At 60.2% G+C, this 57073-nt stretch carries 52 protein-coding genes and 4 tRNA genes (1 of these 56 running past the window's edge); 34 read left to right on the top strand and 22 right to left on the bottom strand.

The genetic code is table 11. The features are described from left to right. Positions 1-93: 93 nt before the first annotated feature. From UB23_RS11390 to mrcB, 3 genes are read right to left on the bottom strand one after another with little or no spacing between them, the layout of a single operon-like run. A complete protein-coding gene (locus tag UB23_RS11390) occupies positions 94-429 on the bottom strand; it encodes a YqcC family protein (protein WP_045059413.1) in 336 nt (111 codons plus the stop codon). Then, on the bottom strand, positions 429-1166 hold the full coding sequence (locus UB23_RS11385; protein WP_045059412.1) for a tetratricopeptide repeat protein: 738 nt from the start codon (positions 1164-1166) through the stop codon (positions 429-431). Before UB23_RS11385 ends, UB23_RS11390 begins: the two co-directional genes overlap by 1 nt. Positions 1167-1182: 16 nt before the next feature. After that, on the bottom strand, positions 1183-3507 hold the full coding sequence (mrcB, locus tag UB23_RS11380) for a penicillin-binding protein 1B (RefSeq protein WP_045059411.1): 2325 nt from the start codon (positions 3505-3507) through the stop codon (positions 1183-1185). Between the two features lie 117 nt (positions 3508-3624). Between mrcB and UB23_RS11375 the strand changes: the two genes are divergently transcribed. From UB23_RS11375 to UB23_RS11365, 3 genes are all read left to right on the top strand, one after another. Beyond that, positions 3625-5181, top strand: a complete 1557-nt coding sequence (locus tag UB23_RS11375; protein WP_045059410.1) for a bifunctional aminoglycoside phosphotransferase/ATP-binding protein — start codon at positions 3625-3627, stop codon at positions 5179-5181. Positions 5182-5271: 90 nt separating this feature from the next. Beyond that, complete coding sequence (locus tag UB23_RS11370; RefSeq protein ID WP_045059409.1) at positions 5272-5616, top strand: pentapeptide repeat-containing protein; 345 nt, start codon at positions 5272-5274, stop codon at positions 5614-5616. A 209-nt stretch (positions 5617-5825) separates the two neighbouring features. Then, the gene (locus UB23_RS11365; RefSeq protein WP_007971093.1) at positions 5826-6098 is read left to right on the top strand and encodes a TfoX/Sxy family protein; all 273 of its coding nucleotides are present in this window, start codon (positions 5826-5828) and stop codon (positions 6096-6098) included. A 246-nt stretch (positions 6099-6344) separates the two neighbouring features. On the opposite strand, the gene UB23_RS11360 is transcribed toward UB23_RS11365, so the two are convergent. Genes UB23_RS11360 through UB23_RS11345 form a run of 4 tightly spaced genes read right to left on the bottom strand, consistent with a single transcriptional unit; the run spans position 6345 to position 9924 of the window. After that, a complete protein-coding gene (locus tag UB23_RS11360) occupies positions 6345-7229 on the bottom strand; it encodes a ChaN family lipoprotein (RefSeq protein WP_045059408.1) in 885 nt (294 codons plus the stop codon). Between the two features lie 21 nt (positions 7230-7250). After that, positions 7251-8018 carry a heme ABC transporter ATP-binding protein gene (locus UB23_RS11355; protein WP_045059407.1) on the bottom strand — a complete coding sequence of 256 codons (768 nt, stop codon included), beginning with the start codon at positions 8016-8018 and terminating at the stop codon, positions 7251-7253. Continuing rightward, entirely contained in the window at positions 8018-9001 is a 984-nt protein-coding gene (locus UB23_RS11350) for a FecCD family ABC transporter permease (RefSeq protein WP_177328549.1), read from the bottom strand. The genes UB23_RS11355 and UB23_RS11350 overlap by 1 nt, the downstream gene beginning before the upstream one ends. A gap of 50 nt (positions 9002-9051) precedes the next feature. Next, positions 9052-9924, bottom strand: coding sequence for a heme/hemin ABC transporter substrate-binding protein (locus tag UB23_RS11345; RefSeq protein WP_045059405.1), 873 nt, complete (start codon positions 9922-9924; stop codon positions 9052-9054). A 158-nt stretch (positions 9925-10082) separates the two neighbouring features. On the opposite strand from UB23_RS11345, the gene UB23_RS11340 reads away from it, so the two are divergent. Beyond that, positions 10083-10400, top strand: coding sequence for a Rieske (2Fe-2S) protein (locus UB23_RS11340; RefSeq protein WP_045059404.1), 318 nt, complete (start codon positions 10083-10085; stop codon positions 10398-10400). Here UB23_RS11340 and sfsA read toward each other — a convergent pair. Together sfsA and UB23_RS11330 are read right to left on the bottom strand one after the other, a co-directional pair. Further along, complete coding sequence (gene sfsA / locus UB23_RS11335; RefSeq protein WP_045059403.1) at positions 10397-11110, bottom strand: DNA/RNA nuclease SfsA; 714 nt, start codon at positions 11108-11110, stop codon at positions 10397-10399. The genes UB23_RS11340 and sfsA overlap by 4 nt on opposite strands. Then, positions 11110-12282, bottom strand: a complete 1173-nt coding sequence (locus UB23_RS11330) for a pyridoxal phosphate-dependent aminotransferase (RefSeq protein ID WP_045059402.1) — start codon at positions 12280-12282, stop codon at positions 11110-11112. Before UB23_RS11330 ends, sfsA begins: the two co-directional genes overlap by 1 nt. Before the next feature lie 332 nt (positions 12283-12614). On the opposite strand from UB23_RS11330, the gene dksA reads away from it, so the two are divergent. The 16 genes from dksA (at position 12615) to UB23_RS11250 (ending at position 33467) form a co-directional block, all read left to right on the top strand. Continuing rightward, a complete protein-coding gene (gene dksA, locus UB23_RS11325; protein WP_045059401.1) occupies positions 12615-13055 on the top strand; it encodes an RNA polymerase-binding protein DksA in 441 nt (146 codons plus the stop codon). 230 nt (positions 13056-13285) lie between these two features. Further along, on the top strand, positions 13286-14182 hold the full coding sequence (gene gluQRS / locus UB23_RS11320; protein WP_045059400.1) for a tRNA glutamyl-Q(34) synthetase GluQRS: 897 nt from the start codon (positions 13286-13288) through the stop codon (positions 14180-14182). A 77-nt stretch (positions 14183-14259) separates the two neighbouring features. After that, positions 14260-14436, top strand: a complete 177-nt coding sequence (locus tag UB23_RS29265) for a hypothetical protein (protein WP_003176118.1) — start codon at positions 14260-14262, stop codon at positions 14434-14436. Beyond that, the gene (locus tag UB23_RS11310; RefSeq protein WP_177328547.1) at positions 14420-17374 is read left to right on the top strand and encodes a sensor histidine kinase; all 2955 of its coding nucleotides are present in this window, start codon (positions 14420-14422) and stop codon (positions 17372-17374) included. Before UB23_RS29265 ends, UB23_RS11310 begins: the two co-directional genes overlap by 17 nt. A 22-nt stretch (positions 17375-17396) precedes the next feature. Then, positions 17397-18836, top strand: a complete 1440-nt coding sequence (locus UB23_RS11305; protein WP_045059398.1) for a sigma-54-dependent transcriptional regulator — start codon at positions 17397-17399, stop codon at positions 18834-18836. Between the two features lie 794 nt (positions 18837-19630). Next, the gene (locus tag UB23_RS11300; protein ID WP_045059397.1) at positions 19631-21031 is read left to right on the top strand and encodes a polynucleotide adenylyltransferase PcnB; all 1401 of its coding nucleotides are present in this window, start codon (positions 19631-19633) and stop codon (positions 21029-21031) included. A gap of 3 nt (positions 21032-21034) precedes the next feature. After that, on the top strand, positions 21035-21514 hold the full coding sequence (gene folK / locus UB23_RS11295) for a 2-amino-4-hydroxy-6-hydroxymethyldihydropteridine diphosphokinase (RefSeq protein ID WP_045059396.1): 480 nt from the start codon (positions 21035-21037) through the stop codon (positions 21512-21514). A gap of 357 nt (positions 21515-21871) precedes the next feature. After that, on the top strand, positions 21872-22672 hold the full coding sequence (gene panB / locus UB23_RS11290) for a 3-methyl-2-oxobutanoate hydroxymethyltransferase (protein ID WP_045059395.1): 801 nt from the start codon (positions 21872-21874) through the stop codon (positions 22670-22672). Further along, a complete protein-coding gene (panC, locus tag UB23_RS11285; RefSeq protein WP_045059394.1) occupies positions 22669-23529 on the top strand; it encodes a pantoate--beta-alanine ligase in 861 nt (286 codons plus the stop codon). Before panB ends, panC begins: the two co-directional genes overlap by 4 nt. 93 nt (positions 23530-23622) lie before the next feature. Then, a complete protein-coding gene (gene panD, locus UB23_RS11280; RefSeq protein WP_045059393.1) occupies positions 23623-24003 on the top strand; it encodes an aspartate 1-decarboxylase in 381 nt (126 codons plus the stop codon). 229 nt (positions 24004-24232) lie between these two features. Then, on the top strand, positions 24233-25897 hold the full coding sequence (gene pgi, locus UB23_RS11275) for a glucose-6-phosphate isomerase (RefSeq protein WP_045059392.1): 1665 nt from the start codon (positions 24233-24235) through the stop codon (positions 25895-25897). Between the two features lie 160 nt (positions 25898-26057). Further along, a complete protein-coding gene (acs, locus tag UB23_RS11270; RefSeq protein ID WP_045059391.1) occupies positions 26058-27995 on the top strand; it encodes an acetate--CoA ligase in 1938 nt (645 codons plus the stop codon). A 98-nt stretch (positions 27996-28093) separates the two neighbouring features. After that, complete coding sequence (locus UB23_RS11265; RefSeq protein ID WP_045059390.1) at positions 28094-28966, top strand: oxygenase MpaB family protein; 873 nt, start codon at positions 28094-28096, stop codon at positions 28964-28966. A gap of 143 nt (positions 28967-29109) precedes the next feature. Then, a complete protein-coding gene (locus tag UB23_RS11260; protein WP_045059389.1) occupies positions 29110-30126 on the top strand; it encodes a class I SAM-dependent rRNA methyltransferase in 1017 nt (338 codons plus the stop codon). 93 nt (positions 30127-30219) lie between these two features. Beyond that, positions 30220-33171 (top strand): DUF748 domain-containing protein, encoded by a 2952-nt coding sequence (locus UB23_RS11255; RefSeq protein WP_045059388.1) that lies wholly within the window; start codon positions 30220-30222, stop codon positions 33169-33171. After that, positions 33171-33467, top strand: a complete 297-nt coding sequence (locus UB23_RS11250; protein WP_045059420.1) for a DUF2845 domain-containing protein — start codon at positions 33171-33173, stop codon at positions 33465-33467. The genes UB23_RS11255 and UB23_RS11250 overlap by 1 nt, the downstream gene beginning before the upstream one ends. A 257-nt stretch (positions 33468-33724) precedes the next feature. Here the strand turns inward: UB23_RS11250 and UB23_RS11245 are convergent, their stop codons facing one another. Beyond that, positions 33725-34081 (bottom strand): BON domain-containing protein, encoded by a 357-nt coding sequence (locus tag UB23_RS11245; protein ID WP_045059387.1) that lies wholly within the window; start codon positions 34079-34081, stop codon positions 33725-33727. 323 nt (positions 34082-34404) lie between these two features. Beyond that, positions 34405-34824, bottom strand: coding sequence for a pilin (locus tag UB23_RS11240; protein ID WP_045059386.1), 420 nt, complete (start codon positions 34822-34824; stop codon positions 34405-34407). 225 nt (positions 34825-35049) lie between these two features. On the opposite strand from UB23_RS11240, the gene pilB reads away from it, so the two are divergent. From pilB to yacG, 5 genes are read left to right on the top strand one after another with little or no spacing between them, the layout of a single operon-like run. Beyond that, positions 35050-36747: a type IV-A pilus assembly ATPase PilB gene (pilB, locus tag UB23_RS11235; RefSeq protein WP_045059385.1), complete on the top strand. Its 1698-nt coding sequence runs from the start codon at positions 35050-35052 to the stop codon at positions 36745-36747. Positions 36748-36749: 2 nt separating this feature from the next. Further along, the gene (locus UB23_RS11230; protein WP_045059384.1) at positions 36750-37967 is read left to right on the top strand and encodes a type II secretion system F family protein; all 1218 of its coding nucleotides are present in this window, start codon (positions 36750-36752) and stop codon (positions 37965-37967) included. A 1-nt stretch (position 37968) separates the two neighbouring features. Beyond that, a complete protein-coding gene (locus UB23_RS11225) occupies positions 37969-38841 on the top strand; it encodes a prepilin peptidase (protein ID WP_045059383.1) in 873 nt (290 codons plus the stop codon). Beyond that, on the top strand, positions 38838-39461 hold the full coding sequence (gene coaE / locus UB23_RS11220; RefSeq protein ID WP_045059382.1) for a dephospho-CoA kinase: 624 nt from the start codon (positions 38838-38840) through the stop codon (positions 39459-39461). The genes UB23_RS11225 and coaE overlap by 4 nt, the downstream gene beginning before the upstream one ends. Further along, the gene (gene yacG / locus UB23_RS11215; RefSeq protein WP_045059381.1) at positions 39458-39658 is read left to right on the top strand and encodes a DNA gyrase inhibitor YacG; all 201 of its coding nucleotides are present in this window, start codon (positions 39458-39460) and stop codon (positions 39656-39658) included. The genes coaE and yacG overlap by 4 nt, the downstream gene beginning before the upstream one ends. 36 nt (positions 39659-39694) lie before the next feature. Here the strand turns inward: yacG and UB23_RS11210 are convergent, their stop codons facing one another. After that, positions 39695-40384 carry an energy-coupling factor ABC transporter permease gene (locus tag UB23_RS11210; RefSeq protein WP_045059380.1) on the bottom strand — a complete coding sequence of 230 codons (690 nt, stop codon included), beginning with the start codon at positions 40382-40384 and terminating at the stop codon, positions 39695-39697. A gap of 187 nt (positions 40385-40571) precedes the next feature. Between UB23_RS11210 and UB23_RS11205 the strand changes: the two genes are divergently transcribed. Beyond that, positions 40572-40808, top strand: coding sequence for a DUF2790 domain-containing protein (locus tag UB23_RS11205; protein ID WP_045059379.1), 237 nt, complete (start codon positions 40572-40574; stop codon positions 40806-40808). Positions 40809-40816: 8 nt separating this feature from the next. Here UB23_RS11205 and UB23_RS11200 read toward each other — a convergent pair whose 3' ends face one another. From UB23_RS11200 to UB23_RS11190, 3 genes are read right to left on the bottom strand one after another with little or no spacing between them, the layout of a single operon-like run. Continuing rightward, positions 40817-42085 carry an OprD family porin gene (locus UB23_RS11200; RefSeq protein ID WP_045059378.1) on the bottom strand — a complete coding sequence of 423 codons (1269 nt, stop codon included), beginning with the start codon at positions 42083-42085 and terminating at the stop codon, positions 40817-40819. A gap of 17 nt (positions 42086-42102) precedes the next feature. Continuing rightward, positions 42103-43308, bottom strand: coding sequence for a benzoate/H(+) symporter BenE family transporter (locus tag UB23_RS11195; protein WP_045059377.1), 1206 nt, complete (start codon positions 43306-43308; stop codon positions 42103-42105). Then, a complete protein-coding gene (locus UB23_RS11190) occupies positions 43305-44669 on the bottom strand; it encodes an aromatic acid/H+ symport family MFS transporter (RefSeq protein ID WP_045059376.1) in 1365 nt (454 codons plus the stop codon). The genes UB23_RS11195 and UB23_RS11190 overlap by 4 nt, the downstream gene beginning before the upstream one ends. Positions 44670-44902: 233 nt before the next feature. On the opposite strand from UB23_RS11190, the gene UB23_RS11185 reads away from it, so the two are divergent. The 4 genes from UB23_RS11185 to UB23_RS11170 all read left to right on the top strand — a co-directional run bounded on the left by UB23_RS11185 (position 44903) and on the right by UB23_RS11170 (position 47871). After that, positions 44903-45529: a DUF1780 domain-containing protein gene (locus UB23_RS11185; RefSeq protein WP_045059375.1), complete on the top strand. Its 627-nt coding sequence runs from the start codon at positions 44903-44905 to the stop codon at positions 45527-45529. A 93-nt stretch (positions 45530-45622) separates the two neighbouring features. Next, entirely contained in the window at positions 45623-45796 is a 174-nt protein-coding gene (locus UB23_RS11180) for a DUF3094 domain-containing protein (protein WP_045059374.1), read from the top strand. A gap of 60 nt (positions 45797-45856) precedes the next feature. Further along, complete coding sequence (locus UB23_RS11175) at positions 45857-47155, top strand: NAD(P)/FAD-dependent oxidoreductase (protein WP_045059373.1); 1299 nt, start codon at positions 45857-45859, stop codon at positions 47153-47155. 326 nt (positions 47156-47481) lie between these two features. Further along, entirely contained in the window at positions 47482-47871 is a 390-nt protein-coding gene (locus UB23_RS11170; protein ID WP_045059372.1) for an HvfA family oxazolone/thioamide-modified RiPP metallophore, read from the top strand. 134 nt (positions 47872-48005) lie between these two features. On the opposite strand, the gene UB23_RS11165 is transcribed toward UB23_RS11170, so the two are convergent. The 7 genes from UB23_RS11165 to rluD all read right to left on the bottom strand — a co-directional run bounded on the left by UB23_RS11165 (position 48006) and on the right by rluD (position 53101). Continuing rightward, positions 48006-48082 (bottom strand) — tRNA-Pro (locus UB23_RS11165). 97 nt (positions 48083-48179) lie between these two features. Beyond that, positions 48180-48255 (bottom strand) — tRNA-Lys (locus UB23_RS11160). A 5-nt stretch (positions 48256-48260) separates the two neighbouring features. Beyond that, positions 48261-48337: transfer RNA gene (locus tag UB23_RS11155), tRNA-Pro, on the bottom strand. 9 nt (positions 48338-48346) lie between these two features. Then, positions 48347-48422: transfer RNA gene (locus tag UB23_RS11150), tRNA-Asn, on the bottom strand. A gap of 300 nt (positions 48423-48722) precedes the next feature. Then, positions 48723-51287, bottom strand: coding sequence for an ATP-dependent chaperone ClpB (gene clpB, locus UB23_RS11145; RefSeq protein WP_045059371.1), 2565 nt, complete (start codon positions 51285-51287; stop codon positions 48723-48725). Between the two features lie 129 nt (positions 51288-51416). Next, positions 51417-52142, bottom strand: coding sequence for a peptidoglycan editing factor PgeF (gene pgeF, locus UB23_RS11140; RefSeq protein ID WP_045059370.1), 726 nt, complete (start codon positions 52140-52142; stop codon positions 51417-51419). After that, entirely contained in the window at positions 52139-53101 is a 963-nt protein-coding gene (rluD, locus tag UB23_RS11135) for a 23S rRNA pseudouridine(1911/1915/1917) synthase RluD (RefSeq protein WP_007942311.1), read from the bottom strand. The genes pgeF and rluD overlap by 4 nt, the downstream gene beginning before the upstream one ends. Before the next feature lie 151 nt (positions 53102-53252). Here rluD and UB23_RS11130 point away from each other — a divergent pair, with 151 nt between their 5' ends. From UB23_RS11130 to UB23_RS11115, 4 genes are all read left to right on the top strand, one after another. Further along, complete coding sequence (locus tag UB23_RS11130; RefSeq protein ID WP_045059369.1) at positions 53253-54275, top strand: outer membrane protein assembly factor BamD; 1023 nt, start codon at positions 53253-53255, stop codon at positions 54273-54275. A gap of 130 nt (positions 54276-54405) precedes the next feature. Continuing rightward, the gene (locus UB23_RS11125) at positions 54406-54639 is read left to right on the top strand and encodes a PP0621 family protein (RefSeq protein WP_045059368.1); all 234 of its coding nucleotides are present in this window, start codon (positions 54406-54408) and stop codon (positions 54637-54639) included. Then, the gene (locus UB23_RS11120; RefSeq protein WP_045059367.1) at positions 54629-56218 is read left to right on the top strand and encodes a sensor histidine kinase; all 1590 of its coding nucleotides are present in this window, start codon (positions 54629-54631) and stop codon (positions 56216-56218) included. Before UB23_RS11125 ends, UB23_RS11120 begins: the two co-directional genes overlap by 11 nt. A 2-nt stretch (positions 56219-56220) precedes the next feature. Beyond that, on the top strand, positions 56221-57073 hold the 5' portion of the coding sequence (locus tag UB23_RS11115; protein WP_045059366.1) for a sigma-54-dependent transcriptional regulator. 488 nt of this gene lie beyond the right edge of the window; 853 of the gene's 1341 nt are visible here — the first part of the coding sequence; its start codon is at positions 56221-56223; its stop codon lies beyond the right edge, outside the window.

Below are 57073 nucleotides of genomic sequence, written 5' to 3'. Positions count from 1 at the left end.
CTTTTGACCTTTACCCCAGAACAACAAGATCAAGAGGTCGCAGCCTCGTTGCACTCGACAGCTCCTACATCCGCTCCTACATCGGATCCGGCGCTAGCGGGCAGCCGTGATCAGCAGGTCAAACTCCTTGAGCAGCACCTGCAACTGCCGATCCTTGCCCTGCACATTGCGCGCGGCGAACACCATTTCGGCCATTTCCTGGATTCCCGACGCGTTGGGCAACGGGAGATCCTGTTCGAGGATCATTTTCATCCGCGGCAGGAAAATCCATTGCAGCCACTGTTCGAAATCCAGCGTATCGACCGAGAAAGGCTCAACGCTGGAAAGCGCCTCAGTGGAGGGCGAGACGTCGTCCCACCATCCCTGCACTCGCAGTTCGCGCTCGATCAACAGCAGTTGCTCGGCGATCTTCGGAAAGCGTGCGTCCATCACAGCGTGACCTTGGCCTTCTGGCGGGCCAGCGCAGCGCCTGCAGAATCACCCTGCTTCTCACGCGCCTGGGCGATCAGCCCCCACAGGCTGGCCTGCAGGTCCGGCCGGCCATTGGCCATGGTCAGGCCCCGGCGGGCGAACTGCTCGGCCTGTGCCGCATCACCTTGGGCCATGCGCACCTGGGCCAGGCGATAAAGCACCTGCGGCTCACGTGGCGCCACCCGCTGGGCACGCTCAAGGCTCGACGACGCGCCGTTGAGGTCACCGCCCGCCTGTTGCTGCTGGGCCGTGGTCAACAGCGCCAGCACCGGACCGTCCAGTTGCTCATCGGCCGACAAGCCACCGCCGGTACTGGCTGACGGAATCCCGCTCGGAGTCGCCGGCATGCTGTAGCTGCCCTGGTTGATCGGCGCCGACTGCACTGGCGCCGTATCGATTGGACCTGGCGTGATCGGGCCCGGCGTGATCGGCGAAGTGCTGATAGGCGCAGAAGCCACCGCACCACCGCCTGGGACCATCACCACCACCCCAGTGTCACCTTGCGGTATCGCCTGGACCTGCGCCTGTACCGGACGCTTGACCGTCGTCTGCCGGAAACCGCCATTGGCCTGCACACGTTCGCTGTTCGAAACGGCGCTGCCGGAATCCACTACCGGAATGGACCCGCGTTGTACGGTGGAGCAACCGCTGAGCAAAGCCACGGCGGTAACCGCTGGAATCAACCACTTGTTCACTTGAAACCCTCTTTGCTTAGTTCATCCAGCCTTTGACCCAATCCATCACCGTTTCGCCCGAAGCAGGGCTTTCGCCACCGCAAGCGGGGCCGGGAGGCGGTTCGCTGCCGCGAATATACGGCATCTGTACGGCACCTGGACAACCCGCATCGGAACCCTGCCCCGTGCGTGAATCAACCCAGGCCTGAACAATGTTGTCTGGCTGCGGCATGTCCAGCGGCAACGGGTCGGCCTTGCGCATGAAACTGGTCCAGACCTGCAGCGCGCCGGTGGCGCCGGTGAACGGCGTCTTGCCGTTGTCATCGCGCCCCAACCACACCACGGCCAGCAGGTCCTGGCTGAAGCCGGCGAACCAGCTGTCTCGCGAATCGTTACTGGTACCGGTCTTGCCGGCCAGGGTCAGGGTCTTGGGCAACACGTTATAAACCGAACTGCCGGTACCTTCACGCATGACCCGCTGCATGGCGCTCTGGACCAGATAAATGGAAGCCGGGTCGAAACGCTGCTCGATCTGGAACGGATAACGCTTGAGTGGCTCGCCTTCGGCGGTGAGCACACTGCGAATGCCGCGCATCGGTGTATTGAACCCGCCGTTGGCGAGGGTCTGGTACATGGTTGCCACTTCGATCGGGGTCAAGCCTCCGGCCCCCAGCAACATCGACGGGAATGCCGGAAACTCGCGACTCACACCCAGTCGTGCAAGCGTCTTGAGCACGTTCGGTACGCCCACCGCCAAGCCCAGGCGAGCGGTCGACAGGTTGTAGGAATGCGCCAGGCCTTGATAAAGGAATACCGTGCCATGGGAGCGGCGATCGTAGTTCTGCGGTTTCCAGACCTGGCCGTCCGCGCCCTTCACCGAGAAGGAGTCGTCCGACAGCCAACTGGTCAGGGTGTACTGGCTCGGTTTTTCCAGGGCCGTCAGATAAACAGCCGGTTTGATCAGCGAGCCGATCGGTCGAACCGCATCCAGCGCGCGGTTGAATCCGGCAAAACTGGCCTGGCGGCTGCCGATCATGGCCTGGACTTCGCCGGTTTCCGGGTTGGTCACGACCATCGCCGCTTCAACCTCATCGGAGCCCTTGCGCCCGGACAGACGTTTGAACGTGTCATTGACCGACGCTTCGGCTTTCATCTGCAGGATCGGATCAAAGCTGGTGAAAATCCGCAGGCCTTCTTCGGTCAAATCCTCGTCGCGATAGTCCTGGCGCAGCTGACGCTTGACCAGATCGAGGAAGCCGGGGAACGAGCTGTCGGCGAGTTTCCCGCGGGTAGTCACACCCAGTGGCAATTTCTTCGCGGCGGCGACCTGCTCGGCAGTGGCCACACCCTGCTCCTGAAGGACATCCAGCACCAGGTTGCGGCGCTCCAGGGCGCGTTCGGGGTTACGTCGCGGATTGTAGTAGGAAGGGCCCTTGACCATGCCTACCAGCAAGGCCACCTGATGCAGTTTCAGCTCGGACAAAGGCTGGCCGAAGAAGAACTGGCTGGCCAGTCCAAAACCGTGCACCGCACGCTGGCCGTCCTGGCCGACGAACACTTCATTGAGGTAAGCCTCAAGAATCTCGCGCTTGTCGTAATGCAACTCCAGCAACATCGCCATCATGGCTTCGGTGAGTTTGCGGGTCAGGCTGCGTTCGCTGGTCAGGTAGAAGTTCTTGACCAATTGTTGCGTCAGCGTACTGCCGCCCTGAGTCATCTTGCCGCCGGACGTGTTGACCCAGACGGCACGGGCAATCGACTTGGGTGACACACCCCAGTGGGAATAGAAGTCGCGGTCTTCCACGGCGACCAGGGTTTCCAGCAGATACGGCGGAACCTGATCGATTTTTATCAGGATGCGGTCTTCGAGATTCTTCGGATAAATCCCGCCGATCAGCAGCGGCTCCAGGCGCACCACCGAAAGCTTCGAGCCATTGGTGGCCGACAGTTCCGCCACGTAATCGCCGGAGAAGCGCACTCGCACGGGCTGGGCTTTCTCCATACCTTCATAGAACTGGAAGCCTCGGGTATTCAAGTCGACGGTGTTGCCGTTGACCGCCGCAGCGCCAGGACCATTGCTTACGCTCTCGCGCCGGTAGCCCAGGGCGTCGAGCTCGGTGAGGAAGTCTTCCTTGCTCAGCTTCTGCCCGGTGAACAGCTCGAGCGGGCGCGCGTAGACCTTGGCCGGAATGGTCCAGCGCTTGCCGGAGAACTTCTCCTGGACAATTGCATCAAGGTAGACCGCGAATCCGGCGAGCACCACGAGGCCGACCAGACTGAGTTTAAGGGCCCAGCCCAGCCACGGGCGCAGGCCCCTGGAAGGTGGTTTTTTTGGAGTGCGGGGGGATCGAGTACGAGTCATGGCGGCGGATTATACGCACTTTATTCATACTCAACAGGAGGCCTCCGAGGTTTGCGTCGAGCGGACTTGCGGCCATAATGGCGATCGTGAATTTTCCCAGACTCTGAAGGATCGCCTGTGAGCCAGTCCCTGATCGCTGCCCTGCAAAACCCGGCCCTCTACCCGCATCCCGTAGACGGGTTCCAGGTCATCGAGACCCACATTTCCTGGGTCCTGCTTACCGGCCCCTTTGCTTACAAAGTGAAAAAACCGGTGAATTTCGGCTTCCTTGACTTCACCAGCCTGGACGCTCGCGAGCACTTCTGCGGCGAAGAGCTGCGGCTTAACCAGCGTTTGACCAATGATTTGTATCTTGAAGTGTTGCCGATTACCGGCAGCGCCGAAGCGCCGCAATTGGGTGGCGACGGGCAGGTGATCGAGTTCGCGCTGAAAATGCGTCAATTCCCGCAAAGTAATCTGCTCAGCACCTTGCAAGCCAATGGTGAATTGACCACCGCGCACATCGACGAGATGGCCGCGCAGATCGCGCAATTCCACCTCGCGGCGCCTAAAGTCCCGGCCGAACATGAAGCCGGTACGCCGGACGCCGTGATGGCACCGGTGAGCCAGAACTTTGAGCAAATCCGCCCGTTCCTCAGCGACAAGACCGACCTCCTGCAACTGGACGCGCTGCAAGCCTGGGCCGAAAGCAGCTTCGAACGCCTCAAGCCGCTGATGGCCCAGCGCAAGGCCGGCGGCTTCACTCGCGAGTGCCACGGTGATATCCACCTGGGCAACGCAACGCTGATCGACGGCAAGGTCGTGATCTTCGACTGCATCGAGTTTAATGAGCCGTTCCGCTTCACCGACGTCTATGCCGACACCGGCTTCCTGGCAATGGACCTGGAAGATCGTGGACTGAAGAGCCTGGCGCGCCGTTTCATCAGCCAGTACCTGGAATTGACCGGTGACTACCAGGGCCTGGAACTGCTGAACTTCTACAAGGCCTACCGCGCCCTGGTTCGGGCCAAGGTCACCCTGTTCAGCATGCCGGCCGCCGCCGACCCCGTGCAACGGGCGACCGCCCTGCGCCAATACCGCAACTACGCCAACCTGGCGGAAAGCTACAGCACCATCCCGTCTCGCTTCATGGCTATCACCCATGGTGTCTCCGCGGTAGGCAAAAGTCGTGTAGCCATGCGTCTGGTAGAAGCACTGGGCGCCATCCGCCTGCGCTCCGACGTAGAGCGCAAACGCCTGTTCGGTGAGCAGACCGTTGCAAATGAGCCACAGGCCGGCATTTACAGCGCTGAAGCCAGTGCCGCGACCTACGCCCGCCTGCATGAAATTGCCGGGGTCATCCTGCGTGCCGGCTTCCCGGTCGTGGTCGACGCCACTTACCTCAAGCACGAGCAACGCGACGGTGCAGCACAAATCGCCGAAGCTACCGGTGCGCCCTTCCTGATCCTGGACTGCAATGCGCCGCAAGCTGTCATCGAGACCTGGCTGGCCCTGCGCCAGGCGGACAACACTGACCCATCCGACGCAACCCTGGCCGTCATCGAAGCCCAGCAGGCCAACCGTGAGCCGCTGACGCCAGCGGAGATTCTCTGCAGCAAACGCGTCCAGACCAATGAAAGCGGCACACTGGATACCGTGGTAGCGCAGATTCGCCAGCGCTTGCCAGGCTTGTAAGGGGCATTTCGTCCGTGAGGTCTTCGCCGACCTCACGGGCGCCCGATAGTGGCACTATACTGGCGTCATAAATCCAACAGGTGATGTGACATGAGCCAGCCCAAACTCCTCGACACTCCGCTCTATGCCTTGCTGCACAAGGACGACATCACAGGCTTCAACAGCGAACGCCCAAGCGAAGGCGTCATAGACATGGTCGGAGGCGACTTTCGCGGCCTGGACCTGCGCGAACTGAATGCCGATGGCGTGGATTTCACCGACGCCTACTTCCGCTCCGCCGACTTGCGCGGCATCGACTTTCGCAAATCTTCCATGGAAGGTGCGAGCCTGGCTCACGCCCAGATCTCGGGCGCTTACTTTCCGCCCGAACTGAGTGCAGACGAAATCCTGATGTCGATGAATTTCGGTACGCGCCTGCGCTATCGCACCCGCTGAAATCGCGCATGAACTCCCGTCCGGCGCCCCCCGCTCTGCGCTGGACTGCTTACGCCTACCCGCGCAAAAGGCCAGCTGCCCAGTCCGGCATCAAGACCGCTTAGAAGCTTTTGCCCTGAAACCGACCAAACAATCACGCTTTTCCTGCTGATGGCTACACTCCTGAGAAGCTTGCCCACGCTCCCATTCGGCCGTCGCAAGGAGGCTTGATGAATGATGAACTGCAACACCTGAAGAATCTTGGCAAGACGTCAGCGCAGTGGTTGCATGCCGTGGGCATTCACAGCGCCTCGGACTTGCGTCGCCTCGGGGCGGTGGATGCCTATCGGGCCGTGCGCACGCGCGGGTTTCGAGCGTCCAAGGTGTTGTTGTATGCGATCGAAGGTGCGCTGATGGACGTGCACTGGAACGATATTCCCGCGGAGCGAAAGGAAGCGCTGAACAAGCAGCTGGAAGCCATCTCTTCACGGCACAAGAACTGAGTTGCCCGCTGACTGGCCTGAAAGCCTCTGATTACTTGGCTTTCAGGGCGATTACAAATTAACGATCAATCAGCTGTTGACATGGTAATGAGAATCGCTATGATTATCACAACTGGTCGCGAGACTGGTCGATATTTGAACAGCCCTTGGTTCGGACTCTCAGATATCTCCTCATCAGGCTAATCACGGTTATTTGACCCGGCTCTTGCCGGGTCTTTTTTTGCCCGCTGAAATGTGCCCGGCCTTTCATTTTTTGCGAGCTTTTCCGAGCTGCTTGCGCATCTGCTTACAATAATCCGGTGCCTTCACCTTCGGCGTATACCAGACATAATCCGCCATCCCCACCGTGACCTCACTGCCCTGCTGAGCCAGCATCAACACCGTCGCTCCTTCCTGCGCCCCCAGATCCAGCAAATGGATCGGCACGCCGACATCCTTGCGCGCATGAAAAGCGCCAGCGAACAGCAAGGCAGGCTCAGGCGCTGCGAGCAGGCGTTCGGCCATGCGTCGGTCCCGTTGTTGCTGGACCGCCAGCATCGCGGGCAGTTGCGACTTGGGCAGCAGGCCGCAATGGGAGTCGCGGACTTGCTTCTGCAGTTCATCCTTTACGTCCTCTGCGCTGGACCGAGGACCGCTTGGCGTCGCCGGATGCGTATACGCCGCACGGACTTCCAATGGGTCCAGGTTTGCGGCAAGCAAGGGATACGGCTGGGTCAGGGCAAACTGAATGATGGGCCCGTACAGCGCCCAGTCCCAACCTTCCTGCCAGGCCAATGCATCGCGCAAATCCGCCGGGGGCTTGGAGGCCTGACGAACCTGATCGACATGCGGTTGTTGGTCCGGGGTGAGCATTTCGAGCAGCAGGCTGCCTTGGGTTCGTTGCTCACCCAAGGCTTGCAACAACCACAACTGCAGGGCGTGGTGATCACGATTGTCGTGTTGCTCGCCCACGATCAGCCGCGATGGCCTGGCCAGCGCCGCCAGCAGTTGCTCTGCCGTCAACACCTGGCCAGTGCGCAGGTCACGAATCTCCCCGGCTAAAGGCGGCGGCGGAGGTGGAGCAGGTGGCGGCGCGGAAACATGCGTACAGGCACCCAGCAGGAGCACCACCAGAATCAAGACTGCGCGCATGTTTACGCTCCTATGACAGATTCAACGAGCAATGATCAGCGGATGACCACGCTCAGGATGCGGCTGCACCAGCACTTCGAGCCCGAACACCGCCTTCAGCGGCTCCGGGCGCAGTACCTGCTCGGGCGTATCCAGCGCCACCTGCCGGCCGCCTTCGAGCAGCAACAGGCGATCACAATAGCGCGCGGCCAGGTTCAGGTCATGCAGGATCACCAGCACTGCCGCGCCCCGGTTGGCAAATTCGCGCACGGCTTGCAACGTGGTGTGCTGGTGCAGCGGGTCGAGCATTGAGGTCGGCTCATCGAGTAACAAGGTCTGCCCAGCCTGCCCCGGCCACAACTGCGCCAGCACCCTGGCCAGATGCACCCGCTGGCGTTCGCCACCCGACAGGGCCAGGTAGCTGCGGCCGCTCAAGTGACCGGCGTCAGCGGCCTGCAAGGCGGCAGCGATGATTTCGTCATCGCGCACTCGACCGGTTTGATAAGGCAAGCGGCCCATACCGACAACTTCCTCGACACGGAAGGCGAAGTCCAGCGTCGAGACTTGCGGCAATACGGCCAGTCGCTGGGCTCGCTGGACACCCGTGCACTGACTCAACTCCAGCTCATCGAGCCAGACGCTGCCCTGATCAGCCTTCAACTCATCGCACAACGCCCCCAGCAAAGTACTTTTGCCTGCACCGTTGGGGCCCAGCACGCCGAGCACTTCTCCAGGCTTGAGCTCAAGCGTGATGTCCGTCAGCACCGTCTTGGTGCCCCTGCGGATTTGCAGATTTTGCGTACGCAGCATCACACGCGCCTCCGGACCAGTAGCAATAGAAAGAACGGGGCGCCTATGAACGCGGTGACTATCCCGATCGGCAGCTCGGCCGGCGCCAGGGCCAGACGGGCGACCAGATCGGCAAACAACAGCAGGCTGCCACCGGCCAGTATCGAAGCCGGTAACAGCACCCGATGGTCGGGACCGGCCAGCAGTCGCACCAGGTGCGGCACGACCAACCCGACAAAGCCGATCATGCCAGCCGCCGCCACCGCGGCGCCGACCCCCAGCGCGGTGCAAAACACCAGTTCGCGCTTGAGCCTTTCGACGTCGATGCCGAGGTGGCCGGCTTCGGACTCGCCCAACAATAACGCGTTCAGCGCCCTCGCCCGGCGAGGCAACCATAGCGCCACGCCGACACTGACCAATAACAATGGCCAGAGTCGCGAGTAACTGGCGCCATTGAGGCTGCCCAGGTTCCAGAAAGTCAGGGTGCGCAGGGTCGCGTCATCGGCCATATAAGTGAAGAGCCCCACGGCCGAACCCGCCAACGCTGTCAGGGCGATACCGGCCAACAACATGGTCGCGACATTTGTCTGACCGTTGCGCCGGCCCAGTCGATACACCAGCGCGGTCACACCCAGCCCACCGAGGAAGGCGCACAGCGATAGAAGATAGGGCCCGAAGGACACCGGAAGCCCGCCAAATGCCGAGCCGCCGACAATCGCGATGGCCGCCCCCAAGGCAGCGCCACTGGAGACCCCCACCAGCCCAGGATCGGCCAGCGGGTTGCGGAATAAACCCTGCATCGCCACGCCAGACAGCGCCAACACCCCGCCTACCGCCAGGCCTAGCAGGGTTCGGGGCAGGCGAATCTGACCGAGGATCAATTCGGCCTGCTCCAGGCCTTCAGGCGCGATGGGCACGCCCACCATGCGCAAGCCGGCGCGCAAGGTGTCGACCAAGGGCAGGCTGACCGGCCCGAGCGCCAACGACAACCAGATAGCCAGCAGACACAGCAGGCTCAAGCCGATGAACAGGGTTCGGGGTTTGACCAGCACGGTCATTGCGCGGACATACCCGGGTAGAAGCCGTCAGCGAGGGACCTCAACGCATCGGGCAAGCGCGGCCCCAGCCCGCCTACCAGCAAGGTCGGATCCAGTTGGATGACCCGCCCGTTTTTGGCGGCAAGGGTCGAGGAAAGAATCGGGTTTTCCCTGAACAACGCCGCGCGGGCCTCTTCACCTGTCAGCACGCGATCGGCGAACACCAGCACCTGCGGATTGAGGTTGGCCAGCGCTTCGACGGAAAACGGCTTGTAGCCGGTATGAGTTGCCAGGTTGTGCCCGCCGGCCTTCTGCAGCATCCAGTCTGCAGCCGTGCCCTGGCCGGCGATCAACGGTTTGCCACCGGCATGACCGACCAGCAACAGCACTCCGGGAGCCTTTTGCTTGAGCTGCGCCTGGGTCACCCGAAGCTGTTGCTCGTCAAGTTGCGCGCGGTAGGACTGGAACGCCCGGGACGCCTGCTCCTCAGCACCCAGCAATTTGCCCAGGTGCTGCAAATTACCCTGCAATGCCGCCAGGTCAGGCTGGGCCGAGAACAATTCGACCTGCACCCCCGCAGTGCGCACCTGCGACAACACCGGTGGTGGCCCCATTTCCTCGGTCCCCACAAGAATCTGTGGGCGCAGGCTCAGAATGCCCTCCGCCGACAGCTGGCGCTGATAGCCAATGCTCGGTAACGCCTTGAGCGCTGGCGGGTGCTGGCTGGTGGTGTCGACCCCGACCAGCTTCGACTCTCCCCCCAGGACGCTGACCCATTCCGATACCGCGCCACCTGCGCTGACCCACCGCTGGGGCAACTCGGCCGCCGTCGCATGATGACTGGCGAGAAGTCCGATACAGAGCGCAGCAACGCGGGTACTCAGGCGCATGAATAGCTTCCTTTAAGGTTTTCCCGGACAGGGAGGCGGCAGGCCAAGTATCCTCGACATCCGGCCTCCAGCGGGCGAAGCCGGCATTTGATAATTGTTTGCATTTGCACGTCAAGCTCGGACACATCTGTCAGAGGTTTCGGCACTCGAGGATAGCCATGAAGTTTTTTTGCGCAGGCACCGAACTGCCCGATGACAGCAGCCGCGGCTTCGAGATCGAAGGACGCAAACTCTTTGCCGTGCGTCGCAGCGGACAGGTCTACGTCTACCTCAATCGCTGCCCGCATCGCGGCGTCGGCCTGGAATGGCAGCCCGACCAGTTTCTCGACCCCAGCAACAGCCTTATCCAGTGCGCCACCCACGGCGCCCTGTTCCTGATCGAGGACGGCGAATGCGTGTCCGGCCCGTGCGCCGGGCAGTCCCTGACACCGGTCCCCTGCCGTGAAGACGCTCAGGGAATATGGGTCAACCTTTAGCCGTTGAGCAGCACGGCCAGGCGCCGATCGACCCGCATCCCCTCATGACTCAAGCACACGCCGTAGGCCAGTACTTCCACCCCGCAGGCCACCGCTTCACGGAGCGCCTCGGCGTAGGCTGGATCAATTTCGTGGGCCGGACGCACCGCCTCGATGCCGGTCAGGTTCACGCAATACAACTGCACCGCGCGAATCCCGTCCCGCGCCAGGTGCGCCAATTCCCGAAGATGTTTGGCCCCGCGCTGGGTGACTGCATCAGGAAAGGCCGCTACCGATGAGCCATCGAAACCCAGCGTGACACTTTTGACTTCGACATAAGCTGGCCCGCCAGGGTAATCCAGGCGGAAATCGATGCGACTGCTTTCCTGACCGTAAGCCACTTCACGCTTGAGCTCAGTGAAACCGTTCAGCTCGGTGATGACCCCACCGCGCAACGCTTCCTCGATCAGGCCATTGGCGCGCCCGGTGTTCACGCAGAACAAGCGCCCCTGGGGCGTTTCGCCAATCTCCCAGGTACCGGGCAACTTGCGTTTCGGATCATTGGAGCGACTGAACCAGACCTGCCCGCCCTCGACCTGGCAGTTGAGCATCGAGCCGGTATTGGGACAGTGAATGGTCAGCAACTCGCCATTCACGGTCTCGATATCGGCGAGAAAACGCTTATAGCGACGGATCAGCCGGCCTTCTTCGAGTGGAGGATCAAAGCGCATCAGCCTTGCCAGCTCCGCAGACCGCGGGCAATTCTCTCGACGGCTTCCTGCAGGCGCGGCAAATTTTGCGTGTAGGCAAAGCGCACGTGATGGCCAGCCTGGTAACGCCCAAAATCGAGCCCCGGCGTAATTGCAACATACTCGGTTTCGAGGAAATGCCGACAGAACGCGAAGGCATCACCGCCGAATTTGCTGATATCGGCATACAAGTAGAAGGCGCCCTCCGGTCCTACGGCAATGCCGAAACCCAATTCCCGCAAAGCGGGCAGGAGGAAATCGCGGCGGCGGCCGAATTCGGCACGGCGTTCTTCGAGAATGCTGATGGTGGCTGGTTCGAAGCACGCCAGGGCAGCGTGCTGAGCCATGCTTGGGGCGCTGATGTAGAGATTTTGCGCAAGTTTTTCCAGCTCGCCGACGGCGGCTTCGGGCGCTACCAGCCAACCGAGACGCCAGCCGGTCATTCCGAAATACTTTGAAAAACTATTCAGCACGAAGGCACTGTCATCCACTTCCAGCACACTGGCCGCGTCGGTGCCATAGGTCAGGCCATGATAGATCTCGTCCACCACCAGATGGCCGTGCCGCGCCTTGATCGCACTGGACAGGCCCGCCAGCTCGTCGCGGGTCAGAATGGTCCCGGTCGGATTGGCGGGCGATGCCACCAACGCGCCGACGCTGTCCTGGTCCCAATGCCGCGCCACCAGATCGGGGGTCAATTGGTAACGCACGTCGGGGCCAACCGGTACTAACTGCGCGGCACCTTCCACCAGCCGCAGGAAATGCCGGTTGCACGGGTACCCCGGGTCCGCCAGCAACCAGTGCTTGCCCGGATCCACCAGCAAGGCGCTGGCCAGCAACAGTGCCCCGGAGCCGCCTGGCGTGATCAATATTCGCCGAGGGTCGATATTCAGCCCGTAACGTTGCTGATAGAACCCCGAAATAGCCTCGCGCAACTCGGGAATCCCCCGCGCCGCAGTGTAACGGGTCTTGCCTGCGGTCAAGGCGGCCTGGCCTGCCTGGATGATCGGCTCGGCCGTGGTGAAGTCCGGTTCGCCGATTTCCAGGTGGATCACGTCGTGACCTGCAGCCTGTAACTCATTGGCGCGGGCCAGCAGGGCCATGACGTGGAACGGTTCGATCGCGCGACTGCGGGCACTGTAGGACTGAGCCATCGGCCTTCCTTCAACGGGAGAAAAAACTGATTCTACCCAAGCGCAGGAACGAGCGAGAACCTAAAGCGGTCAGAGCGTTATAACGCTGGTCTCAAACGACTCAAGCGTGTGCCCCAGGTTTGACTAAAATCAATAATTGATCAGGTCTCCAGCACCACCAGACAAGGCTTTGCAATCATTTGCAAGCCCATTGAGCCACTACCTCGACATCCGGGAGTAGCGCGGTCCGATTTGATCTGGTAAGTTCGCCCGCTTGCAGCCGCAGGGCCGGCAGGTGTCGGTGATGGAGCAATCCTGCGCAATGGATTACAAGAGTAGAGGCGGTCCATTTCATGCCCACCCAAGCAAAGCAGCAAAACCAGTCGATCAGCGGCTTCGAACCCTACCAGGCAGTAAAGGGCGAGGAGTACATGGGCAAGCCCATGCGCGCTCACTTCACCAAGATCCTGAACAAGTGGAAACAGGACTTGATGCAGGAAGTCGACCGTACGGTTGATCACATGAAAGACGAAGCGGCCAACTTCCCTGACCCGGCAGACCGTGCCAGCCAGGAAGAAGAATTCAGCCTCGAATTGCGCGCCCGTGATCGCGAGCGCAAGCTGATCAAGAAGATCGACAAGACGCTGCAATTGATCGAAGACGAAGAATATGGCTGGTGCGAGTCCTGCGGCGTCGAGATTGGCGTCAAGCGACTGGAAGCCCGCCCTACCGCCGACATGTGCGTTGACTGCAAGACCCTGGCGGAAATCAAGGAAAAACAAGTCGGCAAGTAATTGCGACCTGGATAAAGAACGGAGCGTGCGAACGCTCCGTTTTTGTTTCTGATATTTGTGTTACCTGATGCGCCTATAAAATCGCCATCACTGTAGGAGCGAGCTTGCTCGCGATGAACCTGAGGACGCCGCGGGGTATCAGGCTTGCAGCGTTATCGTTGACGACCGTCGCGAGCGAGCTCGCTCCTACAGGTTGTTTGGCGCCAGCCAGGAAAAAGTAACGTTACCCCATGACTGCCATCGCCTCCCCCACCTACACCGGACGCTTCGCCCCCACGCCCAGTGGTCACCTGCACTTCGGTTCGCTGGTCGCCGCGCTGGCGTCCTACCTCGACGCGCGCTCGGTGGGCGGGCGCTGGCTGATGCGCATGGAAGACCTGGACCCGCCCCGGGAAGAGCCCGGCGCCCAGGCGGCAATTCTCAAGGCACTGGAGAGCTACGGCTTTGAATGGGATGGCGCGGTGGTGCGCCAGAGCGACCGCCACGATGCCTATGCCGAGATTATCAGTCGCCTGTTCAACCACGGCCTGGCCTACGCCTGCACCTGTTCGCGCAAACAACTCGAGCCCTATCACGGGATATACCCGGGGCTGTGCCGCAATGCCGGCCATGGAACCGAGGATGCAGCGATTCGCTTGCGCGCCCCCGAACTGGAATACCACTTCATCGACCGCGTACAAGGCGAATATCGGCAGCACCTGGGCCGTGAGGTCGGCGATTTTGTGATCCGCCGCCGCGACGGCCTGTATGCCTACCAACTGGCTGTGGTCCTCGATGACGCCTGGCAGGGCATCACCGATATTGTGCGCGGAGCCGACCTCCTCGACTCCACGCCGCGCCAGCTCTACCTGCAGGAATTGCTCGGCCTGTCGCAACCGCGCTACCTGCATATTCCGCTGATCACCCAGCCCGATGGCCACAAGCTCGGCAAATCCTATCGCTCCCCGCCACTGACAGAAGATCAGGCAACCCCCTTGCTCCTGCGGGCGCTGCGCGCACTTGGGCAAACGCCCGGTAGCGAACTCGCGTACGCCACCCCGCGAGAGGTGCTGGATTGGGGCATCGCCCACTGGGATGCGCTGAAGATCCCGCGCACACTGCACCTGCCCGAGGCACAACTGCAGTGATGACGCTTGCAGTCGCGCCGCCATCCGTTACCATCGCCGCACGTTTTCGGGCACGCGCATAAAAAAGAGAGGCCGGGATGTACATCTATCGCTTGGTCCTGCTTCTTGTAGTGGGGATCTACCTGTTCTCCCCGGCCATCATGGACTGGTGGATCGACGCCACTGGCGCCTGGTATCGCCCTTATCTGCTCTGGCTGATTCTGATCGTCGTGACCTTCATCCTGCAGAGCCAAAAAGATGCCGATGAGCTTTAGCCTGACCCAGATGATCCTGATCAGCGCCGCCTACCTTGCGGTGCTGTTCGGCGTAGCCTGGATCAGCGAACGGGGCATGATCCCCCGGGCGATCATTCGCCACCCGTTGACCTACACCCTGTCGCTGGGGGTCTATGCCAGCGCCTGGGCGTTTTACGGCACGGTAGGCCTGGCCTATCAGTACGGCTACGGGTTTCTTTCCAGCTACCTCGGGGTGTCCGGGGCGTTCCTGCTGGCGCCGGTGCTGCTCTATCCGATCCTGAAAATCACTCGTACCTATCAACTGTCGTCGCTGGCTGACCTGTTCGCGTTTCGCTTTCGCAGCACCTGGGCCGGCGCGCTCACCACCATCTTCATGCTGATCGGCGTACTGCCGTTGCTGGCATTGCAGATCCAGGCGGTGGCCGACTCCATTGGCATCCTCACCCGCGAGCCGGTGCAGCATCGCGTAGCCTTGAGCTTCTGCGCGCTGATTACTCTGTTCACGATCTTCTTCGGCTCGCGCCACATCGCCACCCGGGAAAAACATGAAGGGCTGGTGTTCGCCATCGCCTTCGAGTCGGTGATCAAGCTGATCGCGATTGGCGGCGTTGGCCTGTATGCGCTGTATGGCGTGTTCGACGGCCCGCAGCAACTCGAACTGTGGTTGCTGCAAAACCAGACCGCCCTCGCCGCCCTGCACACGCCGCTGCAGGAAGGTCCGTGGCGCACGCTGCTGCTGGTGTTCTTTGCCTCGGCGATCGTGATGCCCCACATGTATCACATGACCTTTACCGAAAATCTCAACCCGCGCTCGCTGGTCAGTGCCAGCTGGGGCCTGCCGCTGTTCCTGCTGCTGATGAGCCTGGCGGTTCCGCTGATTCTCTGGGCCGGACTGAAACTCGGCGCCACCACTAACCCTGAATACTTCACGCTGGGCATCGGCATTGCTGCCAACAGCAAGGCACTGGCGCTATTGGCCTATATCGGCGGCCTGTCTGCGGCCAGCGGCCTGATCATCGTCACGACCCTGGCCTTGTCCGGAATGGCCCTGAACCACCTGGTGCTGCCGCTCTACCAGCCGCCGGCCGAGGGCAATATCTACCGCTGGCTGAAATGGACGCGTCGGGCGCTGATTGTCGCGATCATCATGGCCGGCTACGGCTTCTACCTGTTATTGGGCGCGGAACAGGACCTGGCCAATCTCGGCATCGTCGCTTTTGTCGCCACCCTGCAATTCCTGCCGGGGGTGCTGTCGGTCCTGTATTGGCCAACCGCCAACCGCCGCGGCTTCATCGCCGGCCTGCTCGCGGGCATCCTGGTGTGGCTGGTGACCATGCTGTTACCGCTGGTCGGCAATCTCCAGGGCTTCTACATTCCGCTGCTGAACATGATCTATGTGCTGGATGACACCAGCTGGCACATGGCGGCCATCGCGTCGCTGGCGGCCAACGTGCTGATGTTCACCCTGATTTCATTGTTCACCAATGCCAGCCCGGAAGAAGCCAGCGCCGCCGAAGCCTGTGCCGTGGATAACGTGCGCCGGCCGCAGCGGCGCGAACTGCACGCCGCCTCGCCCCAGGAATTCGCCACGCAACTGGCCAAGCCGCTGGGTGCCAAGGCTGCGCAAAAGGAAGTCGAGCAGGCCCTGCGCGACCTCTACCTGCCATTCGACGAGCGCCGCCCCTATGCGCTGCGTCGACTGCGTGACCGCATCGAGGCGAATCTTTCCGGCCTGATGGGACCAAGCGTTGCCCAGGACATGGTCGAGACGTTCCTGCCCTATAAGGCGGGCGGCGAAAACTACGTTACCGAAGATATCCATTTCATCGAAAGCCGCCTCGAGGACTCCCACTCGCGCCTCACCGGCCTTGCTGCGGAACTCGATGCCCTGCGCCGCTACCACCGCCAGACCCTGCAGGAATTGCCCATGGGCGTCTGCTCCCTGGCCAAGGACCAGGAAATCCTCATGTGGAACAAAGCCATGGAGGAGTTGACCGGGATTGCCGCGCAGCGAGTCGTCGGATCGCGCCTGAGCACCATCGCCGATCCCTGGAAAGAACTGCTGCAAGGCTTCATCAACCTTCCGGACGAGCACCTGCACAAGCAGCACCTGGCCCTGGATGGCCAGACCCGCTGGCTGAACCTGCACAAGGCGGCCATCGACGAGCCGCTGGCACCGGGCAACAGCGGCCTGGTGTTGCTGGTGGAAGACTTGACCGAAACCCAGATGCTCGAAGACAAACTGGTGCATTCCGAGCGCCTGGCCAGCATTGGTCGCCTGGCAGCCGGCGTCGCCCATGAAATCGGCAATCCGATCACCGGCATCGCCTGCCTGGCGCAGAACCTGCGCGAGGAGCGCGAGGACGATGGCGAGCTGAGGGAAATCAGCGGGCAGATTCTCGAACAGACCAAGCGTGTATCGCGCATCGTCCAGTCACTGATGAGCTTCGCCCACGCTGGCAGCCATCAGCATAGCGACGAGCCCGTCTGTCTGGCCGAAGTGGCCCAGGATGCAATCGGCCTGCTGGCCCTGAACCGGCGCAATTTCGAGGTGCAGTTCTACAACCTGTGCGACCCTGATCACTGGGTCGAAGGTGATCCCCAGCGCCTTGCTCAAGTGTTGATCAACCTGCTCTCCAACGCCCGCGACGCCTCGCCTGCCGGCAGTGCCGTGCGGGTCAAGAGCGAAGCCGGCGAACACACGGTCGACCTGATCGTAGAGGACGAAGGCAGCGGCATTCCGAAGAACATCATGGACCGATTGTTCGAACCCTTCTTCACCACCAAGGACCCTGGCGAAGGCACCGGTCTGGGCCTTGCACTGGTCTATTCCATCGTTGAAGAGCATTATGGACAAATCACCATCGACAGCCCGGCTGATGTTCAAAGCCAGCGCGGCACCCGTATCCGGGTGACCTTGCCGCGTCATGTCGAAGCGACGTCCGCTGTGAACTGAGACCGTCGAGAGTATCGAATCAATGCCGCACATTTTGATCGTCGAAGACGAAACAATTATCCGCTCCGCCTTGCGCCGCCTGCTGGAACGTAACCAGTACCAGGTCAGCGAAGCCGGTTCTGTGCAGGAAGCACAAGAACGATTCACTATCCCCACGTTCGACCTGATCGTCAGTGATCTGCGTTTACCGGGCGCACCGGGCACCGAGCTGATCAAGCTCGGCCAAGGCACTCCCGTGCTGATCATGACGAGTTACGCAAGCCTGCGCTCGGCAGTCGACTCGATGAAGATGGGCGCGGTGGACTACATCGCCAAGCCTTTCGATCACGACGAAATGCTCCAGGCTGTCGCGCGTATCCTGCGCGACCGCCAATCGCTGCAGAGCAGTGGCGCTGAGCCGCTGACCGGCAAGGCCACGCCTGGCGCGGCGAAAAACGGAGTCGACAACAGCAATGGCGAGATCGGCATCATCGGTTCGTGCCCGCCCATGCAGGATCTCTACAGCAAGATCCGCAAAGTGGCGCCAACCGACTCCAATGTCCTGATCCAGGGTGAGTCCGGTACCGGTAAAGAACTGGTGGCTCGGGCCCTGCACAACCTGTCCCGACGTGCCAAGGCACCGATGATTTCGGTGAACTGCGCTGCGATTCCGGAAAGCTTGATCGAGTCCGAGCTGTTTGGTCACGAGAAAGGCGCATTCACCGGCGCCAGTGCCGGTCGTGCCGGCTTGGTCGAAGCAGCCGATGGCGGCACCCTGTTCCTCGATGAAATCGGCGAACTGCCACTGGAAGCCCAGGCGCGCCTGTTACGAGTGTTGCAGGAAGGCGAAATCCGCCGGGTCGGTTCTGTTCAGTCGCAGAAGGTCGATGTACGCCTGATCGCCGCGACCCACCGGGACCTCAAGAGCCTGGCTAAAATTGGCCAGTTCCGTGAAGACCTGTACTACCGCCTGCACGTTATCGCCTTGAAATTGCCGGCGCTGCGCGAACGGGGTGCCGACGTCAACGAGATCGCCACCGCCTTCCTGGCTCGCCAGAGCGCGCGGGTCAATCGCACTGATCTCAAGTTCGCCCCGGATGCCGAACAGGCCATTCGACACTACTCCTGGCCAGGTAACGTTCGTGAACTGGAAAACGCGGTGGAGCGCGCAGTGATTCTGTGCGAGAGCCCGGAAATTTCCGCCGAACTGCTGGGCATCGACATCGAGTTGAACGACCTTGACGACGATGAGTTCATCGGCCTGTCGCCGCAGCAGGGTAATGGACCGGGTAACACCAGCCATGAGCCGACCGAGGACCTGTCACTGGAAGACTACTTCCAGCACTTCGTGCTCGAGCACCAGGACCACATGACCGAGACCGAACTGGCTCGCAAACTCGGCGTTAGCCGTAAATGCCTGTGGGAACGCCGGCAACGCCTGGGCATTCCGCGGCGCAAGACCGGGGTAGCCAGCGAGAGCTGAATGACAGCTGTCGAGTGTGCGGGTAACAGGTGAATGTGTGAAAAAACTGTTACCTGAGGTTTTTCACGTAACAGAAGCCGGGGCTTACGGTAACGAAGCCCCGGCTTTTTTTGGCCCTCGAAAAGCCCGATAGCCAGCCTAACCCCTTGTTTTGCTGGGTTTCACAAAAGTTGGCACGCACCCTGCTATATGTCTGGTACAAGAACAATAACAAGCAATGCACAAGACAATAAAAATAAGACGAATCGACTCACGCACAATAAAAACAAGACGGCGAGAGGCGCAGCTAACTGATTCTTTTGGAGAGGCGTTGTATTTGGGGCTTGCCCCACGACCAGGCCGAGAACAACAAAAACTGTCCTAAGACAGAGCCTGAACTGGTTGGATCGATAGATCACTGCAGCACAGCGACCAAAGCAATCCGTTTGCTCTTGGCTCCCGATTGGGAGGGTCATGAAGGAAAAACTTCATGACGAGGGCACTTAACAAAAACAAAAAGCCCGAAACCAATAATAAAAATAGAGCATGCAACTACTTCTTGGGGAGCTTCGGCTCCCCTTGTGGTTTCTGCGATTTGCCTTACCTGTACGAGCGAGCTTGCTCGCGATGAACCATCAGGTACCGATGGGGCCCTTGGCAAACCGCGTCACCGATCACATTTTTCGCGAGCAAGCTCGCTCCTACAGGTCATATCGCCTGCGTCCTACACCATCCCTCGACTAAATGCTAGAATCCCGGCCCATCATGCGGTCATTCTTCGTTATGGCCGAACATTCCTTCAAACAGTGCATCCCATGCTGAAGAAGCTGTTCCAGTCATTCCGTTCTCCCAAGCGTCATACGCAACACATTCGCAGTACGCCTGAAGTGCTCAACAGCGGCCAACACTCGCTGCAAAAGGGTCAATTCAGCCGTTACGCGGTGAATATCGTCGAGCGCCTGCAAAACGCCGGCTACCAGGCCTACCTGGTAGGGGGTTGTGTGCGGGACATGATGCTCGGCATCACGCCCAAGGATTTCGACGTCGCCACCAGCGCCACGCCAGAACAGGTCCGCGCCGAATTCCGCAATGCGCGGATCATTGGCCGCCGTTTCAAGCTGGTGCATATCCACTTTGGCCGCGAAATCATTGAAGTCGCGACCTTCCGTGCCAATCACCCGCAAAACGACGAGGAAGAAGACAGCAATCAATCTTCCCGCAACGAGTCCGGGCGAATCCTGCGCGACAACGTCTACGGCACCCTGGAAGAAGACGCGCAACGTCGCGACTTCACCATCAATGCCCTGTATTACGACCCGGTCAGTGAGCGCATCCTCGATTACGCCAACGGCGTCCACGACATTCGCAATCACCTGATTCGCTTGATTGGCGACCCCAAGCAACGCTATCAGGAAGATCCGGTGCGGATGCTCAGAGCCGTGCGTTTCGCCGCCAAACTCAATTTCGGCATCGAAAAGCACAGCGCCGCGCCGATTCGCGAGCTGGCGCCGATGCTGCGGGAAATCCCGTCGGCACGCTTGTTCGAGGAAGTCCTCAAGCTGTTCCTCTCCGGGCATGCCGCAGACACCTTTGAAATGCTGGTGGACCTGCAGCTGTTCGATCCGTTGTTCCCGGCCAGTGCCGAGGCGCTGGAATACAACCCGACCTACACCCACACGCTGATCAGCGAGGCGTTGGTCAATACTGATCTGCGCATCAAGCAGAACAAGCCGGTGACGCCGGCGTTCCTGTTCGCCGCGCTGCTGTGGCCGGCCCTCCCCGCTCGCGTACTGCGCCTGCAAGAGCGCGGCATGCCACCGATTCCGGCGATGCAGGAAGCTGCCCACGAGCTGATCGCCGAGCAGTGCCAGCGGATCGCTATTCCGAAGCGTTTCACCATGCCGATCCGCGAGATCTGGGACATGCAGGAACGCCTGCCACGCCGCAGCGGAAAACGTGCCGACCTGTTGCTGGACAACCCGCGGTTCCGCGCCGGTTACGACTTCCTGCTGTTGCGCGAAAGCGCGGGTGAGCAGACCGATGGCCTGGGTGAATGGTGGACGGACTACCAGGATGCCAACGACAGCGAGCGTCGCGACATGATCCGCGACCTCAGCGGCAAGGATGAAGGCACCGGCGCCCCACGCAAACGTCGTCGCAGCGGTGGCGCCAAGCGCAAACGCGCGGCCGATGCCCCGAGCGCTACCGGCGAGTAATTGATGGAACGCATCTACATCGGCATGGGCAGCAACCTGGCCGACCCCGCCGAACAACTGCGCAGCGCCGTCGAGGCGCTGGCGCAGTTGCCGCACAGCGAGCTGGCCAGAGTATCCGCGTTCTATCAAAGCGATTCGCTGTTACCAGGGCAACCGCGTTACACCAATGCGGTTGCCGCCCTCGACAGTACCCTCGAGCCGCTGGAACTGCTCGATGCCCTGCAAGCCATCGAGAACGGACAAGGCCGCCAGCGCCTGGAACGCTGGGGCCCGCGCACGCTGGATCTCGACATCCTGCTGTTTGGCGATCGCCTGATCGACCTGCCTCGCCTTAAAGTGCCTCACTACCAGATGCAGGAACGGGCCTTCGTTCTCTATCCGCTGGCCGAATTGGCACCGGCGGATTTGCGTTTGGCCAATGGTCGCAGCCTCAAGGACTTGCTTCTCGCCTGCCCGTTCGTCGGCCTGGAACGCCTACCCTAAAATTGATACCCCCTTGTGGGAACGAGCCTGCTCGCGATAGCGGCCTGTCATCCAACATTGATGCTGGCTGATACACCGCTATCGCGAGCAGGCTCGCTCCCACATTGGTTTTGTCTGCATGTGCTGAATCGCATCAGTTACCCCGGTAACACCCCTGCCGTAACAACCCGGTAACACATGCAATTGACTTCCCGGGTTCTCCTCACGACTATAGGCGTCCCGCCGCCGTCAACACGGCGTTACAGGGCGCAATTCAGGCCATAAAAGCACGACAACAGACCGTGCGCCTGTATTCAACGAAGAATCACGCGCGTTACTCGCAGTAGTTTCCACAGCGCCTGAATGAGGAACCTTTTGATGCCAGCCATTACCCTGACCACCCTGCAAGGTCTCAAGCAAAAAGGTGAAAAAATCACCATGCTGACCTGCTATGACGCGACATTCGCCCACGCCTGCAATGAGGCCGGGGTTGAAGTGCTGCTGGTGGGCGATTCCCTCGGCATGGTCCTGCAAGGACACGACAGCACCCTGCCGGTCAGCACCGCAGAAATGGCTTACCACGTGGCCTGCGTCAAACGCGGCAATTCGGACGCATTGATCCTCGCCGACCTGCCGTTCATGGCCTACGCCACTACTGAACAAGCCATGACCAACAGCGCCCTGTTGATGCAGGCCGGTGCGCATATGGTCAAGGTCGAAGGCGCATTGTGGCTCGCGGATTCGATTCGCCTGCTGGCTGAACGCGGTATTCCGGTGTGCGCGCACATGGGGTTGACGCCGCAGTCGGTGAACATGCTCGGCGGTTACAAGGTCCAGGGCCGTAGCGAAAATCAGGCGCGGCAGATGCGTGCCGACGCCATCTCCCTGGAACAGGCCGGCGCGGCCATGCTGCTGCTGGAATGCGTGCCGAGCGAGCTGGCCGAGGAAATCACCCACGCCGTGAAAATCCCGGTGATCGGCATCGGCGCAGGTCACGCGACCGACGGCCAGGTATTGGTGCTGCACGACATGCTGGGCCTGTCCATCACCGGGCGCGTGCCCAAGTTCGTGAAGAACTTCATGACCGGACAACCGAGCATCCAGGCGGCCTTGAGCGCCTACGTGGCTGAAGTCAAAGCGGCGACTTTCCCAGGCATCGAACACGGATTCTCTGCATGAACACCGTAAAAACCGTACGCGAACTCCGGGCCGCCGTGGCGCGGGCCCGCAGTGAAGGCAAACGTATCGGCTTTGTGCCCACCATGGGCAACCTGCACAGCGGCCATGTCGCACTGGTGACCAAGGCCACCCAGCGGGTGGATTTTGTGGTCGCGAGCATTTTCGTCAATCCGCTGCAATTCGGCGCCGGCGAGGACCTCGACAAATACCCGCGCACCCTCGCCGCCGACCAGGAAAAACTGCTCCAGGCCGGCTGCCACCTGCTGTTCGCGCCGAGCGTCGAGGAAATGTACCCCGATGGCATGGCCGGGCAGACGCGGGTCAGTGTGCCGCAACTGTCCGAAGGCTTGTGTGGCGCCAGCCGCCCTGGGCATTTCGAAGGCGTGGCAACGGTCGTCAGCAAGCTGTTCAACATGGTTCAGCCCGACCTGGCGATCTTCGGCCAGAAAGACTTCCAGCAGCTGGCGGTGATCAAGTCACTGGTTCATGACCTGAATATGCCCATCCAGATCATCGGCGAGCCGACCGTGCGTGCGGCCGACGGCCTGGCATTGTCATCGCGTAACGGGTTCCTCAGTGAAGAACAGCGGGCCGTCGCGCCGATTGTGTATCGCACGCTGAGCGAGATCGCCGAGGCGATCAAGCAAGGGGATCGCGACTATCCGGGGCTGATCCACGCCAAGCTGCAGCAACTGCAAGCGGCCGGGCTGCGCCCTGATTACCTGGAAATTCGCCAGGGGCAAAACTTGCGTCCCGCTACTCCCGAGGATCGGGATGTGGTGATTCTGGTCGCAGCGTTCCTCGGCACAACCCGGTTGATCGACAACCTGCACTTGAACCTGGACGCGCCCGCCTAAGCACCGCGCTCCCCCTGGGAGCGGGTTTGCTCGCTCCCACATGGGATCTGCCTCAGCTTTCACTACCCAATTTCGACCCGGGATAACAAAAAAATGCACGCCATCATGCTCAAGGCCAAGCTGCATCGCGCCGAAGTCACCCACGCTGTTCTCGATTACGAAGGCTCTTGCGCCATCGACGGCGAATGGCTGGACCTGTCCGGCATCCGTGAGTACGAACAGATCCAGATCTACAACGTCGACAACGGCGAGCGCCTCACCACCTACGCGATCCGCGGGGAAGAAGGCTCGCGCATGATATCGGTCAATGGTGCCGCTGCGCACAAGGCCAAGGTCGGCGATCGCGTGATCATCTGCGCCTACGCCCATTACAGCGAAGCCGAGCTGCTCAACTTCAAGCCGCGCATGCTCTACATGGCACCAGGTAACGAACTGAGCCACACCAGCAACGCCATCCCGGTTCAGGTCGCCTGATCAAACCAGAAACACCTTTTCCTTCCGTTTGTCGGCTCGCCCCAGTCTTCATGTATAAAAAAGTACCGGGGACGGGTCAGACAAAGTCAAGACAGATTGCAGCGCGAGAGTTACTGTATTCGCCCTGCGCCACGAAAACGTGACGACGCAGTTGACCGGACGCCCACCCGCAGCGATCCGGTATTTTTAGTGTTCAAAAGCCGTTCAAGTAAAAAGGAAACCCGCAGCGATGGCGTACTACCGCACTCCTCACGACGTGACCGCTCTGCCCGCCTGGCAAGCGTTGAATGATCACCGCCAAGCCATGCAGGATTTCAGCATGCGCGAAGCGTTTAATGCCGATCCGCAGCGCTTCACGCAATTCACCCTCAGCAGCTGCGGCCTGTTTCTCGACTATTCAAAGAATCTGATCAACGCCGAGACCCGCAGCCTGCTGGTGGGCCTGGCCAATGAAGTCGACCTCAAGGGCGCGATCAAGTCGCTGTTCGAAGGCGAAATCGTCAACTCGTCCGAAGGGCGCCCTGCATTGCACACCGCCCTGCGTCGCCCCGTAGGCGACAAGTTGTCGGTCAACGGCGTCAATGTGATGCCGGAAGTACACAAGGTGTTGAACCAGATCACCGATCTCGTGGGCCGCATCCACGACGGTCTGTGGCGCGGTTACACCGAGAAGCCAATCACTGACGTGGTGAACATCGGCATCGGTGGCTCGTTCCTCGGCCCGGAGCTGGTGTCCGAAGCACTGTTGTCCTACGCCCAGAAAGGCGTGCGCTGCCATTACCTGGCGAACATCGACGGCAGCGAATTTCACGAACTGACCATGAAGCTGCGGGCCGAGACCACGCTGTTCATCGTCTCGTCCAAATCCTTCAATACCCTCGAGACCCTGAAGAACGCCCAGGCTGCACGCGCCTGGTACCTCGCCCAGGGTGGTTCGGAAGCCGAGCTGTATCGCCACTTCATCGCGGTTTCGAGCAACAACGCCGCTGCCGTGGCCTTTGGTATTCGCGAAGAAAACATCTTCCCGATGTGGGACTGGGTTGGCGGGCGTTACTCGCTGTGGTCGGCCATCGGCCTGCCGATCGCCCTCGCCATTGGCATGTCGAACTTCAAGGAACTGCTGTCGGGTGCCTACACCATGGACCAGCATTTCCAGAGCGCACCTTTCGAACAGAACATGCCGGTGCTGCTGGCATTGCTCGGCGTCTGGTACGGCAACTTCTGGGGCGCGCAGAGCCACGCGATCCTGCCGTACGACCACTACCTGCGCAACATCACCAAGCACTTGCAGCAGCTGGACATGGAATCCAATGGCAAGAGCGTCCGCCAGGATGGCACGCCCGTTAACACTGACACCGGGCCGGTCATCTGGGGCGGCGTTGGTTGCAACGGCCAGCACGCCTATCACCAGCTGCTGCACCAGGGCACTCAACTGATCCCGGCGGACTTCATCGTGCCGATCGTCAGCTTCAACCCGGTATCCGACCATCACCAGTGGCTGTACGCCAACTGCCTGTCCCAGAGCCAGGCACTGATGCTCGGCAAGACCCTCGCCGAAGCCGAAGCCGAGCTGCGCGACAAAGGCGTGAGCGAAGAAGACGTACACAAGATCGCGCCGCACAAGGTGATCCCGGGCAATCGTCCGAGCAACACCCTCGTGGTAGAGCGCATCAGCCCGCGTCGTCTCGGCGCGCTGGTGGCGATGTACGAGCATAAAGTCTTCGTGCAGAGCGTGATCTGGGGCATCAACGCCTTTGACCAATGGGGTGTGGAGCTGGGCAAGGAGCTGGGCAAAGGCGTCTACAACCGTCTGGTTGGCAGCGAAGAAACGCCGGCTGACGATGCCTCTACACAGGGTTTGATCAACTACTTCCGCGGTCGTCACCGCGGTTAACCTGACGCCGTTCCTGCGGGGGTACTAACCTTGTAGGAGCTGCCGAAGGCTGCGATCTTTTGATTTTGCTTTTGAAGATCAAAAGATCGCAGCCTTCGACAGCTCCTACGAGGGTCGCGCTGCTCCCCTCTTGTCCTGCAAACAAGAATAAGGAACCGTCATGTTCGATATCAGCACGTTCCCCAAAGCCGATGCCGTCCGCCGGGCTGCGAATCTCAGTCAAGACGACTATCAGCGCCTGTACCGCCAATCCATCGAACACCCCAGCACCTTCTGGGCAGAACAAGCGACACGCTTCCTCGACTGGAGTGCGCCATGGGAGACCGTGCAGCGCTACAACCTGAAAACCGGCGAAGCCAGCTGGTTTGCCGGGGGCCGGTTGAACGTCAGCTACAACTGCATCGATCGTCATCTGGCACAACGCGGCGATCAGGTCGCCATCATCTGGGAAGGAGACGACCCGGTCGACTCCATCCAGATCACCTACCGCAAGCTCCACCACCACGTCTGCCGCCTGGCCAATGTGCTCAAGAGCCGTGGCGTGAAGAAAGGCGATCGGGTGTGCATCTACATGCCAATGATTCCGGAAGCCGCCTACGCCATGCTCGCCTGCACGCGAATCGGCGCGGTGCACTCGGTGGTATTTGGCGGATTCTCCCCCGACTCCGTACGCGATCGTATCCTCGACGCTGATTGCCGTACGGTGATCACCGCCGATGAAGGGGTGCGCGGCGGCAAGGTCGTGCCGTTGAAAGCGAAAGTCGACAAGGCGCTGCAAAGTTGTCCTGACGTCAGCACGGTCATCGTCGTCGAGCGCACCCAGGGTGATGTTGAATGGGTTGAAGGGCGCGACCTGTGGTATCACCAGGCCGTGCGCGAGGTCAGCGACGATTGCCCGCCCGAGCCGATGGACGCCGAAGACCCGCTGTTCATCCTCTACACCTCCGGCAGCACCGGCAAACCCAAAGGCGTCCTGCACACCACCGGGGGCTATCTGCTGCAAGCGGCGATGACATTCAAATACGTGCTCGATTATCGCGACGAAGAAGTCTTCTGGTGCACCGCTGATGTCGGCTGGGTCACCGGCCACAGTTATATCGTCTACGGCCCGCTGGCCAATGGCGCGACCACGCTGATTTTCGAAGGTGTGCCGAGTTTTCCCAGCAGTTCGCGCTTCTGGCAGGTGATCGATAAACACCAGGTCAATATCTTCTACACCGCACCCACCGCCCTGCGCTCGCTGATGCGTGAAGGCCCCGAACCTTTGAAGGAAACCTCCCGCGCGAGCCTCAGATTACTCGGCAGCGTCGGTGAGCCGATCAACCCGGAGGCGTGGGACTGGTATTTCAATACCGTGGGCGAACAGCGCTGCCCGATCGTTGATACCTGGTGGCAGACCGAGACCGGCGGCATCATGCTCAGCCCCCTGGTCAGCGCCCAGCGGATCAAGCCCGGCTGCGCCACTCAACCGATGTTTGGCGTGCAACCGGTATTGCTCGATGACACCGGCAAGGAAATCAAAGGCGCCGGCAGCGGGGTGCTGGCGATCAAGTCCAGCTGGCCGGCGCAGATCCGCAGCGTTTACGGCGATCCGCAGCGCATGGTCGACACCTACTTCAAGCCCTACCCCGGCTACTATTTCACCGGCGATGGCGCGCGGCGGGACGAGGATGGCGATTACTGGATCACCGGGCGCATCGACGACGTGATTAACGTGTCGGGCCATCGTATTGGCACCGCAGAAGTCGAGAGCGCCCTGGTGCTCCACGACAGCATTGCCGAAGCGGCGGTGGTCGGCTACCCGCACGACCTCAAGGGCCAGGGCATCTACGCCTTCGTCACGCCGATGAATGGCACCGAAGCCAATGATCAACTGAAGAAGGAACTGCTGGAGCATGTCAGCAAGGAAATCGGCAGCTTCGCCAAACCGGACCTGATCCAATGGGCTCCGGCCTTGCCGAAAACCCGTTCAGGCAAGATCATGCGGCGTATCCTGCGCAAGATCGCCTGCAATGAGCTCGACAGCCTGGGCGACACTTCGACCCTGGCCGACCCGAGCGTGGTTGAGGATCTGGTGGATAAACGCCTGAACCAATAACGTATTGCCTGTTACCGCGCGTGGTGGGATCCGCCCTGTAGGAGCGAGCTTGCTCCTACAGTACGCGCGCACACCCATTTATTTTCCTCAGAGTCACCATGGAATTCATCCGCACCCGCATCGAAACGCAGATCATGAGCCTCACGGGCCTGTCGCTTGGCACGCTCGACCTGGAGAACCCCAAGGGCGATCCTGGCTTGTTTGGCCCCGACTCGGTGAGCTGGCAGGTGCATGGCGACTTCAGCAGCATGTTGATCGGCGGTATCAGTGCACTCATGTTGCAAGCCCTGCATCCCCTGGCGCTGGCCGGAGTATGGGACCACTCAAATTTTCGTGAAGACATGCTGGGTCGATTGCGCCGCACGGGCCAATTCATCTCTGGCACTACTTTCGGCTCGCGAAAGGATGCCGACTGGCTGATCGAGAAGGTTCGCACCATCCATTTGCAGGTCACCGGCACGGCACCCGATGGACGGCCTTACGCCGCCAGCGATCCGTCTTTGCTGACATGGGTGCATGTGGCGGAAGTCAGCAACTTTCTTGCGGCGCATCTGCGTTACCGCAACCCACAGTTGTCGCTGGCCGATCAGGACCGTTACTACGCCGAGATCGCGCTGATCGCCGAACGCCTGGGTGCCCGGGATGTGCCCCGCTCCCGGCTGGAAATATCCCACTACCTGGAGAGTATTCGCCCGCAACTATTGTGCGATGAGCGCAGTCGCGAAGTGTTGCAGTTGCTGCTCAACGCCCCAGCTCCGAGCCGCCTGGCCAAGCCCTTTGGCGGCCTGATGATGCAGGCCGGAATTGACCTGCTGCCCGATTGGGCCAGTGACATGCTAGGCGTCAGTCAAAGCCCGCTGCAACGCAAGCTGATCCGCGCCAGCATCAATCGAAGTGCGCCGATGCTGCGCTGGGCCGTGCGTAATGGTTCGGTGCAGCGGGCAAAGCGGCGGATGGGATTGCTCAGCTAAAAGCATCGCGAGCAGGCTCGCTCCCACAGGGAAAAATAGTCAAAAATCCAACGTGGGAGTGAGCCTGCTCGCAATGGCAGCACCTCGGTTAACAGCCAAGCTGTTAAACTCCCGCGCCAAATTCCCTCTGCAAGGCGCACAGCATGTCTTCCTTGAATCAGGCGCTGCGCGCCGCCCTCGATCATCGCCAGGACCTGCTTGCCGAGCTGCATCAACAAGGCACCGATTGCTACCGCCTGTTCCACGGTAGCCAGGAAGGCGCCGGCGGCTTGACCATCGACCGCTATGGCCCGCAACTGCTGGTGCAAAGCTTCCACCAGTCGCTGGAACGCGAAGCCCTGCTTGGCCTGCACGCGACCATCAACCAGCACCTGGGCCTGGAGACGTTGCTGGTCTACAACGACCGCTCCCGGGGCAATTCGCGCATTGATCGCGAAGACACCGTCTACCGGGCCGACGAAGCAGCGCTGCAGGACCTGATCGGCCACGAGTGGGGCCTCAACTATCGAGTTCGCGGCCGTCATGCCGGACAGGATCCGCTGCTGTTCCTCGACCTGCGTAACACCCGCGGCTGGGTCAAGGCGCACAGCCAAGGCAAAAGCGTACTCAACCTGTTCGCCTACACCTGTGGCGTCGGCCTCTGCGCCGCAGCCGGCGGCGCGCGGGAGGTGTGCAACCTGGACTTCGCTGAGGGTAACCTGGCGGTCGGGCGCGAGAATGGTCTGCTTAACCCGCAACTGCCGACCATGGAATTCATCCAGTCCGATTATTTCCCGGCGATCCGCCAACTCGCCGGCCTGCCCATCAGCCAGCGTCGCGGCCACAAGCTTCCCGCTTACCTGCGCCTGGAGCAGCGTCAATACGACCTGGTGCTGCTCGACCCACCCGCTTGGGCCAAGAGCGTTTTCGGCACCGTCGACCTGCTGCGCGACTACCAGAGCCTGCTCAAGCCGGCGTTGCTGAGCACGGCTGATAACGGTGTGCTGATCTGCTGCAACAATCTGGCGAAAGTCAGCATGGAGGACTGGCGCGAACAGGTTTTGCGCTGCGCGCAGAAGGCCGGCCGACCGGTTCGCGAATGGACCGTAATGACCCCCGGGGCGGACTTTCCGTCGATGGATCAGCAGCCGCCGCTGAAGACCTTGATCCTGCAACTCTGAAATTCTTCGACACTTTCATAGAAATCTTGCAAAGCACGACCACTTCGGAACCAGAATCGCGTGCCATACTCCAAGGCACTCCGATTCAGACAGATGAAGCCGCACATGCCCAAAGGATTGATCCGCGCCATTGGCGCCTTGTTGACTGCTCTGGCTCTCTACAGCCTGCTGGGGTTTCTGATTTTGCCGGGCATCGCGTTGCGGGTCGCCAATCAACAATTGGCCAATTACGCAACGGTGCCTGCGCACATCCAGCGCATCGAACTCAATCCGTTCAGCCTGGAATTAACGCTGTGGGGACTGATCGTTGGCGAACCGGGCCAGGAGCAGGTCGGGTTCGAACGGCTCTACGCCAACCTGCAGATCGACAGCCTGTGGACCAAGGCGCTGCACCTGTCCGACATTGAGCTGAACAAACCCAAGAGCGAAATCCTGTTCGACAAGGAAGGCAAACTCAATCTGCTCGGTCTCTTCAAAATTCCCGCCAGCGAACCGGTCCCGTCGGATCCGGATGCAAAGCCGTTTCCGCTGCGAATTGAACGGATCAAACTGGCTGATGGCGTGGTGCATTTCAAAGATGCCCGACCCAGCGAACCTATCGAGTTTCTCTACGACAAACTCGACTTCGAACTGAAAAACCTCAGCACCCTGCCCGAAGACAGTGCCGACATGACGCTGGTGGCCGCCGGTCCCAACGGCGGGCAGATCGACTGGACAGGCAACTTCAGCCTCATCCCGATCGCCTCCGAAGGCAAACTGAAGATCACCGACGGCAGGATGAAGGCGTTCTGGCCTTATGTGCGCGATTCGGCACCCTTGGTGCTGGAAGACGGCGTCTACAGCCTGAGCACCGACTACAAGCTCAACCTGTCCAAGCAAACCGAGCTGCTGCTGAGTAACCTCGCGCTCAGTGTCTCGCCCTTCGCCATCAAGGCCCCGGACGGGCGGCAATTGGCAAAGCTGGAACGACTGGACGTCACTGAAACCACCATCGATCTGGCCAAACAACAGGTTGTCGTCGGCAAGATCCGCAGCAACAAACTGGAAACATGGGCCGCGCTGGAGTCCGATGGGCAACTCGACTGGCAAAAACTGTTCGCCAGCCAACCGTCCAAAGCGGCCGCCAAAGCCAAGGCCGAACCCGCCAGCACCCCGGCGGCCGCGGACTCGCCGAAACCCGAGCCGGCAGCGCCGGGCAAACCCTGGCAAGTGCTGCTCAAGGACGTGCAACTGCGCAATTACCAGGTGCATCTGGCGGACCGCAAGGCACAGCCCGCCGTAGAGCTGGACCTGAGCCCGCTGAACGTCGACCTGCAGAATTTCGACAGCCTCAATGGCTCGCCTTTCAACCTCAAGCTCGACACCGGCGTCGGCAAGCAAGGCAAGCTCACCGCAGACGGCGTGGTCAACCTGGCCCCGGTCACTGCCAACCTGAAGGTGCAGACCAAGGACATCGACCTGCGGGTCGCCCAGTCTTACATCAACCCGTTCATTCGCCTGGAACTGCGCAGCGGCATGCTGGGCAGTGATCTGGCGGTCGACCTGAAAAGCACCGAGCCGCTCGCTTTCAGCGTCACCGGCCGCGCCCAGGTCGATCAACTGCATACCCTCGACACCCTCAAGACCCGCGACTTCCTCAAGTGGCAACAGGTGGTGGTCGAAGGCCTGAACTACCAGCATGGCGACAGCCTGTCGATCGACAAGGTCAACCTGTTCCAGCCGTACGTGCGTTTCATGATCAATGATGACCGCACCACCAACGTCGATGACCTGCTGATCCCGCAACCGGCCGATGCGAGCACCAAGGGTGCAGCCGCCAAACCGGCCAGCAAGGACAAGCCGCTGGGCATCCATGTGGGCGGCATCGCCATCAATGATGGTTCGGCCAATTTCGCCGACTTCAGCCTGACCCCGAATTTCGCCACGGCCGTCCAGCAGCTCAACGGTTCCATCGGCACCATCGACAGCCGCCAGGCGAAACCCGCCAGCGTTGACGTCAAGGGCAAGGTCGATCGCTACGCGCCGGTGACCATCAAGGGTGCAGTCAACCCATTCGACCCGATGGCCAGCCTCGACATTGCCACCAGTTTCAAGCGGGTGGAACTGACCACGCTGACGCCCTACTCCGGCAAATTCGCCGGGTATCGCATTCGCAAGGGCCGGCTCAACCTCGACCTGCACTACATGATCACCAAAGGCCAGCTGAAGGCCGAAAACAAGGTGGTGGTCGAGCAACTGCAACTGGGCGAAAAAGTCGACAGCCCCGACGCCGTCAGTCTGCCCCTGAAACTGGCGATCGCCCTGCTCAAGGATGTCGACGGCAAGATTTCCATCGAGCTGCCGGTGACCGGCGATTTGAACAATCCGCAATTCAGCGTCATGCCTATTGTCTGGCAAACCCTGCGCAACCTGATCGTGAAAGCCGCTGCCGCGCCATTCAAGCTGATCGGCGGCCTGGTCAGCGGTGGCGGTTCCCAGGACCTGGGCACCGTCTCCTTTGCCCCAGGTTCCAGTGAGCTGAGCAAGGACGCCGAGGCCGCCCTGGTCAAGCTCTCGCAAGCCCTCAAGGAACGCCCGGCGCTACGTCTGGAAATTGAAGGCACTGCGGCCGCCAGCAGCGACGGCCCACTGATCGCCGAGCAACGGCTTGAGCGGGAATACCAGTACAACTACTACAAGATGCTCCAGCGTCGCGGCGACAAAGTACCGGCCAACGCCGGGTTGCTGCAGGTACCGGACAGCGAGAAAGGTCCGTTGCTGGAAGGCATCTACCGCACTCGCCTGAAGACCCAGCCGCCTGCCGAATGGAAAGACCTGGGCAAGGAAGAGCGCACTGCGAAGATGCGCGAGGCCGTGATCAGGTTCTGGAGTTCCAACGAAGTGCTGTTGCGTCAGCTTGGTCAGGATCGCGCCAGCAGCATCAAGGATTACCTGGTCGAAAAGTGCCAACTGGCCGACGACCGTGTGTACTTCATCGACGCCACGCTCGGCGAACCGCAGAGCGACGGCCGAGTCATTACACCCCTGCACCTGGATGCCGAATGATGATCCGAATACACGCCCTTGGCCTGGCTCTGCTGGCATTCGCCGGGCAGGCCTGGGCAGCCGACACCCTGCGCTGCGGCAGCCAACTGATCAGCGTCGGCGACCGCACTGCAGAGGTTCTGCAAAAATGCGGCGAGCCGGTCGCCCGGGACCCGCTGGGCTACAAACGCAGCGTGAACCGGCGCGAGGAGTACCAAGTAGAAGAATGGACCTACGGGCCGAACGGCGGGATGTATCAGTTCTTGCGATTTGAAGGTAATCGCCTGGTGCAGATCACAAGCAAACGCGGCCTGTAGAGGGCGCAGGACGTAGGGCGTAGGAAGCTGTGTAGGAGCTTTGTAGGAGCTGTCGAGTGAAACGAGGCTGCGATCTTTTCCTACCGACTCAATAGAAATCCTTTCCTCCCGACACAATAAAACAGGCCCCGACACGAATGCCGGGGCCTGTAATGGTCACATCCTTATGACCTTTCGCATGAACTCCAAAGCAGCAACAGACGTATAGCTCGGCCCGTCTGTCGCGCCTTCTCCCGGTCCAGGCGAGAAGCCTTGCCTTACTCGGCTTTCAGGCCATCAGCGGAGACCGCTTTGACGCCTTTGATTTTCTTGGCGATAGCTACGGCCATATCTTTCTGAGCGTCAGTCACAGCAACGGTGGACGACAGGGATACCACGCCTTTGTTGGTCTCGACTTTGATGTCGGTACCAGGAATGCCTTTTTCGGTAACCAGGTCAGCTTTGACTTTGGTGGTGATCCAGGTATCGGAAGTAGCTTCTTTGGCTTCGGTCATTTCACCAGCCGCCAGCACCATTGGTGCCTGGGTAGCCTGGGTAGTTTGCGCAAATGCGGAACCGGCCATGGTCAGGGTCAGCGCGGTAGCAGCAGCGGCAGTGATAGCGAACTTCTTCATACGAGTAACTCCTGTTTTTCTGGAAAGTCTGCTGCGTGTCTTGTCAGCAGGGTTACTGGGTATATTGCGAACGCTGTGCCAACTTTGAAACGAACAAAAAATCCTTATATATCAATGGCTTGGTATTTTGGACAATTTTCGAAATCATGCAAATTGCATGAGTTGGAATTTATCGACATGCAAGTTGCGGGTTTTGGCGTGGGCCTAAGGCCATGAATCGTGGGGTTTTTTTGAACTCACCAAGAGGACGCGCAAAAAAATACCCCGCCTCTGTTAAGAAGGCAGGGTATTCCCAGGTTTATGCAGCCAGCGAATTCAACGGCTTATGTATTGGCGACACCTGTGCAGCCTTTAGGCGCGTATTGCTGTTCTACCTCGGTACCGCAAGTCCAACCCGTTGTAGCCGAGCGGGTGAGCGTGATTTTTTTACCAACGACAGGCGCTGGAGCGTTGGCAATCGTGCAAACAATGCTACCCACACCTGAACTGCCTGTACCCGTAGACGCCGTCACGCAGTTTGAGGTCGTTGCGTTGAACGCAGTATCTGTTGCAGCGATGTTCGTACCTTGATTCATCAAATCTTCAAAAGGCACCTTCAACGCAGAAATCTCCGCCAGACCTGCCGTCACTTTCGCCTTGGCCTGATACTTCGAATAAGCCGGAATGGCAAACGTCGCCAGAATCCCGATGATCGCCACCACGATCAACAGCTCGATCAGGGTAAAACCTTTTTGGTCACTCATAGAAAACTCCATGCATGAGTCGGAATCTCATGATCTGGATTATCTCCAGCACAGCCCATGCCAATTGCCTGCTCCCCAGCCGGCTTGGGCGCCGGATTCTGTCAGGCCCTTCCTAGGCCCTGGAAAACCGCACTAACTGACATTTTTTGTCACTTCTACAGCCATAGTTTGGCTCCGTCCCTTGACTAGGCTATAAGTCATGAACTGTCTGCGTCCGGTATCCCAATGAATGACATCGCTCTTAGCGGCCTGGCCAAACAATTGGTCCTGGCCGAGCTGTTGACTGAAAAAAGCGCGCAACAGGCGTATCAGCAGTCCCAAAGAAACCGCACCTCGCTGGTCAACCACCTGGTGCAGAACAAGCTGGTAAAGAGTCGGCTGGTCGCCGAAATCGCTTCCGAGCATTTCGGCATGGCCCTGTTCGATCTCAATGCCCTCGACAAGGAAGTCCTGCCCAAAGGGCTGGTCAGCGAGAAACTGGTTCGTCAGCACCATGTGCTGCCTCTGTGGCGACGCGGCAACAAGCTGTTCATCGGCATGTCCGACCCCAGCAATCACCAGGTCATCAATGACATCCAGTTCAGTACCGGGCTGACCACCGAAGCCATCCTGGTCGAGGATGACAAGCTCAGCGATGCCATCGACAAGCTCTTCGACACCCAGTCCACCGGGCTGGAAGACATGGCCGACGTCGACCTCGACGGCCTGGATATCGAATCTGCCGACGACAGCCAGGACTCCGTTGGCGGTCAGGATGCCGATGACGCGCCCGTGGTGCGCTTCGTTCACAAGATGCTGCTCGACGCGATCAAAAGCGGTTCTTCCGACCTGCACTTTGAGCCCTACGAAAAGAGCTACCGCGTGCGCATGCGCACCGACGGCATGCTGCGCGAAGTCGCCAAGCCGCCGATTCAACTGTCAGGGCGGATCGCCGCACGCCTGAAGGTCATGGCCAGTCTCGACATCTCCGAGCGCCGCAAACCCCAGGACGGGCGGATCAAGATGCGCCTGTCCAAGAGCAAGTCCATCGACTTCCGGGTCAACACCCTGCCGACCCTGTGGGGCGAAAAGGTGGTGATCCGGATCCTTGATCCCTCCAGCGCCCAGATGGGCATCGACGCCCTGGGTTACGAGCCGGTACAAAAAGACCTGTACATGGCCGCGCTGAAGCAGCCACAGGGCATGATCCTGGTCACCGGGCCCACGGGCTCGGGCAAGACCGTGTCGCTCTACACCGGGCTGAACATCCTCAACACCGTGGACATCAATATCTCCACCGCCGAGGACCCGGTGGAGATCAACATGGAAGGTATCAACCAGGTGAACGTCAATCCCCGGCAAGGCCTGGATTTCGCCCAGGCCCTGCGCTCCTTTCTGCGCCAGGACCCGGACGTGATCATGGTCGGCGAGATTCGCGACCTCGAGACCGCAGAAATTGCCATCAAGGCGGCTCAGACCGGACACCTGGTGTTGTCGACCCTGCACACCAACAGCGCGGCAGAAACCCTTACCCGCCTGCAGAACATGGGCGTACAGGGTTTCAATATTGCGACCTCGGTCAGCCTGATCATCGCCCAACGCCTGGCACGCAAACTGTGCAGCCATTGCAAGAAACCCATTGATATTCCCCGCGAAGCCTTGATCAAGGAAGGCTTTCCCGAGGACCGCATCGGCTCCTTCACCATCTATGAGCCGGTTGGCTGCGATCTGTGCAATGGCGGCTACAAGGGCCGGGTGGGGATTTACGAAGTGGTCAAAAACACCCCGGCGCTGCAACACCTGATCATGGCCGAAGGCAACTCGCTGCAAATCGATAGCCAGATGCGCAAGGACGGTTTTGATGACCTGCGTACTTCCGGTCTGCACAAGGCCATGCAGGGTATTACCAGCCTTGAAGAAATCAACCGGGTCACCAAGGACTGAATATGGCGGTCAAAGCAGCGAAAGTCAGTGTCTACGCCTGGGAAGGCACGGACAGGAAAGGCACGAAGATGACCGGCGAACTGAACGGTCAGAGCCCGGCACTGGTCAAGGCGCAGTTGCGCAAGCAAGGTATCAACCCGGGCAAGGTACGCAAGAAGTCGGTGTCGATTCTTAACCTGGGTAAACGCATCACGGCCCAGGACATCGCCCTGTTCACCCGGCAGATGGCGACGATGATGAAAGCCGGCGTACCGCTGCTGCAATCGTTCGACATCATCGGCGAGGGCTTCGAGAATCCGGCCATGCGCAAGCTGGTGGACGAGGTCAAACAGGAGGTTGCGGCGGGTAACAGCTTTGCCGCGTCCCTGCGCAAAAAGCCGCAGTATTTTGACGAGCTCTACTGCAACCTGGTGGACGCGGGCGAACAGGCCGGCGCCCTGGACACCCTGCTGGAACGGGTGGCGACCTACAAGGAAAAAAGCGAAAGCCTCAAGGCCAAGATCAAGAAGGCCATGACCTATCCGCTGGCCGTGGTGTTCGTCGCCATCATCGTGACCGGGATTCTGCTGGTCAAGGTCGTGCCGCAGTTCGAATCCGTGTTCAAGGGCTTTGGCGCCGAGTTGCCGGCGTTTACCGTGATGGTCATCGGTCTCTCCGAATTCCTCCAGCAATGGTGGTGGCTGTTGCTCGGCGTCCTGATTGCGGGGTTTTTCGGAGTCCGCCGCGCCTTCAAGACGTCCGAGAAATTCCGTGATCGCACCGACGTCTGGCTGTTGAAGCTGCCCCTGGTCGGCAACCTGCTGTATAAATCGGCCGTGGCCCGCTACGCCCGCACCCTCTCCACCACCTTCGCCGCCGGTGTGCCGCTGGTGGAGGCCCTGGAATCGGTGGCCGGCGCCACCGGTAACATCGTGTTCAAGCGTGCGGTGCTGCGGATCAAGCAGGACGTATCGACCGGGATGCAGCTGAACTTCGCCATGCGTACTTCCGGGGTTTTCCCCAACATGGCCATCCAGATGGCAGCCATCGGCGAAGAGTCGGGCGCCCTCGACGACATGCTCGACAAAGTCGCGAGCTTCTACGAGGACGAGGTCGACAACATGGTCGATAACCTCACCAGCCTGATGGAGCCGTTTATCATGGTGGTGCTGGGGGTTGTCGTCGGCGGCCTGGTGGTTGCGATGTACCTGCCTATCTTCCAACTCGGCGCAGCGATCTGACATGCCCTTGAATGAAATTCTGCAGCACTCCCCACTGGGCTTCGTTGCTCTGGCCCTGGTGCTTGGCTTGCTGGTGGGCAGTTTTCTGAATGTGCTGGTCTGGCGGCTGCCCAAGATGCTCGAGCGTGAATGGCGCCTGCAAGCGCAAGACATGCTCGGCCATCCCGCTCCTGCACCACTGCCGACTTACAACCTGATGCTGCCTCACTCCCAGTGCCCCCACTGTGGCCATTCGATCCGGGCGTGGGAGAACATCCCGGTCTTCAGTTACGTGTTCTTGCGCGGCCGCTGCTCCGGCTGCGCTGCGCCGATCAGCAAGCGCTACCCGTTGACCGAGCTGGCCTGTGGCCTGCTGTCAGGGTTCATCGCCTGGCACTTTGGCTTCGGTTGGCCAGCCTGCCTGGTGCTGTTCCTGACCTGGGGCCTGCTGGCCATGAGCCTGATCGACGCCGAGCATCAATTGCTCCCGGATGTCCTGGTATTGCCACTGATGTGGCTGGGGTTGATCGCCAACAGTTTTACCCTGTTCGTGCCGCTCCACGAAGCGCTGTGGGGCGCGATCGCCGGTTACATGGTGCTGTGGTCGGTGTTCTGGGTGTTCAAGCTGGTGACCGGCAAGGACGGCATGGGGCACGGTGATTTCAAGCTGCTGGCGATGCTCGGCGCCTGGGGTGGCTGGCAGATCCTGCCCCTGACGCTCCTCCTGTCTTCCCTGGTCGGCGCCATCATTGGCGTGGCCATGCTGCGTATGCGCAACGCAAAAACCTCGACGCCGATGCCCTTTGGGCCGTATCTGGCAATTGCCGGCTGGATTGCCTTGCTCTGGGGTGGTCAAATAACCGACTTCTATTGGCAGTTTGTCGGTTTGAAATGAATACCCCTGTGGAAAAACCCTGGATTCTTGGCCTGACCGGCGGCATCGGCAGCGGCAAAAGCGCGGCCGCCCAGCACTTCATTGACCTGGGCGTGCACGTGATCGATGCCGACCATGCCGCGCGCTGGGTGGTTGAACCCGGTCGCCCGGCGCTGGCGCAGATCGCCGGGCACTTCGGTGCCGACGTGCTGCAAGCCGACGGCCAACTCGACCGCGCGGCGTTGCGCAAACTGATCTTCGAAGTTCCCGAAGAACGTCGCTGGCTCGAGGCGCTGCTGCATCCGCTGATCGCCAGGGAAATCAGCGATCACCTGGCCAAGGCACAATCGCGCTATGCGATTCTGGTTTCGCCATTGCTGATCGAGTCCGGCCAGTACGCCATGACCCAGCGGGTGCTGGTGATCGATGCACCCGAGCAGCTGCAGATAGAACGCACCTTGCAGCGCGACCAGACCAGCGAACAGCAAGTCCAGGCGATCCTCAAGGCACAGTCCAGTCGCCAGGACCGCTTGAGCCATGCCGACGATGTGGTGGTCAACGACCGCGACCTCGCCTGGCTGCACAGCGAGGTCGAGCGCCTGCACCACTTTTACCTAACATTGCGTGGAGGCCAGTCATGAGCCAAACCCCAACCGTCAACTGCCCCACCTGCGGCGCCCCGGTCGAATGGAGTGCTGACAACACCTTCCGGCCGTTCTGCTCGGACCGCTGCAAACTGATCGACCTGGGCGCCTGGGCGTCGGAAGAACACAAGATTCCGGTGAGCCCGGATGCCGAAGACGACCTGTTCAGCGAGGACTTTGAACCTCGTCATTGATGGCCGACCTGCACGACGTCGGCCGCCAGGTGAGGATCATGCCTTGGGGTCGTCGTCTTTCCACGGCGCGGACAGGTAGCGCGTGCGATTGAAGGTTTCGAGCCACTCGGGGCTGAACACCACCAGTGCGCTGACGATCATGCCGTTGATAAACGCTTCGGGGAAAATGATCAGCCACAGGTAACCGACGAAATCCTCCAGCCAGTAAGGCATCACGAAGCGCTCGTCGAACCACAGCAACCACAGCGCCAGCAGCAGGCACAGCAGGGCCGAAAGCGCTGCGGCGAAAAAACCGGATACGAAGATGTAGACGAAGGGATTACGCGGTTGTGCGCGCTCGACCAGGATGGCGCAGCACTCGGTGATCAACACCGGCAGCATGATCAGCAAAGCACCGTTCACCCCCATCGCCGCCAGGTCCTGGCGCCCGAGCATGACCAACCCCGCTTGCGCAACAAACCCGCCGACTATTGCCAGTGGCCAGTCGAGCAGCAGGGTCACCGCAGTCATGCCGAGAAAGTGATAGGACACGCCCGTATCAAAATCCCGCCTGACCAGCCAGAGCATGAACAGGGCGAACACGGTACCAAACAACAGGTGCTGGCGGCGGCGATCGCTGAACAGTTCGACCCAGGGCGAGCGTGCAATGGCCCAGAGCAGAATCGGAACGTAGATCACCCATCCGATGGTCAGGGTTTCAGCTGACAGTAGCTCGGCGCCGATCATGGCTGTGCTTGCTCCTTTTCCGTACCGGGAGGATTTTCAGTCTACACCGTGGTGGTTGCACCGCACCGATCGAAGTGGACACCATCGATTGTTACGTAGCCTGCAACGCTGAATCGGCCCCGCCCCCCTTTATCCAATGGAAGCAAAGACTAAAATTCAACCAACAGAATCAACCAGGAGAATCCAGATGAAAACCCTCACTGCCCTGCTTTTGGCCTTCGTCGCCACCTCGGCCATGGCCGCCACCAACGAACCCGCTGCCACTCCCTACGACCCGGCACATCCGCTGGACATCGCCAAGGTAGTGTCAGTCAGCGACACCCCGACCGGCTGCGATGTCGTACCGGCCACCATGGTCTACATCGATCATCAGGGCCAGACTCAGCGAGTCACCTATCAAGTCATGGGCAATTGCGACCTGTAATCAACGCATCACAGCAAGGTCCATGTGTAGCTGAGGATCAGGCGATTCTCGTCAATGTCACTGCGGTAGTTTGAGCGCGCCATTGCATTGCGCACACGAACCCCAACGCCTTTGAGGCTACCACTTTGCACGACATATCCAAGGTCAAGATCACGCTCGCGGTCCTTGCCCTCGAACCCTTTCCCGGTGTCGACGTTATTACCGGAAATGTAACGCACGGTACTGGTCAGACCCGGCACGCCTAAAGCGGCGAAGTCGTAGTCGTAACGCGCTTGCCACGAGCGCTCGTCGGTGGAGGCAAACTCATAGGTCGGCACCTCGTTGCCCAGTGGCGATATGTTGGCAAACACCCGTGGAAAGGCGCTGTCACCGAACATCCCCTGGTAACCGACATAGAACGTATGGCCGCCACGCTTGGCCGACAACAGCGAAAAGAACGCCTGGTTGTCGATATTACCTAGCAGTTTTTTGCCATCTTCGCGTGAATCGTAATAACCAATGTTGGCTCCCAGAATCCAGTCGCCCGTCGGCTGACTGTGTTTGAGGCCCAGAAAACGCTGGTTGTAGATATCTTCCAACTGCCCGTACCAGGCGCTGACGGAACTGCGTTTATCGTTGAAGGCGTAATCGCCACCGGCAAAATTGAAGCCGTCGCTGCTGACTTGACGCTGCGGCACGTGACCCAGCATGGCCTGCATTTTTTCGTCGCCCGCTTCGTTGCGCAGACTGGTGGAGTTCAAATGGCCGCCCTGCAATGTCAGGCCGTTGATCTCACTGGAACTGATGCTCGCACCCTGATAGCTCGGCGGCAGCAGGCGGATATCACTGAACGCCAGCACCGGCACATTTGGTTGCAACTCCCCCACCTTGATTTCGGTTTTCGAGTAGCGGACCTTCAAGGCTGCTTCGAGTCGGCTGTAATCGTTGGCCGCGCGCCCATCATCTTTCACCGGCAGCAAACCGGTATTGACCCGGTCGGGACCGCTGTCGAGCTTGAGGCCGAGCAGGCCGATCACGTCCACGCCAAATCCCACGGGCCCCTGGGTGTAGCCTGATTTGACGTTGAGAATGAAGCCCTGCGCCCACTCTTCAGCCTTCGACTGCCGGTTTGCCCCGACGATGTCGGAGAAGTCCCGGCTGAAGTAGTAATTGCGCGCTTGCAAGGTGGCCGTGGTGTCTTCGATAAAGCCAGCCTCTGCCGCCAGCGCACCGGCGGAGAAACTCGAGACGAGCGCCATGGACAACACCGAACCGGTTGTTGGAACAATCTGTTTCATCGTCTTTTCTCTTGTTTTTATTGATCGACAGTCGGGAGTGCATCAGCCGCTGCGTTTTCGCGGCGGGCGTTTAACAGAAGGTGGGTGGCCATGCCGAAAATCAGGCCCCAGAATGCCGCAGACAGTCCGAACAGCGACATGCCCGAAGCCGTAGCAAGAAAGGTGACCAACGCCGCCTCGCGATCACCCGGCACGGCCATTGCGCCGGCCAAAGCCCCGGCAATTGCAGCGAACAACGCCAGGCCTGCGAGCGTCGCAATCAGCTCCTTGGGAAACGCCGAGAACAACGAAACCAGGGTGGCACCGAAGATCCCCAGCACCAGGTAACACAGACCGCCGACAACGCCGGCCACATAGCGCTTGTGCGGATCTTCATGGGCGTCACGACCGGTGCAGATGGCCGCCGTAATCGCCGCCAGGTTCAGCCCATGGCAACCGAACGGTGCCAACAGCGCCGTGCCCAACGCGCTGCTGGCGATGATCGGCCCGGCAGGCGTGGAGTACCCACTGGCGCGCAAGACCGCCATGCCGGGCACAAATTGGCCGGTCAGTGCCACCATCACCAGGGGCAAGGCGATGTTCAGGGTCGCGCTCAAGGTAAACTCGGGCGTGACCCAGACCGGTGTCGCCAAGCCAATGACCAATGCTTCGCTGCGCAGATCGCCAGCGACAAAGGCTATCGAGCAGCCCACCAGCAGCACCATCAACACCGCATACCGCGGCAGCAGACGCTTGCAGACCAGATAAGTAACGAACATCGCCAGCACCAGCAGCGGCTTGCCCTGCAACGAGACGAACAAACCAGTGCCGAAGCTGAACAAAATTCCCGCCAGCATCGCTGCGGCAATCGCCGCAGGCAGTTTGCTGATGATCCGGTCAAACGCCCCAGACACCCCGACCAGAAATATAATCAGGCTGCTGACCAGATACGCGCCCACCGCCTCCGGCATGGAAATACCCGGCAGCAGCGCCACCAGCAACGCCGAACCCGGCGCCGACCACGCAATGATCACCGGCACGCGGTAACGCAGGCTCAAGCCGATCCCCAGCACCGCACTGCCGATGGAAATTGCCCAGACCCACGACGACAGCACTTCTCGCGAAAGCTGTGCGCTGTCGGCGGCCTGGAAAATAATCACCAGTGGGCCCGCGTAGGAAATAACCGTCGCGATAAAACCGGCGACGGCGGCCGACAGGGAGAAGTCCCGTAGCAATGATTTCATGACGCGTCGCCGACGGCCCCGGCCGGCGCAACGGCGCGCATGGACTGGGCGTGCCTGGCGCTGCGCTGACTGCTGATGGCAAACACGGTCATGGCAATCGCCGCCACCGCACCGGGCAAGGCAAACGCCATGAAGTTGAGCTGCAGTGGCAGGTTGATGCCAAGCAAGGCACCGCCCAGCAGTGGGCCCACGATCGCGCCATTGCGCCCGACACCCGAGGCCCAGCCCAGACCGGTGGAGCGAATCGTCATCGAATAGAATTGCGCCGCGCAGGCGTACAACAGAATCTGCGAGCCGATGGTGGTGGCGCCGGCGATGGCGATCAGCAGGTACAACAACGGCATCGGGCTGTTGAAGCCAAGCAAGGTGATTGATACGGCCGCCATGGCAAAGAACACCGCCAACACCCGTGGCAGGTTCAGTTTGTCACCCAGCACACCGCCTCCGACCGCGCCGAAAATCGCCCCGAAGTTGAGTACCAACAGGAAAGACAGGCTCGAGCCCAGGCTGTAACCGGCGTTGGCCATCAGCTTCGGCAGCCACGAACTCAAGGCGTACACCATCAGCAGGCAACAGAAGAATGCCAGCCACAGCATCAGCGTGCGCAGCGCCCGGCCCTCGCGAAACAATTGCAACACCGGAGTGCCGGTGCCCTTCACTTCGCTCATGTCGAGTTGATCGTCTATTTGCGCGACGTAGGCCGGATCGACCCGCTGAAGAATGTTGCGTGCTTCTTCATTGCGTCCCTGGCGCAGCATGAAACCCACCGATTCAGGCAGGAAGTACATGATCAGCGGCAACAGCAGTAACGGCAGTACCGCGACGTAGAACACTGACTGCCAACCGAAGCTGGGGATCAACACAATACCCAGCCCCGCCGAGAGCATGCCGCCCACGGAGTAACCGCTGAACATGATCGCCACCAGCGTGCTGCGGATTTTCTTCGGCGCGTACTCGTTCATCAGCGCCACGACGTTGGGCATGACCCCGCCAATGCCGAGGCCGGCGATGAAGCGGCACACACCGAACTCGGTGGGATTACGGGCAAACCCATTGAGTACGGTAAACCCGCTGAACAGCATCACGCAGATCGTGATGGCTTTCTTGCGGCCGATGCGGTCCGACAGCGGTCCGAAAAACAGCGCGCCGAACATCATTCCAAACAAAGCGTAACTGCCCAGCGCTCCAGCCTGCAGGGGAGTCAACCCCCACTCTTTCATCAGCATCGGCAGCACCACGCCGTATATCACCAAATCGTAACCGTCGAAGATGATGATCAGGGCACACCAGAACAGCACCATCCAGTGGAAGCGATTGAAGCGTGCGTTGTCGATAACCTCATGTACGTCAATTTTGCGCATGGCGTTTTTCTCTTGTTGTTTTTATTTCAGAGCGTCGCAAAAGCGGCTAACGTCCCGTAAAGCCGAGGGTAAAGCTGGCGGACGCGTGGAAATATCCGCTGCGCGCAGATCACTATCCGTTTTGTGCAGGGCCTTGGAGCGGGCGCGAAAAGAGGCTGTCTTGCCGATGGCCTTTGCCCCTGTACAACAAATTGTCTTCTTTGCCAGCGCATTTGAACGCTAAGCTTGGGCCTATGGATGACTCTGATTACTTACGCCTGCTGACCATTGCGGCCGAGCAAGCCAACGCGTTCCTGTCCAATGCCCGCAAATGGGAGCGCGAGCGTTGGGTGTGCCAGCGCCTGCTGCAAGGGCTGAACATTCCCTACCGAGTGGACGAGTTTGCGCCTGCCGGGGAGCCGCCTGATGTGCTGTTTCGCGACGCCAGTTTCGAGGTGTTCTTTGTGCTGGACGAAGGTCGGCGCCTCAACGATGAGTGGCGCGATGAATTGCAGCGTCGGCGCAGTGCGTTTTCCCTGAGCTCGCTGGTGCGTCGGGAGGCGAAGCCCAAGCGCATTCCCGCCAACGAGTTCCTGCTCAGGCTCGCACCGACCTTGCGCAAGAAAGCGCACAACTACAAAGAGCGGGGCATGGACCTTGGGGAGCTCGATATCATCGCCTTCGCCAGCCTCAAGCGCGAAGTGCTGGACCTCAACAGCCATTTTCCACCCCCCACCGAATACTTGCGCCAGGGCTGGCGCTCGTTATCACTGGTGGGGCCGACCTTCGCCAGGGTGCTGTTCGCCCATCCGGATGCTCCCGACTTCCTGCGCAGCAACCTGGGGCGCAGCATCGTCTTCGATGTCGGCATCAGCCTGTGAGTTGCAGGCCCCCATCGGCTATGCTGCGTACACCCTTTATTGAATCAGCTGTAGCTTTCATACATTCACCAACGTCTATCTGACGAGGGCTTTATGACCAGCCGCCTGAACCCCGACGACCAAAAGCATGTCGAAGAGTACCTGCACTTGTCCCAGCACCGAGTCGAGCGCCGGCCATTCCGGCCGTGGATGCTCCTGGTGATGGTATTGGCAGTGACCATTGGTTTGGGCCTGTTGAGCCGATTTATCAGTTACCTGGCGCTATGAGCCGCGTTGCGCTCGCGAGGGTGACTGCACCGATTTCTTTTAGCCTTGCGAGATATCCCCATGACTCATCGTATTGTCATCGTTGGCGGCGGCGCCGGCGGTCTGGAGTTGGCTACCCGTCTGGGTAAGACTCTGGGCAAGCGCGGCACGGCCAGTGTGATGCTGGTCGACGCGAACCTGACCCACATCTGGAAACCTTTGCTGCATGAAGTGGCAGCCGGCTCCCTGAACTCCTCCGAAGACGAACTCAACTATGTTGCCCAGGCGAAATGGAACCATTTCGAGTTTCAGCTGGGGCGCATGAGCGGGCTCGACCGCGCCCAGCAGAAAATCCAGCTGGCCGCCACTTACGACGAAGCCGGCATCGAACTGGTGCCCGCACGGGAAGTGGCGTACGACTCGCTGGTGATCGCGGTCGGCAGCACCACCAACGATTTCGGCACCCAGGGTGCGGCGCAACATTGCCTGTTCCTCGACACCCGCAAACAGGCGGAGCGCTTTCACCAGCAACTGCTCAATCACTACCTGCGAGCCCATGCCGGGCAGACTGACAAAGTCGAGCAGATCAGCGTGGCCATCGTCGGCGCCGGGGCCACCGGGGTCGAGCTGGCAGCAGAGCTGCACAACGCCGCGCATGAACTGGCGGCTTACGGCCTGGACCGGATCAAACCGGAAAACATGCACATCACCCTGATCGAAGCCGGGCCACGCGTCTTGCCAGCCCTGCCGGAGCGCATTGGCGGGCCTGTGCATAAAACCCTGGAGAAGCTTGGGGTCAACGTCATGACCAATGCCGCGGTGAGCGAAGTGACGGCCGACAGCCTGATCACCGCCGACGGCAAAGTCATTAACGCCAGCCTGAAAGTCTGGGCCGCCGGGATTCGCGCGCCGGGCTTCCTCAAGGACATCGACGGCCTGGAAACCAACCGCATCAATCAACTGCAAGTACTGCCGACGCTGCAGACCACCCGCGACGAAAATATCTTCGCCTTCGGTGACTGCGCCGCCTGCCCGCAACCGGGCACTGATCGCAACGTGCCGCCGCGGGCCCAGGCAGCGCACCAGCAGGCATCCTTGCTGGCAAAATCCCTGAAATTGCGCATCGAAGGCAAGGCCTTGCCGGAGTACAAGTACACCGACTATGGCTCACTGATTTCGCTGTCACGGTTTTCGGCTGTGGGTAACTTGATGGGCAACCTGACCGGTAGCGTGATGCTGGAAGGCTGGCTGGCGCGGATGTTCTATGTGTCGCTGTATCGCATGCACCAGATGGCGCTGTACGGCGCGTTTCGTACTGCGATGCTGATGCTGGGCAGCAAGATCGGCCGCGGCACCGAGCCACGCCTGAAACTGCATTAAGTATTCGGTGCCCGTCAGGGCCTGATCGCGGGTAAGCCCGCTCCCACTGGTTATTGTGTCGACCTTGAAATCCGGGTTCGACACTCAACTTGCGGGTGCGTGGCTTGCCCGCGATACAGGCGCCTCGGTATAACCTGCGAAAACATCCGTTTCACATTGTATCCCCCTCCCCGATTCAGCCCCTTCGCATACAAACTCCCCCTTGCACGACACAGTAGCGATACACCCAACCCGCTAAATGGCCACACCCGGGCAAGGCATCCTGCCTGCTCCGGTGATCAGACCCTTTATCGAGCGGTTGTGTCGTGCAACCCAGGAGAATTGAAATGTCCCGTACCTCTAACACCTTTGGCTTGCTCGGCGCGGTTCTGGCCGGTGGCATGATGCTGTCTGGCTCGGTGTTCGCCTCCCAGCCCCTGGCCCAGGGATATCTGCTGGCGTCGGCTGAGCAGGTGGTGAAAACCCCGGAAGGCAAATGTGGCGAAGGCAAATGCGGTGATGAGTCCATGGCCCAGACTGATACCGATGGGGACGGCAAAGTATCCCGTGCGGAATTCCTGAAAGTGGCCCCCAAGGCTGATTTCGACAAGATCGACACCAACCATGACGGCCAGATCGACGAGCAGGAAGCCTTTGATAACGTAAAGGCCAACTACGAAGCCAATGGCAAGAAAATGCCCAAAGGATTGTTCGAACATCTCAAGGACAACAGCTGAGTCCTGAAGCAGCGAACCTGCGCCCCGCTTCTCCCCAGCGCAAAAGCGGGGCCTTTTTTGCAGGCGCTTTTTGCCCGGCAATTATCAGCAGACAAAAAAAATCCCCGTATCTTTCGATACGAGGATTTTTAATATGGTCGGGGTAAGGGGATTCGAACTCCTGACATCCTGCTCCCAAAGCAGGCGCGCTACCGGACTGCGCTATACCCCGGTAAAAAAAAGGCGACCTTTCAAAGATCGCCTTCTTCGATCAGCGCTTTTGGCCTCTGATCTTAAGATTCGATCCCAGTTTTAACTGGTTTCAAAAATGGTGGGTCGTGTGGGATTCGAACCTACGACCAATTGGTTAAAAGCCAACTGCTCTACCAACTGAGCTAACGACCCAAAAATGGTCGGGGTAAGGGGATTCGAACTCCTGACATCCTGCTCCCAAAGCAGGCGCGCTACCGGACTGCGCTATACCCCGGTTTGAAATTGGCTCCGTGACCAGGACTCGAACCTGGGACCCAATGATTAACAGTCATTTGCTCTACCGACTGAGCTATCACGGAACTACATATTTCAATTACAACATTTGAAGCTTTTACTGCGTCTCTTCGACCCGTTCGCATCGCTGCGTTCGTGTGTCTGAGGCGCGCTATTCTACAATCTTAAGCACCTCTGTCAACCCCCTAATTTGCATTCAAGTTAATGATTTGCAACTTATTTCAGATTCCTGCTTGGGGAGCAGAAACCCTGGCGGGTGACTTGCTGCGGGGCGCACTTTACAAGCCTTTTCCTTTGAGTTCAACAGCCTAACGAAAAAAAGGCCTCGCAAAGCGAGGCCTCCCAGGTTTTGTTGCCATCGTGGCTCAGACAAACACGATTTCGTCGTTCTCCACGACACCTTTGGCAGTGTCACCAGCCATGAACCGACCCGACAGGATCAACTGTGCCAGCGGGTTCTCGATCCAGCGCTGGATGGCGCGTTTAAGCGGCCGCGCACCATATACCGGGTCGTAACCGACAGCGATCAGCTTGTCCATCGCCTCCGGGCTGAGTTCGAGCTTCAGCTCCCGTTCGGTCAGGCGGCTGCGCAGACGACTCAACTGGATCTCGGTAATACCGGCGATCTGATCGCGAGCCAATGGCTCGAAAATCACCACTTCGTCGACCCGGTTGATGAACTCAGGCCGGAAGTGCGTGGAAATCGCATCCATCACCGCCGCGCGCTGCGCCTCACGATCGCCCACCAGTTCCTGGATCTGCACCGACCCAAGGTTCGAGGTCATGACGATCACAGTGTTCTTGAAGTCCACCGTGCGCCCATGACTGTCGGTCAGGCGGCCGTCTTCCAGCACTTGCAGCAGGATGTTGAATACATCCGGGTGGGCCTTCTCGACCTCATCCAGGAGGATCACCGAATAAGGCTTGCGACGCACCGCCTCGGTCAGGTAACCGCCCTCTTCATAGCCTACGTACCCTGGTGGCGCACCAATCAGCCGGGCCACGGAATGTTTCTCCATGAATTCGGACATATCGATCCGCACCATCGCCTCTTCCGTATCGAAGAGAAACTCGGCCAGCGCCTTGCACAGCTCGGTTTTACCCACGCCGGTCGGGCCGAGGAACATGAACGAGCCGCTCGGACGGTTCGGATCGGACAAGCCGGCCCGCGAACGCCGCACTGCGTTGGATACGGCAATCACCGCTTCGTCCTGGCCGATGACACGCTGGTGCAACAGGCTTTCCATCTTCATCAGCTTGTCGCGCTCGCCTTCGAGCATCTTCGACACGGGGATGCCGGTCCACTTGGACACCACTTCGGCAATCTCCTCCTCAGTGACCTTGCTGCGCAGTAACTGATTTTCGGTTTTGCCGTGCTGGTCGACCATTTGCAGGCTGCGCTCCAGGTCCGGGATCACCCCATACTGCAACTCGGCCATGCGGTTCAGGTCGCCCTTGCGACGGGCTGCTTCCAGCTCCTGACGGGACTGCTCGATTTTCTGCTGGATCTGCGCAGACCCCTGGACTTCGGCTTTCTCCGCGTTCCAGATCTCCTCGAGGTCCGAATACTCACGCTCGAGACGGGCGATTTCTTCCTGGAGTTTTTGCAGGCGCTTCTTCGCCGCGTCGTCGCTCTCTTTCTTCAGCGCCTGGGATTCCACCTTCAGCTGAATCAGACGGCGCTCCAGACGGTCGAGCACTTCCGGCTTGGAGTCGATCTCCATGCGGATGCGGCTGGCGGCCTCGTCGATCAGGTCGATGGCCTTGTCCGGCAACTGACGGTCGGTAATGTAACGGTGACTGAGCTTGGCTGCCGCGATGATCGCGCCATCGGTGATCGCCACCCTGTGGTGAACTTCGTAACGCTCCTTGAGGCCACGCAGAATCGCGATGGTGTCTTCTTCGCTCGGCTCATCCACCAGTACTTTCTGGAAGCGTCGCTCGAGGGCCGCGTCCTTCTCTATATATTGACGGTACTCATTGAGCGTAGTGGCGCCCACGCAGTGCAGTTCACCGCGCGCCAGAGCCGGCTTGAGCATGTTGCCAGCATCCATCGAGCCTTCGCCCTTGCCGGCGCCGACCATGGTGTGCAGTTCGTCGATGAACAGAATGATCTGCCCTTCCTGCTTCGACAGCTCGTTCAGCAAAGACTTGAGGCGCTCTTCGAACTCACCGCGATACTTCGCACCCGCGATCAGCGCACCCATGTCCAGGGACAGCAGGCGCTTGCCCTTGAGGCCGTCCGGCACTTCACCATTGATGATGCGCTGGGCCAGACCCTCGGCGATCGCGGTTTTACCCACACCCGGCTCACCGATCAGTACCGGGTTGTTTTTTGTACGACGCTGCAGCACCTGGATCGTCCGGCGAATCTCGTCGTCACGGCCGATGACCGGGTCGAGCTTGCCGTCTTCGGCGCGCTTGGTCAGGTCGACGGTGTATTTATCCAGCGCCTGGCGCGACTCTTCGTGGTTGGCGTCATTGACGGCATCGCCCCCACGCAGGTTGTTGATGGCATTTTCCAGGGCCTTTTTGCTCACGCCCTGCCCCAGCAACAATTTGCCGAGCTTGTTGTTTTCGTCCATCGCGGCAAGCAGTACCAGCTCGCTGGAAATGAACTGGTCGCCCTTCTGCTGGGCCAGGCGATCGGCCTGGTTAAGCAGGCGCGCCAGGTCCTGCGACATGTTGACGTCGCCGGTTGGGTTCTGGATTTTCGGCAGCTGGTCGAGCTCTTTGGTCAGCTCTTTTCGCAGGCTGTTGACGTCAAAGCCCACCTGCATCAGCAGCGGCTTGATCGACCCACCCTGCTGTTCGAGCATGGCCTGCATGAGATGCGCAGGTTCAATGCCCGAATGATCAAGGCCGACGGCCAGGGATTGGGCGTCGGACAGGGCTAACTGTAATTTGCTGGTTAAACGGTCTATACGCATAAGTCACCTTCCTTTTGAGCAGGCCGGACCTATAAACATCCTGAATGAAGAAACCTGCCAGATACCCCATTAGATGTGGTCGATTCTGGGAGATTCAAGCGTCGTGAGGTTGACGCAGGTCAGGGAAGTCTAGCGGTTAAGCCAAATAAGGGAGGCAAATCTTCCCGTGCGCGGGTTGCGACGGTAGGAAAAGAAACGCGGATCGGTCACGGTACAGAAACCGCCACCGTAAACAGCCGTGACACCGTGAACGGCCAGGCGCAAACGCGCGAGCTGATAGATGTCGGCCATGAATTTGCCGGCACTGACGCCTGGCGTGAAGGCAACGGCTGCTTCAGGCAACTGCGCCACGAAGGTTTCGCGTACCTCCGTCCCCACTTCGAAGGCCTGTGGGCCTATCGCTGGGCCGAGCCAGACCAGCACTTCTGCTGCCGGCAGCGCCAGGGTATCAAGCGTGGCTTCCAGCACTCCCGCCGCCAACCCGCGCCAACCGGCGTGAGCCGCCGCCACGCGAGTGCCCGCACGGTCGCAGAACAGCACCGGCAGGCAATCGGCCGTCATCGCCGCGCAGGCAATGCCGGGGGTTGCCGTCCAGCTGGCATCGGCCGTAGCGACCGTGCCCGGGTCAGCGTGAGACACGGCAATGCCATGCACCTGCTGCAACCAGGCTGGCTGAATAGCGAAATGTTCAGTGAGACGTCGGCGATTCTCGGCAACAGCCAGGGGGCTGTCGTCGACATGATCGCCCAGGTTGAGGCTGTCGAACGGCGCCAGACTGACGCCGCCCGCTCGGGTGGTAACACAGGCTTTCACCCCGGCAGGCGCAGGCCAGTCGGGAATCAGCCAGTCACTCATCCGATGAACGCCTCGCGGTCTTGCTTGAGCAGGGTCAGCAACCAGACGAAATCGTCCGGCAGTGGCGATTCCCAGCTCATGCGCTTACCGGTCGTCGGATGATCCAGCTCCAGGAACCGCGCGTGCAGAGCCTGGCGCGGAAACGCCTTCAGCGACTCGACCATGGTCACACTGGCTGCCGGCGGGATACGGAAGCGTCCGCCGTAGGCGGGGTCTCCAACCAACGGGTAGTTGATGTGGGCCATGTGCACACGAATCTGGTGAGTACGCCCGGTTTCCAGCTTGACCCGCACATGCGTGTGGGAGCGGAAACGCTCAAGCACGCGGTAATGGCTGACGGCTTGCTTGCCCCCTTCCATCACGGCCATGCGCTGGCGTTGCTGGCCGTGACGACCGATCGGCGCGTTGATCTTGCCGCCGGCGGTGACCACACCAATCACGATGCACTCGTAGATCCGGCTGACGCTGCGGCTTTGCAGCTGGGTGACCAGCTGGGTCTGCGCCTGAATGGTCTTGGCCACCACCATCAGACCGGTGGTGTCCTTGTCCAGGCGATGCACGATACCGGCGCGGGGCACATTGATGATGTCCGGCACGTGGTGCAGCAAGGCGTTGAGCAAAGTGCCGTCAGCGTGACCGGCAGCCGGATGCACCACCAGGCCCGCAGGCTTGTTGATCACCAGGATGTCGTCATCTTCATAGACGATGTCCAGCTCGATGTCCTGAGCGATCCATTCGCCCTGAGCTTCCTGCTCGGCAGTCAGTTCAAGAATGGCGCCACCGTGAACGATGTCTCGCGGGCGGATAACCGCCCCATCCACAGTCAGGCGGCCGTCTTTGATCCAGGCGGAAAGGCGCGAGCGCGAGTGCTCAGCGAATAATTGTGCGGCGACTTGATCGAGGCGTTGGCCGCCCAATTCGGACGGCACCTCTGCGCGAAGTTCAATTTTATCGGACATGCTCAGACTAGGCGTCGGCACAGCTTTTGGTTTCGGCTGCGCGCTTGTGGTTAAATACGGCGTCTTTTGCCCCGAGGCTATGCAACGGGGCGCTCATCATAACAGGACGGCCCCGCCCAAGACAGCGGCCGTCATAGGGACGCAAGCCGCCATGCAAGTGAAACACCTGCTGCTGATCGCCATCCTCGCATTGACCGCTGCTTGCTCATCGAAGGAAGTCGTAGACGAAAACCTGAGCGAGGCCGAGCTGTACCAGCAGGCTCAGCACGATCTGGACAACAATAGCTACACCGCCGCCACAGCCAAGCTGAAGGCGCTGGAGTCGCGTTATCCGTTCGGTCGCTACGCCGATCAGGCTCAACTCGAGCTCATCTACGCCAACTACAAGAACACCGAGCCTGAGGCTGCGAAATCCGCCGCCGAGCGCTTCATTCGCCTGCATCCGCAGCATCCGAATGTCGATTACGCCTATTACCTCAAGGGTCTGACGTCTTTCGATCAGGACGTCGGCCTGCTGTCGCGTTTCCTGCCGCTGGACATGACCAAGCGTGACCCGGGCGCTGCCCGCGACTCCTACAACGAGTTCGCCCAGCTGACCAGCCGCTTCCCGAACAGCCGTTATTCGCCTGACGCCAAGCAGCGCATGATCTACTTGCGCAACCTGCTGGCCGCTTACGAAATCCACGTGGCCGACTACTACCTGACGCGCCAGGCTTACGTAGCCGCTGCCAACCGTGGCCGCTATGTAGTGGAAAACTTCCAGGAAACCCCGTCGGTCGGCGACGGCCTGGCGGTAATGGTCGAATCCTACCAGCGCCTGCATCTGGACGAGTTGGCCAACACCAGCCTGGAAACCCTGAAGCTCAACTACCCGAACCACCCAAGCCTGGAAGACGGTCAGTTCAAGCCTTCGGTGGACGAAGCGGACAACCGCTCGTGGCTGAGCAAGGCAACTTTGGGCCTGATCGAATCCCGCCCGCCTCTGCCACCGGGTGAAACCCGCGCCAACCAGGACGTGCAGAAGCAGTTCCAGGATGCCAAGGATGCAATCCCGAGCGATCTCAAGCCCAGAGATGAAAACGGCGACGTGATCGAGGAAGAAGAACAGGAGTCGGAAGGCAACAATGACGACCGTTCCTGGTTCAGCTACATGACCCTCGGCGTGTTCGACTGACATCTGCAGGCTCTGCAGGAGCGAGCTTGCTCGCTCCTGCAATAGAGAAGCGTCTCGCAGCGTTATATCGCTGTGCGCTGATCAGCTCCTTGGCTAAACTGCTCCATCACTCGCCATAAAGCAGCTCAACATGCTTCGTTTATTGTTCTGGATCGCCCTGATTGCCGCCGCCATCTGGTTGTGGCGCAAGTTCAAGGGCCAGGCGGCAGCGCCTCGCTCGCCTGCCGAGCGGGAAGCGGCCCCCATGGTTTGTTGCGCTCATTGCGGCGTGCACCTGCCCCGGGAGCGAGCCCTGAGCCTTCAACAGCAATGGTATTGCAGCCAGGCTCACCTAGAGCAAGGCCCGGGTTCCAGTGACCGCTGAGACCACCCGTCCCGGCCACAAACAAGCCCAGCGACTGCTGCGTCTCTATCATCTCTACCGCCTGAGCGTCGGCATCACCCTGGTGCTGCTGATTTCCAGCAACATGGACAGCCAGCTGCTTTCGCTCGCCAATGGCGAGCTGCTGCGCAGTGGCAGCTGGCTGTACCTGGTATTGAACATTCTGCTGGTAGTGTTCCTGGAGAACACCCGGCGCCCTGGCCAGCTTCTCACCCTGGCACTGGTCGACGTGCTGCTGTTGTGCGCGCTGTTCTACGCCGCCGGTGGCGTGCACAGTGCGATCGGCAACCTGCTGATTGTCTCTGTGGCCATCAGCAATACCCTGTTGCGACGACGCATCGGCCTGCTGATCGCCGCCATCGGCGCGCTCGGCATCGTAGGGTCCGGCTTCCTGCTGAGTTTCAGCCAAACCACCAGCCCCAACGATAACTTGCAGGTCGGCACGCTGGGGGCGCTTTGCTTTGCGGCAGCATTGCTGGTGCAAGGCCTGATCCGTCGCCTGGAGGTCAGCGAAACCCTGGCCGAACAGCGTGCCAGCGAAGTGGTGGGGCTTGAGGCTCTCAACTCGCTGATTCTGCAGCGCATGCGTACCGGTATTCTGGTGGTCGACGATTTACGGCGCATTCAACTGGCCAACCACAGCGCGCTGAAACTTCTGGACCATGGCGCGCTTGAAGGGCGCTCGCTCGACCAGGACTTTCCAGAACTGGTCGAACGCCTGCAACTATGGCTAAACAACCCGACATTGCGTCCCCAGAGCCTGAGAATCGACAGCAATGGCCTGGAGCTGCAGCCCAGTTTCATTGCCCTTGAACGAAGTCCAAGGCAGCAAACCCTTATATTCCTTGAAGACCTGGCGCAGATCGCCCAACAGGCCCAGCAACTCAAACTTGTCGCGCTGGGGCGTCTTACCGCGAGCATCTCCCATGAAATTCGCAATCCACTGGGCGCCATCAGTCACGCCGCCCAGCTATTACAGGAATCCGAGGAACTGAACAGCGCCGATCGGCGTCTGACGCAGATCATTCAAGATCACTCCCAGCGGATGAACCGGGTCATCGAAAACGTCCTGCAATTGTCCCGGCGCCAACAAACAGTACCCCAGCGGCTCGATCTGAAGCCTTGGCTTGAGCAGTTTGTCGCTGAAGCCCGCGAGGCCGCGACAGAAACCCGGCAGCTTCATCTGAGCATTGCACCGGGAGACTTCAGGACCTTGATGGATCCCAATCAGCTGACCCAGATTCTCGACAATTTGTTGCGCAATGCCTGGCGCCACAGCGCCCAGATAAATGCCCAGGCGCAGGTCTGGCTGGAGTTGTTCCTGGACCCGCACAGTCAGCTGCCGACCCTGGAGGTCCGCGACAACGGCCCCGGGGTCCCGGCACCAGCCCAGGCTCATCTGTTCGAACCTTTCTTCACAACGAGCCCCCAAGGCACAGGCCTGGGGCTTTATCTGTCCCGTGAGCTATGCGAAAGCAACCAGGCCCGCCTAGACTTCAAACCACGCCAAGGCGGCGGCTGCTTTCGCATCACCTTTGCTCACGGACGGAAACAAAGTTGAACATGAGCCCACTGCAAAAAATTCTGATCGTCGACGATGAACCGGATATCCGCGAACTCCTGGAAATCACCCTGGGCAGGATGAAGCTCGACACCTTCAGTGCCCGCGACCTTGGCGAAGCCCAGGCCTTGCTGGCGCGGGAAACCTTCGACCTGTGCCTGACCGACATGCGCCTGCCGGACGGCACGGGGCTGGAGCTGGTGCAATACATCCAGCAACGTTATCCACAGCTGCCAGTGGCCATGATCACGGCGTATGGCAGCCTGGAAACGGCCATCAACGCGCTCAAGGCCGGTGCTTTCGACTTCCTGACCAAGCCGGTCGACCTGACCCGTCTGCGTGAGCTGGTCACCACCGCGCTGCGCCTGTCACCCGTGGGTGGCACCGCGATTTCAATCGAACGCCGGTTGCTGGGTGAGTCCCTGCCCATGCGCAACCTGCGCAAACACATCGACAAACTGGCACGCAGCCAGGCCCCGGTGTACATCAGCGGTGAATCCGGCAGTGGCAAGGAACTGGTCGCTCGACTGATCCACGAACAAGGCCCGCGCGCCAACCAGCCATTCGTTCCGGTGAACTGCGGGGCGATTCCGTCCGAGTTGATGGAAAGCGAGTTTTTCGGGCATCGCAAAGGCAGCTTCAGTGGCGCCATCGACGACAAACCCGGACTGTTCCAGGCCGCCAATGGCGGCACCCTGTTTCTCGACGAAGTGGCTGACTTGCCGTTAGCCATGCAGGTCAAGCTGCTGCGGGCGATTCAGGAGAAAGCCGTGCGCAGCGTCGGCGGACAACAGGAAACCGTGGTGGATGTGCGAATTCTCTGCGCCACCCACAAGGACCTCGACGCCGAAGTTG

The organism is Pseudomonas sp. ES3-33, assembly GCF_000952175.1.
GTDB lineage: Bacteria > Pseudomonadota > Gammaproteobacteria > Pseudomonadales > Pseudomonadaceae > Aquipseudomonas > Aquipseudomonas gregormendelii.
The sequence above is the reverse complement of the archived record's forward strand: the minus strand, read 5'-3'. Positions and strand labels throughout refer to the sequence as shown.

Excerpts from the sequence above, each read along its gene's own strand:
- UB23_RS11390 (WP_045059413.1), bottom strand. The coding sequence starts at position 429 with ATGGACGCACGCTTTCCGAAGATCGCCGAGCAACTGCTGTTGATCGAG.
- mrcB (WP_045059411.1), bottom strand. The coding sequence starts at position 3,507 with ATGACTCGTACTCGATCCCCCCGCACTCCAAAAAAACCACCTTCCAGG.
- UB23_RS11370 (WP_045059409.1), top strand. The coding sequence starts at position 5,272 with ATGAGCCAGCCCAAACTCCTCGACACTCCGCTCTATGCCTTGCTGCAC.
- UB23_RS11365 (WP_007971093.1), top strand. The coding sequence starts at position 5,826 with ATGAATGATGAACTGCAACACCTGAAGAATCTTGGCAAGACGTCAGCG.
- UB23_RS11360 (WP_045059408.1), bottom strand. The coding sequence starts at position 7,229 with ATGCGCGCAGTCTTGATTCTGGTGGTGCTCCTGCTGGGTGCCTGTACG.
- UB23_RS11355 (WP_045059407.1), bottom strand. The coding sequence starts at position 8,018 with ATGCTGCGTACGCAAAATCTGCAAATCCGCAGGGGCACCAAGACGGTG.
- UB23_RS11345 (WP_045059405.1), bottom strand. The coding sequence starts at position 9,924 with ATGCGCCTGAGTACCCGCGTTGCTGCGCTCTGTATCGGACTTCTCGCC.
- UB23_RS11340 (WP_045059404.1), top strand. The coding sequence starts at position 10,083 with ATGAAGTTTTTTTGCGCAGGCACCGAACTGCCCGATGACAGCAGCCGC.
- sfsA (WP_045059403.1), bottom strand. The coding sequence starts at position 11,110 with ATGCGCTTTGATCCTCCACTCGAAGAAGGCCGGCTGATCCGTCGCTAT.
- UB23_RS11330 (WP_045059402.1), bottom strand. The coding sequence starts at position 12,282 with ATGGCTCAGTCCTACAGTGCCCGCAGTCGCGCGATCGAACCGTTCCAC.
- dksA (WP_045059401.1), top strand. The coding sequence starts at position 12,615 with ATGCCCACCCAAGCAAAGCAGCAAAACCAGTCGATCAGCGGCTTCGAA.
- gluQRS (WP_045059400.1), top strand. The coding sequence starts at position 13,286 with ATGACTGCCATCGCCTCCCCCACCTACACCGGACGCTTCGCCCCCACG.
- UB23_RS29265 (WP_003176118.1), top strand. The coding sequence starts at position 14,260 with ATGTACATCTATCGCTTGGTCCTGCTTCTTGTAGTGGGGATCTACCTG.
- UB23_RS11310 (WP_177328547.1), top strand. The coding sequence starts at position 14,420 with ATGCCGATGAGCTTTAGCCTGACCCAGATGATCCTGATCAGCGCCGCC.
- UB23_RS11305 (WP_045059398.1), top strand. The coding sequence starts at position 17,397 with ATGCCGCACATTTTGATCGTCGAAGACGAAACAATTATCCGCTCCGCC.
- UB23_RS11300 (WP_045059397.1), top strand. The coding sequence starts at position 19,631 with ATGCTGAAGAAGCTGTTCCAGTCATTCCGTTCTCCCAAGCGTCATACG.
- folK (WP_045059396.1), top strand. The coding sequence starts at position 21,035 with ATGGAACGCATCTACATCGGCATGGGCAGCAACCTGGCCGACCCCGCC.
- panB (WP_045059395.1), top strand. The coding sequence starts at position 21,872 with ATGCCAGCCATTACCCTGACCACCCTGCAAGGTCTCAAGCAAAAAGGT.
- panC (WP_045059394.1), top strand. The coding sequence starts at position 22,669 with ATGAACACCGTAAAAACCGTACGCGAACTCCGGGCCGCCGTGGCGCGG.
- panD (WP_045059393.1), top strand. The coding sequence starts at position 23,623 with ATGCACGCCATCATGCTCAAGGCCAAGCTGCATCGCGCCGAAGTCACC.
- pgi (WP_045059392.1), top strand. The coding sequence starts at position 24,233 with ATGGCGTACTACCGCACTCCTCACGACGTGACCGCTCTGCCCGCCTGG.
- acs (WP_045059391.1), top strand. The coding sequence starts at position 26,058 with ATGTTCGATATCAGCACGTTCCCCAAAGCCGATGCCGTCCGCCGGGCT.
- UB23_RS11265 (WP_045059390.1), top strand. The coding sequence starts at position 28,094 with ATGGAATTCATCCGCACCCGCATCGAAACGCAGATCATGAGCCTCACG.
- UB23_RS11260 (WP_045059389.1), top strand. The coding sequence starts at position 29,110 with ATGTCTTCCTTGAATCAGGCGCTGCGCGCCGCCCTCGATCATCGCCAG.
- UB23_RS11255 (WP_045059388.1), top strand. The coding sequence starts at position 30,220 with ATGAAGCCGCACATGCCCAAAGGATTGATCCGCGCCATTGGCGCCTTG.
- UB23_RS11250 (WP_045059420.1), top strand. The coding sequence starts at position 33,171 with ATGATCCGAATACACGCCCTTGGCCTGGCTCTGCTGGCATTCGCCGGG.
- UB23_RS11245 (WP_045059387.1), bottom strand. The coding sequence starts at position 34,081 with ATGAAGAAGTTCGCTATCACTGCCGCTGCTGCTACCGCGCTGACCCTG.
- UB23_RS11240 (WP_045059386.1), bottom strand. The coding sequence starts at position 34,824 with ATGAGTGACCAAAAAGGTTTTACCCTGATCGAGCTGTTGATCGTGGTG.
- pilB (WP_045059385.1), top strand. The coding sequence starts at position 35,050 with ATGAATGACATCGCTCTTAGCGGCCTGGCCAAACAATTGGTCCTGGCC.
- UB23_RS11230 (WP_045059384.1), top strand. The coding sequence starts at position 36,750 with ATGGCGGTCAAAGCAGCGAAAGTCAGTGTCTACGCCTGGGAAGGCACG.
- UB23_RS11225 (WP_045059383.1), top strand. The coding sequence starts at position 37,969 with ATGCCCTTGAATGAAATTCTGCAGCACTCCCCACTGGGCTTCGTTGCT.
- coaE (WP_045059382.1), top strand. The coding sequence starts at position 38,838 with ATGAATACCCCTGTGGAAAAACCCTGGATTCTTGGCCTGACCGGCGGC.
- yacG (WP_045059381.1), top strand. The coding sequence starts at position 39,458 with ATGAGCCAAACCCCAACCGTCAACTGCCCCACCTGCGGCGCCCCGGTC.
- UB23_RS11210 (WP_045059380.1), bottom strand. The coding sequence starts at position 40,384 with ATGATCGGCGCCGAGCTACTGTCAGCTGAAACCCTGACCATCGGATGG.
- UB23_RS11205 (WP_045059379.1), top strand. The coding sequence starts at position 40,572 with ATGAAAACCCTCACTGCCCTGCTTTTGGCCTTCGTCGCCACCTCGGCC.
- UB23_RS11200 (WP_045059378.1), bottom strand. The coding sequence starts at position 42,085 with ATGAAACAGATTGTTCCAACAACCGGTTCGGTGTTGTCCATGGCGCTC.
- UB23_RS11195 (WP_045059377.1), bottom strand. The coding sequence starts at position 43,308 with ATGAAATCATTGCTACGGGACTTCTCCCTGTCGGCCGCCGTCGCCGGT.
- UB23_RS11190 (WP_045059376.1), bottom strand. The coding sequence starts at position 44,669 with ATGCGCAAAATTGACGTACATGAGGTTATCGACAACGCACGCTTCAAT.
- UB23_RS11185 (WP_045059375.1), top strand. The coding sequence starts at position 44,903 with ATGGATGACTCTGATTACTTACGCCTGCTGACCATTGCGGCCGAGCAA.
- UB23_RS11180 (WP_045059374.1), top strand. The coding sequence starts at position 45,623 with ATGACCAGCCGCCTGAACCCCGACGACCAAAAGCATGTCGAAGAGTAC.
- UB23_RS11175 (WP_045059373.1), top strand. The coding sequence starts at position 45,857 with ATGACTCATCGTATTGTCATCGTTGGCGGCGGCGCCGGCGGTCTGGAG.
- UB23_RS11170 (WP_045059372.1), top strand. The coding sequence starts at position 47,482 with ATGTCCCGTACCTCTAACACCTTTGGCTTGCTCGGCGCGGTTCTGGCC.
- clpB (WP_045059371.1), bottom strand. The coding sequence starts at position 51,287 with ATGCGTATAGACCGTTTAACCAGCAAATTACAGTTAGCCCTGTCCGAC.
- pgeF (WP_045059370.1), bottom strand. The coding sequence starts at position 52,142 with ATGAGTGACTGGCTGATTCCCGACTGGCCTGCGCCTGCCGGGGTGAAA.
- rluD (WP_007942311.1), bottom strand. The coding sequence starts at position 53,101 with ATGTCCGATAAAATTGAACTTCGCGCAGAGGTGCCGTCCGAATTGGGC.
- UB23_RS11130 (WP_045059369.1), top strand. The coding sequence starts at position 53,253 with ATGCAAGTGAAACACCTGCTGCTGATCGCCATCCTCGCATTGACCGCT.
- UB23_RS11125 (WP_045059368.1), top strand. The coding sequence starts at position 54,406 with ATGCTTCGTTTATTGTTCTGGATCGCCCTGATTGCCGCCGCCATCTGG.